Below are 49,575 nucleotides of genomic sequence, written 5' to 3' on the forward strand. Positions count from 1 at the left end.
CTTTTGATTGTAACGTTGGCGGAATTCACTCATCTCGGACACCTCGTAATTTGGATAGGTCTATTATCTAACTCCCCAATTCGTTGTGTCCACTACTAAGTCTAAATTCATTTTGGGCCTTATCGGCCCAATCGCGCATCTTCGGCGGTGCTGCAGGTACTTTATCGCCGCCTACGAGATCATCTACACTTAAATGTACATGTTCCCACTCGCATTTTCAATTTTTGATCGTTCATCCGTGCAAGCGTCAAAAAAAACCCCAACGAGCCTAACCTCGTCGGGGTCTTTTCCAAATCTTCTATGTGTGCCAAACCTTATTTGTCTTTTTTAGCGTGTGAACCGTCGCAGTTGCCTTCACCGTTCTGTGTGTTTCCGCATGCACATTTACCCATACTCGTAACCTCCTCCACATGTAAGCTTGTTGTTGGATTTATTATATCTAACTCACTTACATTTGTAAAGTAGTTGATTAAAAGTTAGTAGATGAGGATAATTATCATTCTCATAAGCGTCTATTTTTCGCGACTAACTCGTCATATTTAGTTTTTTATCCGTAGGAAGAAAGGCCGCTAGCAGTCCTAACAACGGCAAGTAGGCACATAGTCGAATCACGAAGCCGATACTTGTCGCATCCGCCAATGTCCCCAACACCGCTGAACCAATTCCGCCTAAGCCAAACGCCAGGCCGAAGAAAAGTCCTGATACCGTGCCCACCTTGCCTGGCAACAGCTCCTGCGCATAGACCACGATCACGGAGAAGCCCGACAACAGAATGAACCCGATGCATGCACATAGAATCGCTGACCAGAACAAGCTTGCAAATGGAAGCAGTAACGAGAAAGGCGCTGTTCCGAGGATTGAGAACCAGATCATATTTCGTCTACCGAATCGGTCCGCCAAGGGACCGCCCATAAATGTACCCAGAGCACCAGCTGCCAATAGGGTGAAAATAATGAGCTGTGCCTTCCCTGTTGTGACTCCGAAGTGATCCATTAAATAGAACGCATAGAATCCTGTCATGCTCGCCACATAGACGAATTTGGAAAAGAGCAGCATGATCAAAATACCTAACGCGTAGGCGACTGTCTTCTTAGGCAATGCTTTTTTAACCGCAGCCGTTTTATTCACAGCGGTACGTACAACTAGCGCGCCTTTGTACCATTTTGCCACAAATATCTGAACCACAATTCCCGCTGCCGCCGCAAAAGTAAACCAAATAATCCCGAACTGACCTAACGGTACGAAAATAAGTGCGGTAAAAATAGGTGCCAACGCTTGGCCAATGTTCCCGCCTGTTTGAAAAATCGACTGCGCCAGCCCTCTCCGAGAACCTGCAGCTAAGTAGGCGACCCGCGAAGACTCTGGATGCAGCACAGAAGAGCCAAGTCCAACGAGAATAACGGCCATAATCACATGCGAGAACGTTCCAGCGTAGGCCAGTACGATAATACCAAACAGCGAGAAAACCACGCCGATTGGCAGTAAATAGGGCTTCGGCCTCGCATCCGTATACAACCCGATTAAGGGCTGGAACAAGGAGGCCGTTACATTAAGCGTGAAAGCAATCCAGCCGATCTGTGTAAAGCTTAACTGCAAGGAGTCATGCAGAATCGGGAAAATCGCGGGAATGACCGACTGAATCGCATCATTTAATAAATGCACTAAGCTGATCGAAAATAAAATGGCATAAACCGTGCGTGCTTGTACCTGTGCTGAATTCGTAGCAGCAGCTGTGCCTGTTGCTGTTTGCATAAAAATCACTCCTTATCATCATATCATCTGATGTTTGAAATTATGGGAAAGGCAAGGAATACCCCACTCCCATCATACTCTTACTTCCTACTCTTACTTCTTACCCGTATTCTTACTCTACAGTTAGTCCTGTTGAAGAAACTTTTTGACTTGCTGGACGGTCCCCTCCAGATTCTGAAGCGTCCAATGCTCCGCAGCGGCAACATCCTTAACTTGGATCGCTTGATACAAATTCACGTGAAAAAGATGATGGTGATCGTGAACCTGCTCATCCTTTACTAAATTCGTTAGAGCTTCCAACAATACCGCCGAAAATGAGCGATATAGATCGACAACGATGCTATTTTTGCTCGCGACCGCGATTGCCTGATGAAAAGCCATGTCAGCAGCTAAATAAGCGTCCGTATCCCCGCGCTCCAACGCCTGCAACCGTTGATCTAATGCTTCACTCATCTGCGCCAAATCGGCTTCGTCGCGACGTACTGCAGCGAGTCTGGATATTTCTAGCTCGAGCATTTTTCTGACTTCGTAGACTTCCAAAATTTCCGCCCGACGCAGTCGGTGAACGAGCGGTTCCTGCATCGCTGCATCGGAATGCCCCGTTAGAAATGTGCCAAAGCCCTGCTTCTTCTCAAGCAGTCCCGCATGCACAAGAACCCTAACAGCCTCACGAATGGTGGAGCGGCCGACGCCGAACTGCTCCATTAATTCCGGCTCGGTTGGAATCTTATCGCCCATTTGCAGCTCGCCATCCGAAATTTTCTTCTGCAGCTGTAACACAACATCGTCCACAAGCTTGGGACGGCGAAGTGTTTGGAAAGAAACCTTCGCATTCATCTGATCATCTCCTGTATGGCGAGTATAGCATAGATGCGAACTGTTTTTCTATATGAAGTTACTATCCATATTTATTTAGCACTCACCTGTCGAGACTGCCAGAAATTTGACAATGACGTGGATGATCAGGCAAGCTATAGTTATAGCAACAAGACAAGCACGTGAAATACGAGATGACTAGATTGCTAGACTAGGCTAGAAACACCAAACTCTTAACATGCCAAGGAGGCCCTCCCTATATGAAATCAAACAAGAGACTTACACTAATCTCCACGACTGCCATGGCATTCTCATTATTTGCTTCTCTGGCACTTGTTCAACCTGCCTCTGCTGCTGTTAAGACAAGCGTTGATTTTACAGATTTGGCTGGAAGTAACGCCGCCTTGAAAACGAAAATCGATCGTATGATCGCTGATGGTATTTTTGAGGGAGTCTCGGATACAACTTTCGGAATCTCCCAAAATATGACGCGTGCTCAATTCGCTAAAGTGGCTACGAAAATTTACAATATCCCGGTTGATCTTACGATTAACGTGTCCAGCTTCACGGATGTTCATGCGGATGACTCGGCTAACGGTTGGGCGATTCCTTATATTGAAGCAGCCAAAAAAGCCGGCCTCATCGACGGTGTTACTGATACAACCTTCCTGCCTGGCGAATCGGTTACAGCGGCACAATTAGATACCGTGCTTCTTAAAGGACTAGGGAAAAAGGTTTCGATGACAAGTTCACCTTGGTACACCGATGCAGTAAATCAAGCAACTACCCTTGGTATTCATCCAACAAACAAAGCAGGCAGCCAAGCCGCGACACGTGAGGATCTCGTTCTTAGCTCGTACGTGGCACAAGATGCATTCAACGCTCAGAAACCGCCAGTCGTATCACCGTCTAACCCAAGCAATGTATCCATTGTAGGTGATTACCATTTGGCTAGCGTCATTGATAGTGGTTTGACTAGCTCGGCTACAGGCACCATCACACAAACGATTGCTGAAGATCCAACGCTAAGTAAATTTGCCAAAGAAATCAAAATCAAATTAACATCAACTGCTGGTGAAGATATTGCAATTCCTGGAATCGTACAGTCTGTTTTTTCCTCAAATCCCAACATTGCCAAAGTAGGTCTTTCTTCCGATCATCGTGCCTACGTGCTGGGTAACAAACCAGGTACCACTGACGTAAGTGTTATGGTGCAAATTGGCAATGGAGAAGCGAAACAACTGCATGTCAGCGTAACTGTCCAAAGCGAGCCTGTGACTGTGAAGACCTTGACAGCAAAGGAAATTTCCTTTACTAAACCGATGGCAATGAATGTTTCAGACAATGTGTACTACGCTAATTTCGACGCATACACAGCCATGGATCTTACGGCTACAGATAGCTATGGCAACACATACGAGGGACTCGACATTCCAAAATACAACTTTGCTCTAGGCACTTTATTTATGACAAATGACGTGCAAGGCGAAGCAGGTTCCACTGTTGGCTCGGTATCAGTTGATTCCGATGGTACCGTGCATGTAACGGGGAATGTGACCTACTTTGAACTTACAGCCGTTTCAGCATCAGGTGTAAAAGCGACAAGCTACGTTACACTAACGAAATAAAGTGAAGTTGAACGAAGACATGCAGCTCCCCGCCTGGGGAGCTTTTTTGTATGCGGACGCACACTAGCCCACATCTTACATATATTGCTAGTGCTCATCATTTTACAGAAAGGGGTCGGTCTCGGTGTACAACGACCCAACCTTATACTCCTATCCCCCGGTTCATTATCATCTGTATCCCGCTCATCCCTACCACTATACACCTTACTGGGCGTGGGATCGCAACTTTCCACCAGTTGATACCAAAATGCTGTCTAACTCCGTCGTTACCTCTGAACATCTGTTAAAGGAAGCCTCTATCGTCGTCAAAAAGCTAACAGACCCGGAGATCGCGCGTCAATTAATGACGAATGCTCAGAGCGGCAACCAAAAAGAAGTCGATCGCATTGTTAAAACTTTCGGCAGTGATTCTGACATCGAAACTAGCTACTCCCCCAGTGCGATACAATTCGTGGTTGGTCCCCGCATCACAGGAAATCCATGCTGCCGCGTCACGCTCATGCTCAAATGGGGCCAATGAGAAAAAGAGCAACCCACCTCTTACCAGGAGTTGGGTTGCTCTTCTTTCAACGCACATCTACACTGCTTAGCAGCGGCCACGTAACCGCAAGCCAATAGGATACAGCAATAAGCACGACCCAGTAGAGGATGTAATATACATCCAATACAGAGTAGGAAGATACATAATAATACGTGCGTTTACGACTCATCGAAAAACGCTTCGCTTCCATCGCCACCGCCGTCCGGTGCGCACGGCGAATGCTTTGAGCCAGCAGCGGAATAGCGATCATCCGCATCGTGGTGTACCACGATGTCAGCGGATTCCGCTGCTGGCGCTTGCCCCTAACCTTGAGCGCATAGCGAAGCGTCTGCAGCTCCTCCAGAATGACAGGCAGCATACGCAACGCTGCCAGGAAGCTGTAAGCGTACTTCGGCGCGACCTTCCACTGCTGCATCATCGCGTAGAACAAGGCGACAGGTCGCGTGGTCAAGCTAAACAGTAAGCCAACCGAGGCAACCTGGACGCCGCGCAAGCCAAGATGGATCCCGCGGTAGAAGCTTTCCTCGGTAATTCGAATAATCCCGAGGTGAAACCATTCGGTCTCTCCGATACCGAACATCATCATCCCCGCTGTGGAGGACACGAAAATCAGCAAGAATGGCGACGCATATAGCAGCAGTCTCTTCGTAGGATGTCCGGATAAAAGCGCCAGTGGAAGCAAGGCGCCTAACGTCAGGAACAGCATCATATTGAGATTATGGGTGAAGACGACCACGATGAATAGCCCAATCGCCAAGACGAGCTTCACACCTGGATTTACCCGATGCAGCCACGTTTCACGAAAGGAAAACGTTATTTGCATAGCAGAGGCTCACCTCCCGGGACTGATGATGTCACTGCGGGTGCGTGCGTGACTTCCGTCACGCGCCCTGCATCTACCTGCCAGACGCGGGTGGCCCAGCGCTGGACGATCTCATGATCGTGGGTCACCATCACGATCACGGTCCCGCTGGCGCGCAACCGCTCCAGCCCCTCGAGCATGCGCAGCGTGCCGCGCGCATCAAGCCCGAAGGTGGGCTCATCCAGCAGCAGGACTCGTGGCCCGCGAACCATCGCGGACGCCACACTGAGCCTGCGCTTCTGGCCCAGCGAGAGCTGGAACGGGTGCCGCTCGCGCAGCGCGAGCAGGTCGTATTCTCGGAGCAGCAGCTCAGCCGCTGCCCACTGGCCCTTCTGCTGACCCTTTGGCAAGCCATAGGTCAGCTCTTCCTCCACGGAGTTCGTGACGAACTGGAACTCCGGGTTCTGGAACACAAAGCCGACTTGCTCCGCAAGGTGCTCGACTTTGTTGCCCTTCACACCCGCGATCTGGCAGTTTCCGCGGGTTGGAATGAGTCGCATGATCGCGAGGAGGAGCGAGCTTTTGCCTGCACCGTTGGCACCGACAACGGTGATCCAGTCCCCTGGATAGACGCTAAAGTTATCCACAGAGGTCCTGATCTGCCCGCCGCGAACGCCGACGAAATCTTGGAAGACCATAACGGGCGCCAGCGGCTCCATATTGGTGGGCTGCCTATCCGCTTGGTCCTCCTCTCTCCTCACATCCGCCTGCACATTCGCCTTGGCATAATCCTCCCACACTTCGGGATACCAGATGCCATACTCCCTCATTTGCTCTTTGTACATCTCAAACATGGCAAGCGGTTGTCCATCTGCTAATACCTTGCCTTCCGGTGTTAGGATGATCAAACGATCGAGCAAATCCAGCATGCCGCTAATTTTGTGCTCAACGACGAGGAGTGTTTTATCCCCGCTAATGGTTCGAATTGTGTCCCATACCTGCTTCGTGCCCTCATCATCCAACAGCGCCGTAGGCTCATCGAGAAAGAGCACCTCTGGCTCAAGCGCCAGCACACTTGCAATCGCTAACCGCTGCTTCATCCCTTGAGACAGCGTACTTATCAACGTATGAGCATCAGGCACATGTAACCCGACTAAATCCAAGTAATACCGAATACGCGCAGGCATATCCTCCCGCGGCACTTCCTGATTCTCCAACACGAACGCAATCTCTTCGTCGATATAAGGCATACAGAACTGTGTATCCGGGTCTTGAAACACATACCCCCACCGGCTAGGCTTGCTAATCTCATCCGCTTTGAGCGGAAGCTCAATCATGTCCGGCACAATTCCGCTCAGGACCTGAAGCAAGGTCGATTTGCCGCAGCCACTGGGACCTAGAAGCAGTACTTTCTCGCCGGGCTCGATGGAAAAGGAAACCCCCTGAAAGATCAGGGGGGCGTCATCGCCGGGATATTTTAACCGCAGATTCGTAACGCTCATTCCTTCGCTCATCTCGTTACCCCAATACGTCGTAATCTTTTTTGGAAACGGGACGAATCAGATTCAGTACACCCGTACGGGACAATGCACCTGTCAAATAGTAGGCGAATACACCAGCGATCAGTGCGCTGCCCAGTAAACGTAAGGTAATGAACAAAATAAAATTCCAGAAAGCAAGCTGATCGATCTCATTATAGTAGCTATCCACGAACAAGGACACGATTGCTGAGGCGAAAGCTGCAAGTATGGCTACCCCTAGAGTAACTCGGCGATAGCGGAAGAGGGCAAACACCAGCTCCGCAGCCAAACCTTGAAGTAAACCATATACGAGCGTCGCCACGCCCCAATGGCCGCCATACAAGGCCTCGATCGTTGCGGCCGCCACCTCAGCCAACAGGGCAACACCTGGTTTGCGAATCACGAGGAACGCGAACGTTGCCGCCATGAACCACATGCCGTAGCTCAACTGCTCCGCATGTAAACCTAGGGGCTTCATAAGATCATAAATGGGTCCCCAAATCCGATAAATCACACCAAACACAGCTGAAATGACAATCGTGATCAAAATATCCGTCAGCTTCAACCCTTTTTTGCTTGCTTCTCTTTGCTCCATCTTCTTCTCGACTCCTTTTTCCCAATCCATATTTGTCAATGAGATAGGCGAACACGCCAACCTTGGATACATGGTCTCTTTTGCCCCTTAAGGTCAAAAAAAGCCTACCGGAATACCGGCAGGCTTGAACATTTGTGCATAAAAAAAGCACATCAGGTCTCTACGCTGGCATTATCCAGATCAGATTAACGGTCAGTGGCATAGGGCCACTATCTCAGCCTGACTTCATCAAGCACCCGTGTTGCTATTCATTTGGCTTAACTGTAGCGGATTAGCCGCTCTTTGGCAATCCTTTTTTTCCCATGAGATCCTCGTGCACATCTATTTCTCGATCAAATGCTTCAGATCTTGCGTCAATTCGTTTAGTTGACGGATGCTGTCTACGATATTCTGCACACGATGCTGCTGCACTTCCGCGCTAGCCAGCACTTCTTGAACGGATGCCGCAGATTCCTCGGTAATCGCTGCAACGGACGTCATCTCTTCCGCTACACGCTGCGATGAAATCTGTAATTGTTGGTTCATTCGTTGCAGATGCGTAGCTTGCTCCATTACTTCCACAGTATTCGTGTTAATGACCTCGAACAATTGGTTTACGTTATCTGTCGACTTCTTCCCGGATTCTACCGCAGTAATGCCAACGGCAACCTTCTCGGCGGCTGTCACAACTTTGGCTTGAATCGAGCCGAGGATTTCTGAAATATCTGTCGATGCAATGTGTGCGTTCTGCGCCAGCTTCCGAATTTCGTTAGCCACAACGGAGAAGCCTTTCCCGTGCTCACCTGCACGAGCAGCTTCGATCGAAGCATTCAGCGACAATAGATTCGTCTGGTTCGCAATTTCTGCGATAGTGGAAACAATATTCCCGATTTTCACGTTTTCTTCATTCACTTCATTCATGATGTCGGAGGTCTCGGTGACGATGACGGTGATATCATTGATTTTGAGCGACAAATCTTCCATCTGGATCTTGCCTTCGTTCGTCATTCTCGCTGTATCCCGAGATCTGCTGCTCATCGTGTTCGATGCCGCTGTGGTCTGTTCCACCGTCTCGTTCACATTCTGAATAGCCGAAGTGATGTCGTTAATGCTGGATGCTTGTGATTCAATACCGATCGTAATTTCTTGAAAAGCGGCAACAACTTCCTCTGTAATTCTACCTGTTACCGAAGCATTCTCTTGCAAGTTTCCACTCGATGTTCCCAACACTTCTGTCGTTGTACGCACACCTGCCAGTACTTCATCCGTCTTGATCTTAGCAAATTCCGATTCCTTCGCACTTCTGCCAACGTTCGTTAACATTCTTTTACCAATCTGACTTTGACCGATGAGAGTCATAATCGTGAGCAGGTAAAAAGCATTAACCCCAACCGGATCCACATGTGGCGTTAGTGTCGTTATGTAATAGTTCATATTAATCAGCCCCAGCACACCATTCAGTACGAGCGGCTTATAGTCCATGTATAAAGAAATAAGAGCTAAGCTTAAGTACAAAATAAATAAACCAAACAAAGATGCGCTATGGGACATGAAAAAATAAGAAATCGCATTCATCCCAACCGCTATAAAATACTTTGTATACGGAATCGCAATCTTCTTCCAGGTTAAAATCGTGCAGATAATGGCAATCGGTACGCCGACTGAACAAAGGGTTAACATCATGGAGGCGGATGTATAGGCAGCCGCGACTCCAAGGGCAAGGCACGCCCATAAAAGCTTAACCATTAAGCTGTTCCTTCTGTTTAATTCAAGCAGTTGATCAGTCAATCGTGACTCCCCCTATATAACTTTCTACAATATCAGACATTTCTCTACGCTATTCAACAAGAAGCGCTTCAAACCCTCTATTTTGAATACCAATATCAGGAAAACATTAGAAGTTGACTTCCACCCCCTATAAAAACTACAATTTGTAGTGTACTTATTATTTTTCAACAAAAGAACTTATACAGCGTGGATGATTCCACGATGCAGAAAGGGATTGAAATGATGACTATATTGCTCTATATCGGACTAGCTCTATTCATTGCAGCCATCGTTGGTTATGTGCTCGCAGCAAGAATTAACAAGGATAACACCTCGAGATTGAAAAAGGCTGAAAAGCAAGCCTTGAAAAAGAAGCATAAGACCTGGCAACTGATTTCACATGCCTTGCTCATTATCGCTCTCGGCAGCGTCGGTACTTCACTTATTCAAAGCTCCGCGGGCAAATACAGTCTAGATAAGCTAAATTCCCAAGCCAACATTCAGGTCACGACAGATAAAGACTATGGACGCGATCATAAAGATGGAACCTTGATGTACGAGATGAAAATCCCTACTTCAGGTACGCATAGCCCGCATGATTTGAAATTCGGTTTCTACAAGGAAAGACCTGGTTACGAGATGCTTGTCCACAACTTGGAGCACGGCGATATCATCATTCATTACCATCCCGATGCACCGAAAGAGCTGAAAGATCGCTTAGAATATTTGACCCACTTCAAGACGGCTGGTGCAGGTGTTCTTGCGGTTCCGAATCCTGATGTACCTGCCGATCAAGAGGTCGTCGTTACGGCTTGGACGAAAACAATGAACCTCGCCAAATTTGATGAAGCTAGTGTAGGCACGTTCATTCACGACTATATTAACAAAGGTCCTGAGCAAATTCCTGCGAACATACGCCTTGGCGGCGGAACGATGTAAATTATTTACGAATTGTTTCCCGATCTGAAACGAGTTCGGTTGGCACTAACCCTGTCATTCTTCGGAATACGCGATAGAAATAAGACGGATCACTATAACCGATAAACTCGGCGATTTCGGTGACGGTCAGAGCGGAATGGCGCAGCATGTAGACGGCTGTTTTGATCCTTGTAACGTGAACGTATTCGCTGATGGTTTGACCCGTGACTTGACGAAAAAGCGTCGCCGCATAATTCGGCGAGCGGGAGATACAGGTGCCCAACTCGTCCTTGGTGACGTGCTCGCGATAATGATTCTGGATATAGCCTTTCATTTGCTCCACGAGAAGCGCGGTTGCTGAGGTAGTGGCAACTTGATCCCACTCTCGCTGGAGATACACAAACAGCTCTTGCAGATGCGCTTCACATAGCGCCATGTAATAGGGCTGTTTGTCTTGCCAGCCGCGATGAATCAAGCGCAGCCGATCTGCGATGATGTCGAACTTACCGGTCTGCCTGCAAGTGTAGGACGCTTGTTGAAGCAGAGGAAAAATGTCTTGAGCTGCTTGTGCGTCAAATTGCAGCACAAATTTCTCATGAATTTTCGTTGGTACGCTACGGCCATAGAAAGGAGTTTCGCTTGAGATAAGCAGCCATTGCCCTTTCTCTAACACTTGTTTCTTCTCATTAATCCAATATACACAGCGGCCATAGATCATGAATACAAGCGTCCAGTCCGAACGTATATTGGGCTGTTCCTCGTTCCAGGTGCTGCTTTTATCATAGTGAAAGCTCGTTAGCTGCATAGGATTTACCCCTCGTTTCATCATACTATACTACACACATCATACTATAGTTCATAGAAAATCGCATGAATAAGGCATATAATGAAGCCAACTAATCTCCTACATTCGAAAGGAAGTCCTTCACAATGCGTAAAACGAAAATCATTTGTACGATGGGTCCTGCGTGCGACTCCGTCTCAACCTTGAAAGAATTAATTGGCGCCGGCATGAGCGTCGCGCGTTTAAATATGGCACATGGCGATTTGGACGAGCACCGCGGTCGTATTCAGCGTGTACGCCAAGCTGCTCAAGAAATGGGTGTTATTATCCCAATTCTTATGGATATCAAAGGTCCCGAAATCCGCATCGGTCAATTGAAAGATGCTTCCTATGACTTGCAAACAGGCGATCGCATCGTCTTGACGACTGAGCAAATTATTGGCGATTCCAGCCGTGTATCTGTAAACTACCCAGGCTTGCCGCAGGATGTTAAGCCAGGCAATCTTGTGTTGATCGACGATGGCTCCATCGAGCTGCGCGTTGAAATGATTGACGGTACCGAAGTGACTTGCAGCGTCCTGAACCCTGCTCAGTTGAAGCAGCGCAAAGGCGTTAACTTGCCAGGCGTACGTACCTCCTTGCCAGGTGTGACAGAGCGCGATGTGATGCACATCAAATTCGGTGTTGAAGAAAATATTTCGATCGTCGCGATGTCCTTCGTTCGTAACGGAAACGATGTTCGTGAAGTTCGCGCGCTTCTGGAACAGCACGGCGCTGGTTTGACACCAATCATCTCCAAAATTGAGAACGAAGAAGGCATGACGAACTTCGCTTCCATCTTGGAAGCATCCGATGGCATCATGGTTGCCCGTGGTGATCTGGGTGTTGAAATTCCGACTGAGGAAGTTCCAATTGCTCAAAAAGATATGATTCGCGCTTGTAACTTAGCTGGCAAGCCAGTTATTACAGCTACGCAAATGCTGGATTCCATGCAGCGCAACCCGCGTCCGACTCGCGCAGAAGTGAGTGACGTGGCCAATGCCGTACTTGACGGCAGTGATGTTGTGATGCTCTCCGGCGAGACAGCCGCTGGGAAATATCCGATCGAGTCCGTGACGATGATGGCGACCATCGCTGAACGTGTTGAGCAAACCATGGTGCGTAGCTCCTTGGTTGACGCACAGCTGCAATCCAACAACGAAATCACAGAAGTGTTGTGCCAAGCGGTTGTATCCTCCGCGAACAAGCTGCATGCTGCGGCGATTCTAACACCGACAGAGACAGGCTTCACGGCGCGGATGATCGCCAAATACCGCCCAGAAGCACCGATCATCGCGGTAACGAACAGCCAGCACGCGATCAGCCAACTGAGCATGGTGCAGGGTGTCATCCCTGTTCTTGGTGAGTTCTGCGAATCGACAGATGCGATGATTCGCTCTGCAATCGACCAAGCGGAGACGCTTGGTTATGTGAAGAAAGGCGACCTCACTGTCGTCTCCGCGGGTATTCCGGTTGGGAAGTCCGGTACAACCAACCTGTTGAAGGTTGAGCGGGTTTAGGGACTTCTCCCTGGGTGGCTGGTGGCTGCCACCGCCTCCGCCTACTCGTCGCAAATAACGGGAAACCACACCTCCCCCGTCGCCCCTGGAACGGTTAGATGGAAAACCTCCATCTATTTTCGGCGATAACGGCTCGTGCAGCGAAATAACTGGATAAACTCCCGTTATTTCCGAGTAAGTCCGAAATACAGTTAGATAACCTGCTTATCGCAAACCAATAGTCCTCCCCTCCAATTGTGTCCTATGGAGTGGGAGGTTTTTTGATGGCACGTCTCCCCACTGTCCTGCAGCACCACGATGAAAACTTGTTAGAAAGCTAACTAGAAAAAGGGGTACACTAGAGGAACTATTAACTATCAAGCAACGGAGGACGCACGCACGTGATTATTCGACTTAGATTCGTATCTACTGCAATGGCGATTTATAATAACACGCCTAGCTCGACGTTCACGTATAAGCTATTCTCCGAGCGGCCGCGCGAAGAGGCCATGCAACGTGCCATTGAGATTGGACGCAAGAACCTCCAAGCTACGCAGCGAATTCTCTATTACAATGCCGCGCATGGCATTCATTTGTTTCGCCTATCATCCGCGCTAATCCCCCTGGCCACTCACCCAGATGTGCGGATTGATATTGCCGGAGAGTACGCCGACGAGCTTCGCAAGCTCGGTGACTTCGCGAAGGCGCACGATATTCGGCTCAGCATGCATCCCAATCAATTCACGCTGCTCAACGGAAGCGATAAGGTCGTTGCTGCGGCGATCGAAGATTTGAATTATCATGCAGCTATTTTGGATGGCATGGGGCTAGACGAAACAGCCATCATTAACATCCATGTTGGCGGTGTATATGGCGATAAGGAGGCTGCGACGCAGAAGCTTTTCGACAATGCGCCGAAAGTGCCCGAGACTGCGATGCGGCGGTTAACGTTCGAGAACGACGACAAAACCTACACGTTGGAGGAAACGCTTGCTGTAAGTCAGCGGCTGCAGCGCCCTTGCATGCTGGATTTGCACCACGATTGGTGCAATCCCTCCGCCATTTCTCCCATCGAGTTGCTCCCCCACATCGCCCAAACATGGGGGGAACTGCCGATGAAAATCCACGTATCCTCGCCCAAGAGCGAGAAGGAATTTCGCTCCCATTCGGATTACATCGAGCCAGAGATGCTTACGGCTTTTCTCAAAAGCTGCAAAGAAATTGATCTCCCCCGCATCGACGTCATGATTGAAGCGAAGGTGAAGGATTTGGCCCTGTTCCGACTTGCGGAGCAGCTTGGCAAAATCCGCGGCGTGAAGCGGTTAGAGGGTGGGGTTTTGAGCTGGTGAGTTCACAAAAAGACCAATAAGGGTATTCACCCAAGTTGGTCTTTTCTTATTACATTTACTTGAAACATCCTTACCAATATAAGCGTTTAGACTTAAAAGGGGGAATGACGAATAACAAGAAAACTCATAGTTGTATGGATCATTGTCACAATTTTCATCGTGCTATGTGGATGTCAAAGTAATAACCTGTCTAATGCGAAGTCAACGGATACAACACCAAAAGAACTAGAAACGTTTTACCCAGGTGATATTACAAAAGTGGATGCCATTGAAATGATTAGTGGCAGCAACGGGAACCGAAAATCTATTACTAATACGTCGATGATTAGAGAATGGATTGAAAACGTCCGTCATTTGAAAATGATTCCCAATCCTGACCAAAAAGAATTTGATGGTGTCTTGTTCCATGTCACGTTATTTGAAAAAGGAAAAAAATGTTGAATTTAACGCCTACTACTGTTGATAACAAGCCTGTTAAGCCTAGTAAGGATTTAGCAGAACTTATGAAGGAATTGTATAAGAGTGAGAAGTAGCCGACAAATAATATTTCGTTTCTAGCGTGAAACAAGCACGCGTCATTCCGTCTTATCCATGGCCTCATTGGCCTTGTGTATATTTTTCACATGGCGCAAGGCGTTAATTTCGCCGCCGATAATGATAATGAGCGCTGAGATGTAGAACCAGGTCATCAACACAATGATCCCTCCAATACTGCCATACGTCGCGCTGTAGTTGGTAAAGCTGTTGACATAGAAGGAGAACGCAAGCGACGTTCCTTGCCAACCGATGGCGGCGAATAAGGCGCCTGGCAGTACGCTTTTACACGTTAAACAGGTGTTGGGTGCGATATAGTAAATGCCGACGAATACGACAAAAATAATGACAAAGTTAATAATCCAGCGCAAATTATTCCACAGCTCGATGTGGGCAGTCGCCACATGGACGTGCTCCGCCAACCAATCCCCAATCCAGTGACCGAACACGCTGAGCAGCAGTGCCGAAATGATCACAACTAACATACCTAACGTAAGCATGATAGCTAAGAAGCGAGAGTGAATGAAGCTTTTACGAGCTGGCAATCCGTACGCTTTGTTGACCGCCCGGACAATGGCGTTCATCGCCGCGCTGGCACTCACTAAGGCCAAGATTAAACCGAAGGAGAGTGTGCCGCCTCTTTTGACATTGAGCAGATTACTGAGCGTTTCCTCCAGCCACCCTGCCACAGCACCCGGTATGTACTCCCGAATCAAGCCAATAACGTCGTCAGAGGAGAACGGCAAGTAGCCGAGCAAACTCATCACGAACAGCAGTAATGGAAAAAGGGAGAGCAGAAAATAGTATGCGCACTGCGCGGCCAGCCCGGTGGCATCGTGTTCATTGAACTGCCCCCATAGCAATTTAGCGTAAGATTTAACCATACAGCTATTTTTCCTTTCATACGGCTATAATTGTGGTAGAATAGATGGTTCAGTCTTGCAAGTAACATTGTTATGAAACAGGTGGTCACATGAATTCCATTCCTATGTATACAACGCCGTTAGGCTTTAAACCAACGACAGAACGCCCCGTGCCTCATGCGACAATGGCACTTCTTACGAACAGCACGGAGCTTGTGCCTGATTCAGATGCAGATAGCTATTTTTTCCGTGATCTAGAGGAGCACGGCATCCTTCTTAATGAAGCTCAGATCAAGGCTGTCAGGCACTTCAAAGGGCCGCTGCTCACACTAGCTGGTGCAGGTTCTGGGAAAACGACGGTACTTGTGTGCCGCGTCGCCTACTTGCTCCGTGTTCATCAGATACAGCCTGCGAACCTACTTCTTATTACGTTTTCCAAAAAAGCTGCTGAAGAAATGCGGGAACGTCTTACGACGATGCCCGGTCTTCATGCGAGTATGGCTAACGTGATGCAGGTGCGGACGTTTCATGCTTTTTGCCTGCGATTATTGCGGATGAATGGGCTGCAGCAAGAGATTCTGAGCGATGGCCGCTTTCAGCAAATCGTTTTTAAACGAATTATGCTTAGTATGGGTCTACAGGATACGTATCAGCCTGAAGTTCTTATTTCCCTGCTATCCTCTTACAAAATGCAGCTCATCGAAGTTGAAGATCTCCCTGAAGGTACGGAAGAAGAACAGGAAGTAAAGAAAATTTTCTTACAGTATGAACAGTGGAAAATGGAGCAACAGAAGATCGATTTCGATGATATTTTGATCAAAGCGTATCAACTTCTCCTCCAAAATCCCGACATTCTCCGCTCTATGCAGCGCAAATTCACATACATCAGTGTCGATGAGTTCCAAGATACGAATACCGTTCAATATGAAATTATTAAAATGATTGCAGCCGTCCATCAGAATTTAATGGTTGTAGGTGACGATGACCAAACGATTTACTCGTTTAATGGAGCGAGAAATGAATTTATTTTGCAATTCCATGAGCAGTACCCTACTGCAATAACCGTTACGCTAGATATTAATTATCGGTCGACGTCAAGTATTGTTGGCTTAGGCAATGCGATTATTAAGCATAACGTGCAGCGCAAATCCAAAACGCTTCTAGCCACCAAGGAAAGCATGCTAAAGCCACATTATGTGAAACCTGCGAACAGCGATGATGAGGCTGATTGGTTGATCGGCGATCTTCGGCTTAAGGTGGCTGAGGGCGGCAAACAGTTTGGGGATTTTGCGATTTTGTATCGGACGGCGAGCAACAGTCGGGCTATCATTGAGGCGCTGATTTTGCATAACCTCCCTTTTGTCGATTACGGTACGAACGATTCCTTCTATGAACAGTGGATGGTGAAGCCGATTATTGACCATTTGCGGATTGCCCATGAGCGTCGAAATTTCGAAGCCATCGAAGGGGTCCTCCCCTCATTATATATTGGACGAGACCAAGGCATGCGTATTATTCAAGATCAAGAAGCGGTTCAGGCGAAAAAGTGGCCTTTAATCCATCTGCTAGGGCTTCCACAGTTAAAGGAATTTCAGAAAGAAAAGCTGAAAGCCCGCATCCGTCTGATCAAAACCCTCGTAGAGATGACACCGCTCGCGGCCATTCAAGCGATTCGTAAGGATTTCTACGATGCGTTTCTGGAAACCAATAAGCGTAGCAAGCTTACACAACATCGTGAAATGCTGAAAGAAACGCTGGATGAGCTGGAGTCTTCCGCTAAGCGGTTCAACACGGTCGAGCAGTTCCTTTATTTTATCCATGAAGTAGCGGAAAAACGCACGGAAATGCGGATGCAAAACAAAGAACAATTCGCCGATAAAATCTCGCTGATGACGATTCATAAATCGAAGGGACTGGAGTTCCCGATCGTGTACCTGCTCTGTGCGATTGAAGGCAATATGCCGCATTCATCGGCACTCGATGCCCGCCATTTGGACGATGTCAAAATGGCGGGCGTCGTTGCGCGGGATAAGGCTGCTGCCGCGCTCGAGGAGGAACGGCGACTGGCTTATGTCGCCGTGACAAGGGCCAAAGGCGAGCTGCTGATTAGCTCGCCGGCGTTCTACCGCGGGAAGAAGGCGGAGCCTTCCCGGTTTCTATTGTCCGCGTTCCCTGGCTCGGACGCTGGGGCTGTGACCAGCCGCAGCAAGCCGGCTGGCGGGTTCACGGCCGCTGGCGGAGCTGCGGCCGGGCGGGCAGCCACTGGCGTAGCCGTGGCTGGAACTGCTGCGACCGCGACCGAGCGGGTCGCGGCTTGGTTGTGCGGCGCGACCGGCTGCAAAGCCTGGTCGCGGATCTCTTCGCCGCAGGAGGCACGACTCGCGGCGAAGGCGTGCCCGCTGTGCGGCGCGGGCATGGTCAAGGGCAGCCGCGAGATCGCGCTGGCGCGGCGGTAGCGGCTTGTAGCAGGGTAATGTTGTATTGAATACAACATTACCCTGCTACAGGAGCCGTTAAACATCAGCTGGCCGGACTAGGCCGAGCAACTGCCCTTGCGCACAATTTTTGTGCGCTAGCTTGCCTCCGCCGGCCCGGCTACTACCCTTGCGCACAATTTTTGTGCGCTAGCTTGCCTCCACAGGCCCGGCTACTACCCTTGCGCACAATTTTTGTGCGCTAGCTTGCCTCCGCCGACCCGGCTACTGCCCTTGCGCACAATTTTTGTGCGCTAGCTTGCCTCCGCTGGCCGAGCTACTGCCCTTGCGCACAATTTTTGTGCGCTAGCTTGCCTCCGCCGGCCCGGCTACTGCCCTTGCGCACAATTTTTGTGCGCTAGCTTACCCTCCGCCNGCTACTGCCCTTGCGCACAATTTTTGTGCGCTAGCTTGCCTCCGCCGGCCCGGCTACTGCCCTTGCGCACAATTTTTGTGCGCTAGCTTACCCTCCGCTGGCCGAGCTACTGCCCTTGCGCACAATTTTTGTGCGCTAGCTTGCCTCCGCCGGCCCGGCTACTGCCCTAGCGCACAATTTTTGTGCGCTAGCTTGCCTCCGCTGGCCGAGCTACTACCCTTGCGCACAATTTTTGTGCGCTAGCTTGCCTCCGCTGGCCGAGCTACTGCCCTTGCGCACAATTTTTGTGCGCTAGCTTGCCTCCGCCGGCCCGGCTACTGCCCTTGCGCACAATTTTTGTGCGCTAGCTTACCCTCCGCCGGCCGAGCTACTACCCTTGCGCACAATTTTTGTGCGCTACCGCAACTCCGCCGACCCGGCCCATGCCCTTGCACCACAAAGAGCAGCCATCCCACAAGGGATGACTGCTCTTTTCTTTCATCTCGATATTTCACATAGACATTTTACACTAACGTTCTTAACGCCTCCAAAGCCGCCTCATAATTCGGATGGCTACTCATTTCAGTCAAATACTCCACATAGCGAACCGTATCATTCGCATCCACGATGAAGATTGCACGCTGATCCAACTGGATCTCTTTGATAAGCACACCGTATGCTTGACCGAATGAGCGATTTTTGTAGTCGGAAAGAGTAACGACTTTATCGATACCGGCAGCGCCGCAGAAACGACTTTGTGCAAAAGGCAGATCCACCGAAATCGTCAAAATAACGACGTCGTCACCAAGTTTATCGGCTTCTACATTAAAGCGGCGCGTCTGAGCGTCACATGTTCCTGTATCAACGGATGGCACAACGGAAATGAGCTTCACTTTGCCCGCATAATCCGCCAGACTGACTTCGGTCATCAGGTCCTTATTTACTTTAAAATCTGGTGCTTGATCCCCTACTCTGATTTCTGGCCCCAGTAAAGTGATCGGATTTCCTCCAAGGGTAGCTACCCCTGTGCGTTCTTGTATGTGTGTCTGTGTCATATCATAAACCTCCTAAGATATATGTGAATGGTTGTTTTTCGTGAATGTGTTCCTACGTTTTATGATGTACGGCTTAACTTAAACCGCTGCAATAACAGCTTTCAACTTTTCTTTGCTCTGCAACCCAACCAGCTGATCGACCACTAGCCCATCTTTAAAAACAAGTAAGGTCGGGATACTCATCACGTTGTATTTCGCAGCGGATTCTGGGTTATCATCGACGTTGATTTTAACGATTTTCGCAGCGTCACCGATTTCGGCTGATAGTTCATCTAGAATCGGAGCGATCATTTTACAAGGACCACACCATGGCGCCCAGAAATCGACGAGGACGGTACCGGCACCTGTTTCATTTTGAATAGTAGCATCAGATATATGATTAACGGACATAGCTCATTCCTCCTTGTACTTCGTGCTCTACATTCGCTTGTTGCTCAGAGATAAAGCGTTCGGCATCGAGCGCCGCCATACAGCCGCTGCCTGCCGAAGTAATCGCTTGGCGGTAAATTCGATCCTGTACATCGCCACAAGCGAACACCCCTGGGATTGTCGTTTGAGACGTACCCGGAATCACCTGCAAATAACCAAGCTCATCGGTTGGCAACTGCCCGCCTAAGAAACCCGTGTTCGGGGTATGCCCGATGGCTAGGAAAATCCCGTCCGCCTCAAGCAACTCTTCTTGACCTGTCGCGTTATTGTGGACTTTCAGTCCTGTCACACCCATCGGACCTGCCACCACTTCAAGTGGTGTGCGATTCAAGCTCCAAGCTACTTTACTATTGCCGCGAGCGTGATCCTGCATGATTTTCGAAGCTTTGAGATCATCTCTACGATGGACCACACGCACCTCGGAAGCGAATCGAGTCAGGAACTGTGCCTCTTCCATTGCGGTGTCTCCACCGCCGATGACGATGATTTTCTTGTTCCGGAAGAAAAATCCGTCACACGTTGCGCAAGTACTTACCCCTTTGCCAATATTGTCGGCTTCACCAGGTATGCCTAATTTCTTAGCAGTTGCACCTGTTGAAATAATCACCGAGTCTGCGGTCAATTGTCCGCCATCCTCAAGAAATAAGGTAAATGGACGTTTAGAGAAGTCCACCTCTGTTACGCGCCCCGACTGAATCGTTGCCCCGAAGCGAAGCGCTTGTTTCCGCATGTTGTCCATTAGCTCAGGTCCTGTAATCCCATCAGGGAAACCTGGGAAGTTATCGACTTCTGTTGTCGTGGTCAGTTGACCACCTGGCTGTATGCCCTCTATAACAAGCGGTGAGATGTTCGCTCTTGCTAAGTAAATGGCTGCGGTTAGTCCCGCAGGTCCTGTTCCGATAATGATCGCTTTGTGATGCATAGGAATTCCTCCTTTTTTACTATGGTGGTGCTGATGTCGCAGATTAACATTGCGTGCAATTAAATTTTCAACAAATCTTATGAACGAATCATATCAATTTCGATTTGTTTTGTCAACAATTTAATTGTGTACAATTTAACGATGCGCACTACCATTATCTATTAAGCTCACATTCAGCTTACGCTCATACTTCCTTCAGCTTGGTCAGGCATAATGGGGTTCAGAACGAGAACGACACTAACAGCCACATCACGAGAGGAAGTATATACATGAATTCAAAAAATAATCGCCTATGGGTATGGACCTCATCCGCCCTTTTGGTCAGTTTGATCGCTTACGCTTCGGTATTTCCACCTGTTTCTAAAAATAACGACGAGAAAGCCGTTGCCAAAGTCAACGGGGTTGAAATTAGCACGACTAAGCTGTATAACGCTTTGGTAACAAGTGGCGGAGCGCAAACATTAGACTCCATGATCACCGAAGAACTTATCAACCAAGAGAGTAAGAAAGCCGGAATCCAGATTACGGATGCCGATGTGACGAACGAAATTCAAACGATTCAAGCTACGTATGGGTCGGAGGATGAATTTAACCAAGCGCTTGCCAACTATGGCATGACATTAGACGATTTGAAGAAAAACATGCAATCCCAAGTGATGCTGAAGAAGATTTTGGAACCACAAGTCACCGTAACTGACGATGAAATCAAGAAATATTATGATGACAATTTAGAATCATTAAAAGTGCCCGCACAAGTGAAAGCTTCCCATATCTCTGTAGCGACGGAAGCTGAGGCTGAGGCCATTATTGCGAAGTTAAAGAGCGGCGGAGATTTCGCAGCACTTGCGAAGGAAAGCTCCACGGATGCAGCATCGAAGGATAAAGGTGGAGATCTTGGCTATATCTCAGCAGGACAAGGAGATCCGGTGTTTGAAGCCGCGGCATTTGCTTTGGAAACAGGCGGTCTAAGCTCTGCAGTACAAACGGCAACAGGCTATGATGTTATTAAAGTAACGGATCATAAAGCTGCTTCAACACCAACGCTTGCAGACAAAACCGCTACGATTAAACAAACATTAGTCGATCAGAAGATCTCAACGCTTTCCCAGACTTGGTTGGAACAAAAGAAATCCGAAGCAAAGATTGAAAACAACTTGGCCGACTTAGCTTAGACAACCTAGTTCTGGCTGAAATGAGCGGGCGACCGCCCTGCGTCCGACAGGATTGATGAGTCTGTTTGAAATAACTGTAAAATAAGTAGTTAATTTGTGCCTTTTTCATCTGAAATCCAATTTAGATGGAAAATATCCAGTTATTCCTAACTAATTTCTGCTTTCCTAGTAAAATGGCGCCATTTAGCTACATGAAATCCATCTATTTCGAAAATTTAAGCTAAATCCGCAGAAATAGCTGTATAAAATCCAGTTAATGAGTTCGGTGGACGGTGGTTTGGCGGATAACTGGCGACTCCAAGTGCGACGGTGGATTGACAGACAACTAGTTACTCTCAGGCGCGACGGTGGATTGGCAAACATCTAGTTACTCTCGGGTACGACGGTGGATTGTCGGATTGGAGCACCACCTGCTGCCCGAATTCGACACCCGCTCCCCTAACAACACCAACCCCCCCTTAGCTGCAGCTAAGGGGGGGTTTCTTATACTTTTACGGTGTGCGAAGCTTCATGTCGTCCAGGCTTTTGAATTGGTAGCCCTGCGCACGCGCGGCATCAATGATCTTGCCCAACGCTTCCGTATTGTCGCTGGATACGGAATGCAACAGAATGACAGCGCCTGGATGCAGCTGCGCCATGACGTTTTTGTAGGCATACTCCCAGCCCTTCTGCTGCTTGGGCTCCCAATCGCGATACGCAACGGACCAGAATACATTCGTGTAGTTCAGTCCTTGGCTGACAGCCAGCGAGCGGTCGTTGAATATGCCTCGCGGAGCGCGCAGATAGTGCATTTCCTTTTGCCCCGTCACCGCGGCGACCTCGTCTTTCACTTGGTTCAGCTCTTTCTGTATGCGCTCCGCCGGAATCTGGCTCATATCGGGATGGCTCCATGAATGGTTGCCGATCAGATGGCCTTCGGCTGCCATGCGCTTCAAAAGTTCTGGTTCTGTCCGAATATAGTGACCCGTTACGAAAAATATAGCCGGCACTTGCTTCTCTTTGAGCACATCCAGAATTCGACCTGTATAGCCTTGTTCATACCCGTTATCGAAGGTTAAGTACAATTCCTTTTGTGACTGATCGCCTGTAAAAACAGCGCCGTGCTGCTTCAAGAGGCCCTTGAATCCCTCTTCATCGATCGATGGCGGCTGGCCGTTGACACTCTTTTTGAAACCAAAGTGGTAGGTTCCATCCGCGGAGACCATGGTCATTTGCCCGGCCATAAGAGCTAGGGAAAATAGGAAAATACGCAAGATTTTCATATGGATGTCATGCACTCCTTGCCTTGTGTGATGAGTTGTGGCGAGTTACAGCCAACTGGGACTGTTACTAATATGCCACACCACGGCAGGAGATTATGTGTTTGTACCTCAATCGATCACTTTACCGAATGCTTCTACAATGTCTGCTCGAAACGACAAATGAGTTAGCTTTTGAATCTCCGCATAGGATTCCTTTTTCGAGGTTTCCTGCCTGTAGGAACGCGGCGTCGTCATAGCAAGGTACATTTCTACAATACCAAGCATCTGGGATAGGATAGGAATTTGAGCACCTTCTAGACGAAACGGATAGCCGGTTCCATCTATTTTTTCATGATGATACAAGAATACCTTCTCTACTTCCCGGAATTCCGGAATACCTTCACATAATTCCCTCGCCATATAGCAATGTTCTTGTACAACTTCGAACTCAAATTCCGTCAATTTACCTTCTTTTTCAAACATATAATCCGGCAGCTTCACTCTGCTTACAAAATGCATCAGTGAAAGCAAATCAATTTCCCACTCCTGCACACGCAGACCGCCATAGGCATGAACCAGCTTCTTCAGCAACGCACTCATTTCACCAATTTCTTTGCGTGAGGTTTGCGTTTTCCGCTCTCCTACAGAGATAAAGGATTGGAGCATATTGATCACCTGCTGCTTCTGTCTCTGAAAAGCAGTCGCTTCTGCATTACGTTTATATTGATGTAAGGAGATTTGAATAATAACTCCCAAAATGATACAACCCAGTGCATAAACACCTTTGGTTGTCGCCATGATAATAGATGAAGTATCGCCATTTGACGTAACGCTTGGCCCCAATATTTGAAAACTAATAAAATAAAGCAAGAATAAGAGCGAGCCATACATGTAAATCCTGAATTCAACTAACAAACTAAGCATAATTGGAAAAAAAATAAGGGCGACCCACATTTGCTGTAAGGTCAACGGGTTATATAAGGTGATCATAACAATTACCAGAAATATTAAGGCAGGAGCAATCATCTTCGAATACCGACTGTGTTTGGGCATAAGGTGCTGTAAGCCAAACATCGCCCACCCGAATAGGGATACTGTTGCAGATGTCAACATATATAAATGAGACTCTGCATTTCTACTAATAAGCCAGTAACATAAACCACTCAATGTGCATAGTGTAGCCATGCTGCCAATGATAAACATGCATAGCTGATGAATCGGTTGACTACTAAATCGCTGCACAATGTTCATAGCAAATTCTCCCTCGTCAGGTTAGAACTATTCTCTTTGGGTTGAAACATAGAGGTCCCCTTCATCACTTCATGGATGGTAGACAGAATCGTCTCTGGACTGGTGTCTTTCATCAAATATCCGTCCACACCCGCTTTAAAGGCACGATAAATATCTTCACTTTCGTCGAATGCGGTTAAGATAATAATTTTTATACGCGGTAGCCGCTCTTTCAATATTCTGGCACCCTCAATGATGCATCGCCCAGGCATTTTGAGATCTGTAAGAAGTAAATCAGGCATTAGTGCCAGTGATTGTATTACGGCTTCATTGCCGTCAGATGCTTCTCCTGCTACGGTGTATGAGCCACAACTTTCAAGCAGCATGTGAAGGCCTGCCCTAATCATCTTCCGATCATCGGCAATGACGACTTTAAACATAAGCCATACTCCTCTCACGTGGAATATAAGCCGTAATCGTAGTACCCTTACCGGGTTCTGAGTGGAAAGAAATCGCGCCATTCAAGGATTTAATTCGATTTTCCATGCCTCCCAGTCCGTATCTTCCTCCTGAATTCCCTCTAGACAACTTCATTCCCACCCCATCATCCCTGATTGTGATCGCCCATTGCACACTCGTAACCTCGATTTGCACATAAATATGCTTGGCTTTGGCATGCTTGATGACGTTATTCGCCGCTTCTTCAACCAAATGATATATCGCTTCCTCAATATCCAGCTGTTCGTGTGCAATCCAACCTATTTTCTCAAAAGTCGGTTTTACCTCAGTATGCTCTGTCACTCGTTGCAGCAGCTTCTCTATAGCATGATGAAGATTAATTTTTCTTTTCTCATCCTTCAATTCAATAATGAACTGCCTAATTCCACGATGACTCTCTTTGACCTTTTTCTCAACTTCTATGACAAAAGGAAGTGTCTCCTCACGAGCATCTGCCGGAAGAGCTTGTTTTAATTGGAACAGCTGGATAGAGATAAAGAACAGTTCCTGTGCGATCCCATCATGAATATTTTGCGCGATGATGTCCCGTTCTTTCGCAACGGCCGTCTCAGCTGCATACGCCAATTCCCCTTTGACAAACTGATCTGCTTCCAATCGGATGAGAAGAAAGTGAATATACAGTTTATGTAGAACTGTCAATTCGTTTTTATGTGCCTTCACAAGTAACCAACCGTAGACATTCCCCTGACGATCCCTAAGCGTTTCAATATAAAATGGCACAACCTCTCCTGCGGGAGAAGGCACGTCCGCATACACTTTGAAAGAATAGGGTCTATTTTGTTTCAAATAATTCGTATAGTACGTCTGTCTCCAGCTTTGAAGCTTTTCAGAATCGCTTGCACCAGCTAAGCATAGAATGACTTCGCGGTCATCTAACACCTTCTTCAGCACACCTTCCGAATAAGCGACCACGCCCTGATTCTTAGCCGAAGCCGCATAAGAACTAGTTGCATAGACCATCATGAGCTTCCTGTATTCTTGGCGAACAACCTTTATCCCGTAATGGATCGAGCCCATACAAATAAAGAAGATGAGCACAACAAAGCTATAATTAAAATGCTCCATCATATACCCATACATCGACAATGAAGCTGAACGGGAAAATAACAGGGGAATAAGCAGCGAATACACGAGTAGGATGGAATAATATATGTTCCATGTTACAAACCTTTTGAACATAATCAAACCAGCGAAGCTGTATACCAGAACTGGGCTCGAAATCCCCCCCGTTTGGCTAATCACATAAAGACCAAAACATACATCTGCTAGCGCTGTTAGCCATCTTGTTCGATTCATGTTTCTAATTTGAGCAAAACTATATATCGTTTGGAAAAGAACGGTCGTCAACAGCAACTCAGGTGTAACTGGGTTATTTCGGGCATGTATTAAGAGCCCTATCAGTAGCAACGCCCATCTGAAGGCAAGAAATACATATAAGCCAGTTTTCCTTTGCAAAAACATGTCTACCTGCTCCTAAACTTTAGGTAATCTTAATGGTAATTTGGAAGAATGTGTTATACAATAGTGAATTATCTAGTCTTAAGGTCATAGGCATTTAGAACTATAAAAACTATAACATAGTTTCGCTATATATAGGAGGGGTAACCACATGATAAACATCATTATCCTCGATGACCATCCGCTTGTTCGACAAGGCATTCGTACGATCGTTTCATCCAGCCCACTCATTCATGTGCTCGGAGAAGCGGCCAGCACCAGAGAAGCGCTACGCCTCCTCGAACAATCTAAACCTGATCTCATCCTCGTTGATTTGAATTTAGGGAGCGATAATGGCTTGGACATGATCCAAGAAGTCCGTCGTGCCGGACATACTTGCAAATTCATGATATTAACCTCCTCCATCACACGAAGCGAGCTTCAGCTAGCCCAATCCCAACAGATCGAGGGAATCTGCTTGAAAGAAGCCTTTCCTGAGGATCTCATCTATGCGATCGAGGTCGTATCTCGTGGACGTAAATACTACGATCCTGATTTAATGAGCTCCTTCATGGAGGATAATACCTCAGCGGATCAAGAAAACGTCCTATCCGATCTGACTCCCAAAGAGCTTGAGGTTCTGCTCGCCCTAGGTAAGGGATTTTCGAATAAAGAAATCGCCAACGCGCTGTATATTACTGAATTCACGGTTAAGAAGCATGTGAGTCAAGTCTTGGCGAAGCTTGATTTATCAGATCGCACACAAGCAGCCCTTTATGCCCTCTCCAAGGGATTAGTTCAGTTTGAACTTCAGCGTTAGAACGCCAAAGATCCGTCGGGAACCCCCGCCGGATCTTTCATTATTTCAATTCGAGCGGCATCGAAATTCTATGCATTGGAAATAGAGAAACGGCTGCATATCCCTTTACATCTTGGATATGAACAGGACCTAAAGAAGGATCCCGACTATCTTTGCTTTCCCCTAGTGTGCGATTATCACCGACAACGAACAAATAGCCGTTTGGTACGATTTGTTCATTCAAATCTTCCGATTCACCAACGGTGTACAGTTCCGCGAGAGGTTGTCCGTTTACATAAATCGTTCCATCTGTTATAAGGACATGGTCTCCTTGCACCCCTATGACACGTTTAATAATATTGAAACCGAGCCTCTCGTCTTTAATCACTACAACATCACCGTACTTAGGTGAACCGTAAAACAGGGGAAGTTTGTTCATTAACAGTATATTCCCATTTTGTAACGATGGATTCATTGAATTACCTGACACTTTCGTAATCCCTGCCACATTATGAATCACAAGAAAGAGCAGTGCCATGAGCAAACTAAAGCGAATCCAACCCCACACTTCACTTTTCTTCTTCTTCGCACCTACGTGAACGATTAAGCCTTCTTCCATACTGATATTCCCCTCGATCACAAGAATGTATATGTATTATTGGTAAGTAACCTCGGTTACTGTGGTTGACTCTGGAAGGGGTGGTTGCCCATATACATCAGAAACCACCGTGATAGGACTTGGAGTCTTTATCACAAGAGGATCTATAAATACAAGAGCAGGAGGCACATAGCTATTCGTTAAGTCTTCCATGGCTGCCTGTGCACTGATGACGATTTCTTGTAGCTTGCGTACCAGTTGCTCGCGGTCTTGACCAGAATGAATATCCATCTGGGACAGTAACTGTTGCGCATATGCTGACAAAGTATCTAAACGAATTTGTTTCTGCTCACCTGCATAGGTTTCTAAACTTAACGACGAAGCTTCAAGTCGTTGTTGTAATTCTTTCTTTAACAATTCCTTCTGTGCAGCGATCTCGGTTTGCATGGATTTGTCCAAGCTTTGCATAACCTGATCTGTTTTCTTCGCAAACCAAGAGGTCATTGCGCCTGCAAGATCTGTATCCGCATAAGAAATTCCAGTAGTTGCTGAGATGACAACCGTTAAAGAGACAATTCCAACAGCGATTTTACGCTTTGTCCACAACTGTTTTTTCACAATTCTACTTTTCACCCTGGCAACTCCTTCTGATTCGTATATAAAGCCAGAGATCCACGGATGGACCTCCGGCTGCTTGTATCGATTATGGAGCTGTAATTCCTTGGACAATTGCATCTAGTTCATCAAGTGCATCGCCTTCAAGCTTATCAGCAAGCGTGGAAATTCTTCCTTGAGCTGCAATTTGTTTGTCTGAAGTTGAGTTCGCAAGTTGAGTCTCTAGCGCACCGATTGTATTATTAAGATTCGTAGTTACTTCTGTTGCTGCTATTTCACTTTGCGTAGTAATGGAGCCATTCAAATTTGATTTCGTTGTACTAATTGCAGTATTTAAATCAGTTTGTGCTTTGGTGCTAGTTGTAGCTACACCAGGTGTCAGCACATTGTTGGAGTAGTAATTTTCATGATTTCTAACTGCATTTGCAATATCCTTCTCAGCTTTTACGCCAACAGCAGCTAAATCGGTATTTGTTTTATCGTTAGTTGTACTTACAAAAGAATCATACTCATTTTCGATACTGTTGTTAATAGCGGTTTTTGCACTATTGATTTGTCCTAGATACTCTCCATTTTGGTCATTAATCGCTTTATTGGCACCAGCCAACTCAGCTCTTCCAGTTGCGGCAATATTCGTACGAGCTGAATTAATTCCAGTTGTAACCGTTGTTTTCAATTCTTCTGTTTTCGTACCATAATACGTATTAAGATTGCCTGTAACTGCAGCTTTTGCTAAACCAGAAGCTGTGGTATACCACGTTTGCAGTTGCGCACCTGCATCTGTTTTCGCTGCAAAGGCTGTACCCATACCTGCTACTAAACTTGTTGCTACAACACCAATCGCCAACTTGCTTTTCAATGATTTCATCATTTCTCATTCTCCCTTAATCATATTTTATTGTTTAATGCGTTCACCTTGTGTGAACCCAGAACTCATGCTGTAAGCTAGTTGCTCAACTGTTCCGTTAGCCCTTGAATCGCTTCACTTGCCCATTCCTCGAGATCCTTACTCATTCGACTGGATGAGGCTTGTACAAACATATTGAAATTTTCACTACTGGATTTGGTCAACTCGATCGCGATACCGTCGAGCTGAGCTTCGTAAGTTTGTTGCGCTAGTACGATACTCTTTGAAGCCTTGTGACCTGCATCCACCGCAGTCTGCTCGATCTGAGCTCCTGCATGCGCTACACCTTCATCCTTCACTTGAGTCAATGTTTGTAGTGCAGTAACGGTGTTTTGTTGAAGCTTTTCACTGATCTCATGCTTATCAAGTTGTATGCCTAATTTCCCCCATACCTGCAAGGTTGACCCTGCATCTGTATAGGCATAAGCCGCTGTACCCATTGCGAGGGGTATCGATAAGCTTAAAGAAACGATCATCAACTTGAGAGTCTTTCGTATCATTTCAATTACTTACCTCCTCGATAGCTGCGCTTGCTTACATACAAATTGTATCTTGTTATCCAATTTGTGCCCTCGCCCTTAAGGATAATTTATGGCTACTACCTTCGCGGGAGCCGTTGGTATACTTTCGTACCATGTGCTAGAAACAACCCTATTTTCTCGGCAATTCAGTGATACCTCCCCATTCCACTTGGCTCTCATCTGAATACAATAGAGTACATGATCTGTAGGGGTGGAGATTCATATTCGTAGACGTGATCCTAAACCAATCAAAGAAGATTTACTGCATGTCCTGAAATTATCGTCAGAGGAAGACATTTATACAGCACAGGTTAACGGATTTTCTTTAGCCGATATCGCGAAAGCTAACCAGGTTGATGTTCAGAAGGTCATTGAACTCCAATTAGCGGAGCTAACGGAGCAGCTGCAGTTGCGACTGTTCAATGGCAGCATCACACCTGAGCAGTATCTTGCCCAGCGTGCCGAACTACCGGAAATCATTAGTAAAAGTGTGTATGCGATGTAATCGCGCTTGGCACTCCAATCGGGGTGCTTTTTTTGTCAGCGAAGGCTTGTTGCTGTTCTGCTTTTATGTCACTATGAAACTACTACCTACGCTACTTAGAAAGGAGTTCATGCGCTGTGAATTTCCATCAAATGATCCCGCTTGTTCCGCTAATTAATCATATTCAAGTGGCTTCGTCCACCTTAGCCGTCACAAGTTCACCTGGCAAATATCAACTAGTTATTGTACGCCAAGGTCATCTCACGCTACACTTCGACAGCCATGAACCCCTTATTTGCTCGCAAGCTTATGCTTGTCATCCTGATCAAGGCGACTACACCATTCAAGTACCCAGAACGAAGATCGTCGATTACGTCATTATTACGTATACCATGGTGCCAGACGAGCATGAATGGACCCTGCAAGGGCATCTCACAACCTTAAGCGAAATCAAAATTCACTATATGCTAGATGAAATTATTCGAAGAACGCAGGACCTTGATCCATTAGCAGCCTGTGAAGACACGACGCATATTATGCGAATGAGAATGATGTTAGAGCGCATCTTATTTATCTATCTACATGAATCGGATTTAACTCATGAGAAAAAGTCAGCTTCCGAATCGATCGAGGGAACGATCTCCTATATCAATGAGCATTACATGCTTGAACTTACCTTACCTATGCTGGCCCGGCGTGCGAGAATGAGCGTGGGGTATTTTACGGTTTTGTTTAAAAAGATGACAGGAACAACGCTGATGAGCTACTTGTATGCCCTGCGTATTGAGAAAGCGAAGATCATGTTTCAGCAGACCGATCTGCTGGCCAAAGAGATTGCGAGCCGTGTTGGATTCATCGATTACTTCCATTTCAGCAAAGTTTTCAAGAAAAAGACAGGCTGTACGCCCTCCGAATATATGATTCGCCACCCCAAAATCTAAAATTAAGACATGTCGGATCTGCATATTGGACATGTTCTATCCCTTTATTATTCGGTATTATACTCATTGAGAATAATAATCATTGTCACGGAGGAATGCTGAAATGAAATCCCTTTTTACTCGTATTAGCCTTATCGCACTGATCAGCGTTTTTGCACTAAGCCTTGCTGCTTGTGGCAAAACGACGAATACCGAATCAGCTGCAACAACGACACCAGCAGCTGCTAGCCCAACCCCTGCCGCTAAAGCAGATGGAAAGATAACTGTTCAAGATGCGGTGGGCACGGTTGAATTGCCTAAAAAACCTGAACGTATCGTAGCTATGGAATTCGGCTTCACAGACATCCTTGTCTCTCTTGGCGTACAGCCGATCGGTGTTGCGGACGATAGCTCCCCAGACCTTTTGATGGACTCCGTAAAAGCTTTGCTGAAAACTTACACATCCGTCGGTTCACGCTACGAGCCTAACATTGAACTTATTTCTTCCCTTAAACCAGATCTAATTATCGTTGATATTAATAAACATAAAGCTGCGATTCCACAGCTCAAAGGTATTGCACCTGTCCTTGTCTTGGATGACTTCCAAGCGGACTACAATCAAATGCTTAAGAACGTAGGCATTATCGCACAAGCCGTTGGTAAAGTTGAAGAAGGCAAAAAGCGCCTAGCTGAGCACCAAACGAAAGTTGAAGCGATGAAAAAGAAGCTTGCCGCATCGAATATTAGCGTACTCCCTGCGGTTGTGAATCCCAAAGGTTTCTTCGCTCACTCGGATCATGCATACAGCGGCTCCTTCCTCTCTATGCTTGGGTACAATGATCCGGTTAAAAATGCGACAGCTTATCCACAGATAACCCTCGAACAATTGGTTGAGGCGAATCCAAAAGTACTATTCGTGATGCCGACTGAGAAAGTTACCATCGTGCAAGAATGGGAAAAGAATCCACTATGGCAGAAAATTGATGCTGTAGCTAACAAAAAAGTATTCACTGTAGAGCGACGTGACTGGTCCTTATCCCGTGGCATGATCGGGTCAGAGAAAATCCTCGACGATATCGTGAAGAATTTGAGGCAGTAGTTCGATGAACAAACCCCTTAACCTTGAGAAGCAGAGCCGTAAATGGCCTCTGCTCTTCCTATTTTCTGCGAGTCTACTAGCGATGCTCATTGGGATTATTTCTAGTTTAAAATGGGGCCAATCCCCCGTGTCATGGCACACATTGTATGAAGCTGTGACCTATCAAGGCAGTGATAAGACCCATCTGTATATCCAAACGCTGCGCTTACCGCGCGCCATCATGGCATGCATCGTGGGGATGCAGCTGGGGCTCGCTGGGCTGCTCACCCAGCTCACGACCAAAAACCCGCTAGCTTCTCCCCACATCTTCGGCATCAATGCGGGGGGTGCTTTAGCGGTTGTAGTTGGACTTGTGTTCCTGCCACATTTCGGCAATATGGGGTTGATTGCTTTCGCCTTTGTCGGCGCTGCCCTAGGTGCCTTACTGGTCTGGTCACTCGCTGGAACGGGGAGCAAACAATACGTCTATATTGCGCTCGCTGGCATTACAATCCACTTCCTCCTGTCTTCACTAACGGAAGGGGTCATTATTCTTAATCAACATGCGACTGACAGCATGATTTTCTGGCTGGTAGGCTCTCTCAGTCAAGCCGCTTGGACTGAAGTGAGCGTGATCCTTCCGTTTTTTATAGGAGGTATGCTGCTGTTTGCGTTCATGCTCCCTTCGTTTAAACTGCTGCTTGTCGATGATGAGATTGCGACGGGGCTTGGCGGGCGCATCACGTTCGTACGTGGTATCAGTGTGCTGCTCGTCATTGTGCTCGCAGGCTCCGCAGTTGCCTTATGTGGTCCCATTGGCTTCGTCTGCCTCATCGTTCCGCATATTGCACGCGCTTTGGTGGGAACCAATTTGGTCGTACTCGGTCCGTTAACGGCTTTATTTGGCGGTATTCTACTGTTATATGCTGATTTTCTTAGCCGATTTATTGCCTTTCCGTTCGAGTCACCCGTAGGAATCGTAACTTCATTGATTGGCGCTCCGTTTTTCATATACTTAGCACTGAAGCAACGGAGGGCACGAGGATGACTCTGAAAACATGGCGTATCCCCGTTATTTCGGTGATTACAGCTTTTGCGCTGATGATCGTCCTAGCTATCATCTATGCGCATGTCGGCGCGGTTCGCATTCCTTATCGCGATGTATGGGCAGCTCTTACGGATGCGAAGCATCCTTCGTATTTTATCGTTCACCAATTGCGCCTGCCCCGTATACTGGTTGCTATATTAGCCGGCTTTGGACTAGCCGTTGGCGGCGTGATTCTCCAAAGCGTCATTCGAAACCCCTTAGCGAGCCCCGATGTGATCGGGATTACCAAAGGGGCTGGCTTTATGGCCGCCGGGGTCATTTTCTTGTTCCCTAAGCTGCCAAGCTATTACTTACCGATTGCCGCTTTCGTTGGAGCATTCGCTGCCTTCCTTATGCTGCTCCTGTTAAGTCGCCGGTTAACCTTGCGTCCCTCCCATCTTGCCCTAGTGGGCATTGCGATTGGGTCGATCTTTCAGGCTGGCATCCAGTATTTAATTATTCGCCATCCCAGTGACATCAATGCGGCGCTGCTTTGGTTATCCGGCAGCCTATGGAACCGCAGCTGGAACAACGTGTACAGCTTACTGCCGTGGATTGCCGTGCTGTTGCCCATCGTATGGGCGAACTTCGCCAAGCTGAACGTGTTTCAGCTTGGTGACGAGATGACCGCCGCACTGGGCGTGCGGATTGGGCGGCAGCGCTTCTGGCTGCTGCTGCTCGCAGTAGCCCTAGCCGGCATCTCCGTGTCGGCTGTCGGAGCGATCGGCTTCATCGGCCTGATCGCGCCTCATATTGCGCGGAGCCTCGTCGGCGGCCGGCACCAGTGGTTGATCCCGCTCGCCGCCTTGATCGGCGCAGATCTCATGCTGCTCGGCGACTTAGTCGGCCGCGTCATTATTCTCCCACGAGAGGTCCCCGTGGGGATTATGACGGCGGTCATCGGGACGCCGTACTTTATTTACTTGCTGCGCCGCGAGCGGCGGCGGCGGTAAGGAATTCCATAATTAACTCCTATCGCTACCTTTGGTTCATTTGCGCTTCTTAAGCTGCTTTTGTGTCAAACTAGCTAATATGGACGAGGCATTCACGTGAAATGCCTCCACTTCAACCTTATCTTCATCTTTACCTGTACAAACTACAGTTAATTCTTATGGATTCACTCGTTTCTGCTGAATAACTGGAAAACATGTAGCTAATTCGTTGGAATTTCGAAGAATCTGGTTGAAACCAGAGAATTAACTGTAGAAAACACCTCTAATCCCTCAAAAGCGTGAAACAGAGCTCAATTAGATGGAGAAAATCCAGTTATTCGTGTCTAATGAGCTTTTTATCCCTTCCCACGTTGTCTTATCTTCGTGTTAACTAAAAAAGATCGCCCTCAACCTTGCAAACTTCGCAAGCTGGCGGGCGATCTTTTTATGTTGTGTGCTACTGCTTCATATTGCAATTTTCAGCTTTCTCCGCAGAGCCCGCAAAATCGTTGATTATGCGAGATACTTTTGAACAGGTTAATCGTCTACTTGTTTTGTTACAAGGGTGACACACAATTGTAACTGCACCCGTAGATACCTGTCTGGCAATATTTTTGGGTTAGATGGATATTTCAATACTCCATTCACACGGTTGGCATTCTTTCTTATTACAAGCTAGATCATGCCTCGCAGCCGATCCGCAATAACGCGCATCATGCTGCGAAGTACATCGATGTTCTGGAAGCAGAAGCTCAGCACGAGGTCACGGTGCAGCTGGAGCAGCACGGCTGAGTCCTTCGCTGTGCAATCTGCTGATCGAGGACCACTGTCGATGATGGCCATTTCGCCGAAGAACGCGCCTTCTCCCAACAGCGCGAACTCCTCACTACCGCGATGGACGCGGATACTGCCCTCGATGATACCATACATCGTATCTCCGAAGTCACCCGCACGGCAGATGGCTTCTCCAGGCTCATAGGCAACTTCCTCGACCATTTGAGCCAGCCACATGAAGTCATTCGGGCCCAGATGGGCAAAGAGATCGATTTTTTGCAAGACGAGGATTCGGCGTAATATCACTTCATCCCTCGTCAATTCCGTCGCAGCCTGGGGCTCCTGTAATGACGCTGCGGCAGCCTCCGCCTGAGCAAGAACAAGCTCTGACCGAGCAGCTTCATTCCCATCTTCTCCTTGCTCTTGCACTTGCTCTTGCACTTCTCCTTGACCTTCCACCAGAGCTTGCCCCTGATCTCCCGCCTGCTCTTCTACTTGCTCCACCACTGAAGCCTGCCCTTTCCCCTGACCCCGCTCCAGCTCCGAACGCAGTCTGCGCGAAAGAAGCTTCATCATTTCAACGGCAATGCTCGTCTGATCGAACATCATGTCGTAGAACACGGACGAATCCAGACGCCACAGCACCATGTTTTCTTCCGCTTTAATCGTTGCCGTCCGCGCACTGTTCGTAAGAATGGCCATCTCACCGAAACAATCGCCGAGATTCAGCTCACCGAGGAGCTGCTTATTGCGATAAATGCCTGCCCGACCTTCGTCTATCAGCATTAGGGAATCGCCTGGATCGCCCTCTTTAATGATCAAATTGCCTTGTTCGGCAGTCATTTTATGCAGTCGCTTGGCGATTACAGATAAGTCTCTACTTGTGAGACCTTGGAATAACGAAACACGGCGAAGCAATTGCACCCGATGCATAAGATCTGCGAGCTCGGCGTTCACCACTGTCTCCGACTTTCGAAGTGTATGGTACTGAATCGTTGGAGTCAGCCATTCATCACCTTGCTCGGCTAGCCAGCTCAAATGCAGATTAAGCTCGACCTTGCTTGCGGCTACCTTGGGCAGCTTGCGGGAACCTGCCATGAATTTGGCCATCTCTGTACGCAAAGTCCCTTGCAGCGTCTGATCAATGACCTCTTCGGCATTGGCCTGCTGACGCGAATCCCCTTCCGACCAATCCAGAAACACGGCCTGCATGGTTTGCCCATCTTTCAGAAGCGCCAGCAATAGAAACACACGCCGAGTAATCGCCGTACGAATTTCGTCGATCATCTTCTCTATTTCCGCATAGTCATCTACGCCAACAACGCATGCACCATGCTCAGCGAACTGTGCGTACAGCGTAAGCTCTTGGAAGATGTAGGCCTCCACCTTGCTGCTATCCGGCTGAAGCAGCTGCTTGCTCATCCGTTGCAAAGACTCCAAGATACGGTCACGCAAGGCGTAAGGCGCTGCCTCATAGCAAGCAAACAACATATCCATCGCACGTTGGGTACCCATGCGTTCAAAAACCGCAGGCAAATACAAGCTGATTTCCTGCTGCTCCAAGTATGGCGCCAGCTGTAGCAGCACATCATCTTCGTCGTACGCGGCGAGCGCGTCTATGGCGTAGCGCCGGGTTTTGCTATCTTTTAGCATACCAATAATCGGTACAAGTAACGGAGGCACGTGCAGAATAGCTGCGGACTCCAATGCCCGAATTCGAACCAACGGACTGTTGTCCTGCAAAAGAGAGATGAGTGGTTTGTAGAAGTTTTTCACACGGATTTGTCCGAATAACGCGGCCATGGCGATCCGTTCCTCTTCGTGTCCGCTTTCCATCATATCTTTCAGCTTCCCAACCGCGCGGAACATGCCTTCAATACTATAATATTTGACTAAACCAGCAATCGTTGCTGCTTGAACCTCAACTGATGGGTCATCCAAATGCACAGTAATCTCATCAACATAGTCCTCTTCTGCATATGCGGAGAGAGCGATAATCGCCTTGGCTCTAACTTGTACATGCTCAGATGCTATCTGTTCCTGGAGAATAGGTTCGAAACCTTCCGGAACCTTCATCTCCACGTACGCCAAGGTTTCTAAACGCATTTCAGGGATGGAATGACGCAACAAACTGTCTAAATGCGGAGTTAAGTCAAATGAGCTTGTCTCCTTCAAAAGACCGAACGCGTACAGCGCTTGCCCCTTGTCCGAACCGTTCAATGCATCGATCAAGATTTGCCGGGTCACGGAATCCATGAGGTTAAGCTCGACTTTTTGCAGGTCGTCGCCGCCTGTTTTGAGATTGGACAAGAGCGTCGTCAAGTACGCTTTCTTTACTTTGATGCCCGCAAAAATCCCCACAACGAGCAATACTAACACGATATAACTCAACTTCTCAGGGGCTACGAATCGTGTAACGAGGAGAAGGCAGATGGCTGCAAGTCCTTTGGCACCGTTGCGGACAATGCCATCCAAAAAACCCTTCGCTTTATTCCGCCATTCCGGAGGAACGGGGAACATCACTAATTGACTGACCGAGGAGTAAATCGTGTCCCCGACGACTTTATCGCTTCCTTTGACAACAACCGCCATAGCAAGGACAGGCAATACGAGTATGCCGAGACTTCCCGCGAAGAGTGCAATCGGGAAAATTAACAGAGCTGTCATCACGCCGAACCGCGTAATCACACGCCCTGACACGAACAATTGCACACCGAGGGCAATCAACCCCGAGAAGCCGTAGAAGCTTCCCATGAAGCCGGCTAATGCTTCGTTTTGCAAGGTGCCACGCAGAATAACTTTGAATTGATAATCAATTAGGGTTAGGGAAACAACGAGCGCAGCAGCCAAAATTGCGACATACTTGAGATGCGGCACATTCGCGAAAAGCCCGCCTTTTTGCTGAACAGATGACGACTTCGATGCGGCTTTGCGTGCCTGCGCTGGCTTTGAATCACCAAGATCTTTGGTCATGGCCAAGATGACAAACACAACGACAAGACCGAGTAATTGCAGTCCGGCATACACATAGATCAAATTCGCCGTTCCGACGAGTGGAACAAGGACTTTCAGCCCGAATCCGCTTAAAATCCCGCCCATAATCCCCCCGCTACCTACGAGACCGATCATTTGCTTCGCCTTACGCTGGTCCATCACCGATGTAGCGAACTGCCAGAAGCAGACGATCATCAGAAAGTTGAACACATCATAGCCGATATAAATGACGGGAAACACCCATCGCAGCTCCAGGCCAACCCCGAATCTAGAGATCAGTACGAAGGTCGAGATCAGTGGAATCATCAGCTTGAGGAGTGTTTCTAAGCGCACCTTGGGAGAGAAACGTTGGAACACGATACCTGCCGTAATCATGACGAGTGCCTGCGGCAAGTACATCAAAGATAAATACGAATTGTCGAACCGACTCAAGAAGAGTGTATCCGCCGCTGTTCGTCCGATCGTTGATGCCGATACTACGAAGAACAAATAAGCAAATAACAGAAATACTTTCCTGTATTCCTTCTTATCCTCTGTCATTTTATCTAAAAAGGAACGGTACGTTTTACTAATAGAGCTACTCACACGACACCTCATTCTGCATTTAAACGAACATGATTCTCACTTAAAATTGTATCAGAAGTCCTAGGAAAAAATAACTACATTTTCAACAAAATAACGTAGAAAAATACAAAAAAAGACACCATCCGTGGATGTGTCTTCTTAAAATAACATTTATATTCTAAAATTGTCGCCTCTCCAGCTGCGAATTGCTTTCTTAATCGCATCCGGAGTCAACCGCTCTGCTGCTGCCTTCTTACAAAGTGCAGGAAACTCTTCATCCGATGCAAACCGCAAAGCCGTAATTTGTCCCATCGTCAACTTCTTATCTAGCAGCTTCTGTGTCAGCACAAAGTGTCGAAGGTTCTCTTCAGCCCGAATCGCCCGATCCTGCGCCTTGATTGGGTAGGAACGAATAAGCAAAAAGATCACAACCACAATAACAGCTATGAGAACATAGATGATTGCTGGCAGAACCTGATCGTTGGCCTGCAAGGCATTCACAAGCTGCATAATGGATAGGACCACTAAGCCTAATGCCAGCAATGAAAATACATAGTGAAACAACGGATGCATACGTCGATGATTGACATAATTCTGAACCTTCATCTACTTATTTCCCCACAATCTGAGTAATCTCACTCTCTAATAATAGATAACGGTGCACACTTCGCATGATCGGCACTTTCGTCAAATTGTTTTTGTCCACATATTGCTTCATCTGATCTTTGGATAGACCTAAGATTTTACCCGCTTCCATTACCGTGAGTACCGCTTCATTGCTAGTCGCGTTGAACGTTGTCTTCACCTTTTGATTCCAGTCTTCAAATGATTGCATGTTTTCGCACCCTTCTCAATCCGATCCTTCCATTATAGCACGAAAACTCCTACATCACCCAATTACCTTCATCTGCCACCTAGGACTCTTCTTCGCTCATGAGAGCCAGCAGTGCTTTGGGCAACTCAAACTTCTGATTGCTTATCATGATCTGATTCAAGGCATCCTCGGCAATATCCGCCTGCTCTTCCTTAATCACACTGATCTCGGCATGCAGCCGTTCCATCTGTGAATCAAGTGCTGCCGCGGAGGCCGCTGCTTGCTTTAACTCTTCTAAGAGACGGGCAGGTACAGCTTGGTTGCCTTCATTAAATTTATAGAATATCTTATGCTCGAGACTTGCCCAACAGTCCATGGCAATCGTACGAATTTGCACTTCCATACAGACGCGCTCTTCACGGTCCGACATATGTACAGGCACTTCAATGAGCAAATGCAAGCTTTGGTAGCCATTAGGTTTCGGGTTTTTGATATAATCTTTTTCGCTCAAAATATGAAGGTCATTCTGATTTCTCAGCATTTTAGAAATGACATAAATATCGGAGACGAAGGAGCATGTAATACGGAGACCCGCAATGTCCTTCACACTGCCCTTTATGCCTTCAAAAGAGAGTTCTCCACCTTTTCTCATCAGCTTTTGAAAAATCCCTTCCGGCGATTTCAACCGAGACTTCGTATGTTCAATCGGGTTATATTCATGCAGCATCTCGAATTCTTGAACGAGGATATCGATCCTTGTCTCCATTTCATCCAGCGCGAACTTATAGGTCATCATGAAGCGTGTGATGTCGTGTTTAAACTTTTTCAAATCATTCATCGAAAACTGACTCGTCATCATATTCATACGAAATTCCATCCTTTGGTTATGGTTATTTTCCCATGCTTTGCTAGTTTAAATCATGGAGATCGCTCGAAGCAAATTCAGCGATGAGAAAAGACACCACTAGGGTGTCTTAAGTGTCTGTTGTATGTATATTAGTTCATTTTATACGTATTAATTACGTCTTGTAAATCTTGGGCTATGCTAGCGAGCATCTGGGAAGAGGACGTTACTTCCTGAGAAGAAGCCAGCTGTTCTTCGGTGGCTCCAGCCACACTCTGCGACAACTCCGAAGTCATCTTCGCTACATGCTCCATGTTCGTGACCGTTGCGGAGACTTGCTGAGAACTTGCAGCCATTTGCTGTGCAGCCGCTGCTGTTTCTTGAATTTTGGCAGCTACTTCGTCTGCGGAGCGAACGATCGCTTGGAAGCTTTGCTCCGTACGATCGACGGATTGGAGCCCCTTGTGCACCTCGGCAAGCCCCGCATCCATCGCTTTGACCGCCTCTTGCGTATTCTGTTGTATGCTGGTGACCACACCTCGGATCGCGCCAACCGACTCACCCGTTTGTGTAGCGAGCTTGCGGACCTCTTCCGCAACAACCGCGAAGCCTTTGCCCGCTTCACCCGCACGAGCAGCTTCAATCGCCGCATTCAAGGCGAGGAGGTTCGTCTGGGTCGCGATCTCACCTATCATTTGCGAGACTTTCCCGATATTCTGGGAATGCTCAGCCAGTTGGTGAATCGTTTGGTTCGCCTGTGTCACCGTGCTGCTCAATGCGTTCATGCTCATCGTCACATGGTGAATGTCGGCTTGACCGTTGCGTGCTTGTACGGATGCGTTGATCGATAGATCCGATACATCCGACGTCGTCTCAGCAATACGCTGCACGCCAACTGCGATTTCATCCATGGCGCGGGCACACTCCAGCGCATTGATGCGCTGTGTTTCCGCTTCTGCGGCAATCGTTTGAATGTCCACAGCGACATGCTGGGAGGCTTCACTATTTTGCTCCGAGCTGGCAAATAACTGCTCCGAAGAAGATGCCACTGCGCTGGAGGATTCCTGCATACGGCCCATGACCTCGCGCATTTGACGCGTCATACCATTCACCGCTGTGACAAGGACGCCTATTTCGTCTTTATTATTAAAACGCAGTTCCGAAACCGTCAGGTCCCCTTCTGCCATACGATCTAGCACACGAGAGGCGGCAATAACGGGTCTGGTAATGTTACGGACAATGACCCACGTAATCGCAACGGATAACAATACAGCGACGATCAGAAGACTAATACCACTTATGATACTGCTATGATAGGAAGATGCATTCTTTTCCACACTTTCATCTGCACCCTGTTGGTTAAAGGCAACCATTTTGCGACATATCGTTTGTACAAAATTATAACTTTGTGTTAGCTCGTCATTGAGCCGAATTAATTCAATCTCGTCTGTTGCCTTACTATACTTAATATAGTTGCTTTTTAGATTGCCCCAATGTTCTAGAATCATCTTGTAATTCTTCTCATCTTCTTCATTAGCTAATGTCTTGCTGTAGCTGTCTATCGCCTTATCACCTTTGGTAATCGTCGCTTGAATGTCACGCGTTAACTCTAACTTCACTGAAGCATCCTTCTGATTATGAACACCTACGAGGTCCTTAGCAAAATGCTCCGTCAAATAACTGAATTCTTGGATGAGCTGCGTTCCGGCCATCCAGTTCTGAGCAATCTCCGTTATATCCTGCTTCATGTTTTTCATTCTTACCATATCGGTAATGCCCAAAATACCCATAAACAGTAGAACGATTGCAAAGGAACCAATCAGTTTTTGCTTCAAATTCATTTTCACCTGCGTACGTCTCATCCACTCTTCTAATCTAGCTGTCGCTTGCATCTAAATCCTCCGAAATTTCAATTTATGGAAACTCTCTCTCTCATCCCAAGCCTATCTTATCGGCAAAATGTAAAGAGAATTCAATAGAAACTATTAACTCGGTATGAGTTCAACTAACATTTATCCAATTCTGGTCACAAAACGTTCAAAGAAGTGGTGGGAGTGGTTGTGAAGTTGGCGGGGAGGGAATGCGGAGTGCGGCGGAGCGCCGGGACGGGATGCGCGGACGGAGCGCGCGGACGGGATGCGCTAGCAGGGCACCCAGACAGTTAACTGTAAAAAGTACAGTTAACTTTATAAAAACTAGCCGATTTTATAGAATAACTGGATTTCCTACAGCTAAATTCGAGCAATTCACTTCAATTGGCGGATAAGTGCAAAATTAACTACATATTTTCCATTTATTTTACACTTTCAGCTGAAATCGCGTAAAATAGATGTACTTTTTACATCTATTATGCAAAACAAACTCACCTACCCTACGGCAACCTTCCTATTCAGCCAGATGTCTACCTCCCTATCCCTTCCGATCATCATTCTTCCTTCACCACCAACTACTCTTACTTTATTCACTCATCCAACCTCTGTCGCCACCAGTATTACCGTTCACACCAGTTCGCCTTTCCCTTCAACTACTCTTACATTAATCACTCTTCCACCCTCAGTCGCCACCAAGACCACCACCACCCCACTCTCAGCGCCTCCTCAGCCTAACCTCCACACGTGTCATCTGCCCCAGCTTGCTAGCCCACCAACCCCTGAATTACACTTCTGCGTTCCCCTATCATCCTAATCGTAAGAGAAGACAAGATGCCTCTTCTTTTTTCCGCAGGTTGTACATAGAAATGGAAAGAGACACCCTCGAAAGGATGTGCTTTTCCACTATGGCGATGCAACACTTGCTGTCTAATCAAATGGAGCTTTTCCTGCAATATGGACTAGCTATTTTTTGGACAATCACCTATATCCTCATCATTATCCAAGGGTTTAAGGATCGCGCCTGTGGTATGCCGCTGCCAGCTATTTGCGCTAATATTACTTGGGAGTTTCTTTTTGCATTCGTGATGCCGTTTCATCCGCTGCAGATGATCATTTCGCTGGTCTGGTTCCTGCTCGATTGTGTCATATTGTTCCAAGGTGTCTACTTTGCTAAACGCCAGTTTCCGCCCCGCCTGCTCCTGCCTGCGATCTTCTCTTTGCTTGTTATTTCTCTGCTGCTCCACGTCGGGATGATTGTCGAATTCCACGATCAAGAGGGGAAATACACGGCATTTGGCATCAATCTAATGATGTCAGTCCTGTTTATACAGCTACTTTTTAAACAGGGCCTCAAAGGCCAGACGATCTACATCGCCTACTACAAAATGATCGGCACCTTGTGCGCATCTGTGCTCTGCTACTCGCTGTATCCGGACTCCATCTTATTATTGCTGCTGTGTTGGCTTACCACGATTGCGGACATTGTATATATCGTGATGATTCATCGCACTTTGCATATGACGAAAAGGTCGAATACTCAACTGGTGCCTACCCTCCATGCCTAGCAAAAAAGACACCCCAACGAGGTGTCTTTCTTCCCATGCCTAGGCTAAAATCGGCAGCTTCACATGGCTCGGATACATCTCCGAGTGGTAAATCTTCTGCGTCACCACAACAGGCTGCGGATCCGCATACGGATTCAAGCCTGTGTTTGTGTTGGGGAACGCAATCATTTTGCTGGACGAAGTCACCGTAAAGCGTAAGCGGTGCCCGACCGGGAAGGTATGTGCGATATTTTGCATAAAAATATCGTACTTCTCCACCTGCCCTGGCGTGAGCAGCTCCGGCACGTCCAAGCCGTTCCGATACTTCGCGCGCACGATATAGTTGGACAGCTTGATCGAGTTCCCCTTCGGGTCCACGTCGCTCAAGGTCACAACCCAATCCGTGTCGACGCCGCTGCTCGACGCGTACAGCTCACAAGACAGCTCGCCCGCCACGGTTACAGCCTCTGCCAACACCTCGCTCGTGTACACGAGGATGTCGCTGCGCAGCTCATGCCGCCGCATGTTCTCCGGCTCGCGCTCGCCGCTGTCCGCCACGGGCTCCTCCGGGTCGTACACGAACGTGTCCGACTCGCCTTCCACGTGCGCGCCACCCGCCAGCGTTAGCACGCCATCTCCATAACTGGAGTTGGCTCGCCCGCCGCTGCCCAAGAACCACCTCGTCGCCGTCGCCTCGCTCGGCGTCCAATCATCCGAGGTCCGCCACTCGTTGGTGCCGACCACGTAATAACGAGCCCGTGGCTCCTGCTCGATGCCGTTGGCAATGCCCTTCAAAAACCGATCAAACCAGCGCAGCACGTTCACATCGTAGTTATACACAACGGCATCGTTGCCGAAGCTGGTGTCCAGCAGATCACGTGTGCGATTCGGGCCGTGCTCCCAGGGGCCGAGCCAGATTTTGCGGTTCGGCACATCGTGCTTGGTGAGCATTCGCCACGTCTCAGATACGCCTGCACTGTCGCCATCGTACCAACCCGAAATGACGAACATCGGCACCTTCACTTGATCCCCGCGCTCGCTGTACGTACAATTGCGCCAAAAATCATCATAATCCGGATGCTCGCTCCACAGATCCCAAGGTCCCGAAGCTTTCCCGATCATCTGCTGCGGTATCTCGCGAATCGGCCTCGCATCAACGGCTTTCTCTGGGCTGACTGTCCGCCCCCCGAAGATGTCAAAATCCGTCCGCGTCCCCACCGACTGTGCCAGTGTCCAGCATAGCAAAGGCCACGAACACACGGTACCGCCCTTGCGCACTGTATCAACGAACGGCGAACCGACGTTCACTTCGTTCACGACGGCCTTCAAGTTCGGGTGCCCGCTAGTCGCAGCAGCGGTAACCACATACCCCAAATACGACGCGCCCCACATACCGACGTTACCGTCGGACCAGTCCTGCGCGATGATCCAATCGATCGTATCCGAGCTATCGTCACGCTCATAGAAGAACGGTACGAGCTCCCCTTCGGAATCGGCGCGCCCGCGAACGTCCTGGTTGACGACGGCATAGCCTTTGTTCGCCCACCGCATGAAAAACGTCTTCCGCAGATTACGGTCATAGCACGTGCGGATCAGAATCGTTGGCAGCTTAATACCTGGCGCTACCCCCTCCGGCAAATACACATCCGTTGCCAAACGAACGCCATCGCGCATCGGGACCAAGTCCGTTCCGAGGTCATTCACCCCATACCGTGCCTCCGAAAGCAGCGAATCCGCATACTCCACAAGCGGTGTCACCGCTTCATAACCGTCCACGACCAGCACTTCCATACCATAGCGATTCGGTGCCACGAATGCCACCACGCAGCCATCCACGGTCACGATATCAAGCGCGGTATCCTTACGCAAAGCCCATACTTGCGCAACGACCTCTCTGCCCGCTACTTCACCCGTGTACTGGATATGTTTCTGATACAGCTCACCGTTCCCTAGCGTAATGGATTCGCCCTGCCACTCCGCTACTGCATAGTGGGACTGATTACCCTTAATTTTGTGCAAAGGAATAATAAAGCCTGCCTGCTCAGACAGCACATTCTCCTGCAGCTGCGTCCGCCGACGTGAATCCACCTTGGCATGCATAATCGCGCTCTCCGTAAACCGAATCGTTCCCTCATACACACCAGCCGCATACAGCTTATAACTGCTCGTCCATTGCTCTCTCACTCCGCCATCTCCTATCCGCACACCGCTTCAAACACGCGCAGCCAGTTTCCACCCATCATTTTGCGAACATCCTCGTCCGAGTAGCCTCTTGCCACCAAACCACGCGTAAAATTAATAAAATAGCTATATTTCTCCAGCCCCTTTACCGTTTCCGTCGAGGGTCCATCCCCTTTGGCAAACCCAATGCGAGGCGCAATGTGCTCTTTAAAATAGACCAAGGACCACGCCACATCACTCATCGGCCAATCCGTGCCAATGCCGACATGGTCCACCCCGACTAGTCGGACGAGATAATCCATGTGATCGAGCACATGCTCAATCGTCGTATCATTCGGATCCCCGTGGACGAACCACGGCATCGCAAACACGCCAATCACGCCGCCCGTTGCGGCGATGGCCTGGAATTCTTCATCGCTTTTGCAGCGCATATGGTTGTAAATCACCTCAACACCCGTGTGCGAAGCGATCACTGGCGCTGTAGAAAGACGGCACGCATCTAGTGTCGTTTGTTTGCCGCAATGACTCGTATCGACGAGGATGCCTAGCTCATTCATTTTTGCAATGAAACGCATACCGAACTTGCTCACGCCGCCATTCGCCTCTTCCGCACAGCCGGAAGCTATGTAATTCTGATTGTTATAGGTAAGCTGCAGCACTCTCAGCCCAAAATTGTACATCGCCTCGAGCAGCTCGAGATTTTTGCCTAAGCCGTCTGTTTCCTGCGCGGTAACGATTCCTGCCTTCAAGTTGTCCCGCTTCGCTGCGCGGATCTGCTCCGCCGTCACAGCTTTCACAAGCCACTCGTTCGCGTCGAATTGACGCTGAATGTCGCCCATGCTGATCAGGATTTTGTCCACACTAGATACATCTAACTGACGATTACCTGCCGTGATGCCCGAACGGTACCACTCATCTTTGAACTCGGAGATTTCTCCGCGAGCCGCCATGTCGTGAATGATTTTGCTCGGCATCGCGCTGTATGTCCATGCATCCTCTTTATAAGGCTCACATGCCTCACGAATGCTCTCGGAAATCGCCTCTGGAATCGCCTTAGGGGACAGCGGTCCCTGGAACAAAAGATCTATTATAATCGAGCTCTCATGCAGCTCCCGTGCGCTTGCCTCTTGCTCTAATGTAAGGTTAAAAGGATATAGTCCCTCTGTCGCGTTCATCGATGCTCACTCCTAGAAGTCAATGTGGGTTCCTTTGTGCGTGCGAATCGCTTCCTGATAGATGTATGTGGCCGCCGCCAGATCCTCGCAAGCAAGCCCTAATGATTTAAATAACGTGATGGACGTGGCAGAGCGTCTTCCCTCTTTCGCACCAACCAACAGCTCACCTATTTCAGCTAAAATGTGGCCCTCCCCAATCGCTCCCTCCTGCAGAGGGATCAGGTAATCACCCGCTTCGTTCACGGTGGATTCCGTGCGGTCCACGAACAGCTCAGCTCGGCGCACCAGCTCGGTATCGAGCTCGCGGTCTCTGGCTCGGCAGGCGCCGACGGCATTCACATGCGCGCCTTCCTTGATCCAAGCGCCCTGCACGATCGGCGTCGTCGACGCCGTCACCGTGCAGATGATATCCGCATCTGCCACAGCTGCCTGTGCGGTTGGTGCACACGAGACGAGGACAGCCGGATAGCGGCTTGCCGTCTCGGCTCTCAATCTGTCGGCATGGGCTGGGTTCGGCCCCCATACCTTGATCTTCGTGATCGGGCGCACCAGCAGCATCGCCTCGATGTGCGTCCGGGCCTGCTCGCCCGTGCCGATCACGGCAAGGGTCGCGGCCTCGGGCTTAGCCAGCAACTTCGTTGCTGCTGCGCTGACCGCTGCAGTACGGATGGCGGTGATTCGGGTGCCATCCACAATCGCCTCCAATTGACCATTGGTCGAATTGAACAGTGAGACAAAGCCTTGATGCGAAGGAAAGCCGTTTCCATGATTCCCCGGAAATACGGTGATCACCTTGGCGCCAACCTTCTCATCTCTTTTTAAATACGTCGGCATCAGCCCCATTACATTGCCGCCTTCCAGCGGAACAACGGAACGTAGTGCTTGCACGGCATGTCCATTCACCAAATCGGTGAGGACCGCCTCCATAATCTCGATACAGGCTGACATCGCAAGCAGCTCTTGCACTTCGGTTGATTTGATCACTAGTATGGGACATCACCTGCTTATATGTAGTTCTTTTTATTATAGCAAAGTCCAGTGTCGTGGGGGAAACTTGGGTTACCAGAGAGCGTGATACTAGGGTGTTGGTGTTGGTGTTGGTGCTGGTGCTGGTGTTGCCTTTGCTGCCCCCTACAGTCTTAACTGGAAAATATCAATCTATTATCGAAAAATTCTTTCAAAAACTCGATTTAACTGGAAAATATGTAGTTAAAATTAACTTTCCTCGTTCATATCGACTAACTGCATAATATTAACTGTAGATTTTCCATCTATCAGGCATTTAATCGGAAAAATCCTGAAATATAACTGTATAAAATCCATCTATTGCCCGGAAGCTCCCTATAGTTACGACACTTCCAGTCACCACCATTCATCTGACTCAGTAGGGTAAGACGAGGGATTACTTCCTCGGACTCCCCATCAAACCGTGCATGCGGATTTCCCGCACACGGCTTTCCTTCGTCAGTTCCCCATCTTCAGGAGTGAGTCCTCTTCACCCGTCACCGAGTTGCATATTTCACACCTGAATTAGAAACGTGTGGTGAGTAAGTTTGTTAGAAATACCAAACCCGCTGTTTCCAACATTTTGTTTGGAATTAGCGAGTTAGAAACTGTAGACTTCTTTTTGCGCATAAAGGCTCGCACCCTCATACGCATCCATTCATCCAAGCGTTGAAACTTCTTCTTTACGTTCCCTATCCCGAAATAGTTACCAAATCCTCGTGACACTTCATTCAACTTCTTAATCATTTCTGCGAGGTTGTTTCCTTGTTGCCTTCGAGTGATCTCACGAACTTTCTCCTTGTACTTCTTCACTTTTCCTTTTGGCAAGATGAGGTATTCTTTCCAAAAATGGAATCCTAGAAAACGGAATCCTTCATCGAATTGCACCACTTTCGTTTTCTCAGGATGCATCCTTAACTGAAGCTCCCCTTCTAGAATGGTTTTTGCAGTCTGGTATGCTTCTTCTGCTTGCTCCTTTGTTTTACATAGGATAACAGCATCGTCGGCATACCTGACTACAGCGAACCCTTTCTCCTTCATCTCCCAGTCGAAGTGATTTAGATACAAATTCGCAAGTAATGGACTGATGACACCGCCCTGTGGAGACCCGACTACCGTTTCATGGAACTGATCATCTTCCATGACTCCTGCGGTAAGCCATCCGCGAATGAGCGTCAGCACTCTACCATCGGTTATTCGTTCACGCACCTTTTCCATCAGCAGTTTATGCGGAATTTCGTCGAAAAAGGACATAATGTCGAGGTCAACCACGTAGTTATATCCGCCGCGTTTTGCACGTCGAATCGTTTGTATGGCTTGGTGCGCCGAGTATCCAGGGCGAAAACCAAAGCTGTAGTAATAGAAGTCTTGTTCAAAGATCGGCTCGATGATTTGACGTACAGCCTGCTGGCATACGCGATCTCGGATTGTTGGAATCCCTAACGGTCTTAGCTTTCCGTTTTCTTTCTCGATATAGTGTCGCCTGACAGGATCAGGTTTGTACCGATCTTGTTGCAGTAACCTTTGGAGTTCCTTTAAGTTTATGTCTGTGTTCTTCTCGAACATGTCGATACTTACTCCATCGATTCCGCCACTGCCTTGATTCTTCTTTACCGCTAGCCATGCTTCGTGAAGATTGTCCCATTGG

The 49,575-nt window shown here is 48.1% G+C and carries 43 protein-coding genes and 1 riboswitch; of the genes, 15 read left to right on the forward strand and 28 right to left on the reverse strand.

Annotated elements, in window-relative coordinates; genetic code table 11:
* Positions 1 to 525: 525 nt before the first annotated feature.
* Positions 526 to 1,752, reverse strand: coding sequence for an MFS transporter (locus tag ASG89_RS08250; protein WP_057310125.1), 1,227 nt, complete (start codon positions 1,750 to 1,752; stop codon positions 526 to 528).
* Positions 1,753 to 1,875: 123 nt separating this feature from the next.
* On the reverse strand, positions 1,876 to 2,589 hold the full coding sequence (locus ASG89_RS08255; protein WP_057310126.1) for a FadR/GntR family transcriptional regulator: 714 nt from the start codon (positions 2,587 to 2,589) through the stop codon (positions 1,876 to 1,878).
* Positions 2,590 to 2,828: 239 nt separating this feature from the next.
* Here ASG89_RS08255 and ASG89_RS08260 point away from each other — a divergent pair, with 239 nt between their 5' ends.
* Together ASG89_RS08260 and ASG89_RS08265 are read left to right on the forward strand one after the other, a co-directional pair.
* The gene (locus ASG89_RS08260; RefSeq protein WP_057310127.1) at positions 2,829 to 4,196 is read left to right on the forward strand and encodes an S-layer homology domain-containing protein; all 1,368 of its coding nucleotides are present in this window, start codon (positions 2,829 to 2,831) and stop codon (positions 4,194 to 4,196) included.
* A gap of 124 nt (positions 4,197 to 4,320) precedes the next feature.
* Positions 4,321 to 4,716 carry a hypothetical protein gene (locus ASG89_RS08265; RefSeq protein ID WP_057310128.1) on the forward strand — a complete coding sequence of 132 codons (396 nt, stop codon included), beginning with the start codon at positions 4,321 to 4,323 and terminating at the stop codon, positions 4,714 to 4,716.
* Positions 4,717 to 4,762: 46 nt separating this feature from the next.
* On the opposite strand, the gene ASG89_RS08270 is transcribed toward ASG89_RS08265, so the two are convergent.
* The 4 genes from ASG89_RS08270 to ASG89_RS08285 form a co-directional block, all read right to left on the reverse strand.
* Complete coding sequence (locus ASG89_RS08270) at positions 4,763 to 5,560, reverse strand: energy-coupling factor transporter transmembrane component T family protein (RefSeq protein ID WP_057310129.1); 798 nt, start codon at positions 5,558 to 5,560, stop codon at positions 4,763 to 4,765.
* The gene (locus tag ASG89_RS08275) at positions 5,551 to 7,053 is read right to left on the reverse strand and encodes an ABC transporter ATP-binding protein (protein ID WP_057310130.1); all 1,503 of its coding nucleotides are present in this window, start codon (positions 7,051 to 7,053) and stop codon (positions 5,551 to 5,553) included. The genes ASG89_RS08270 and ASG89_RS08275 overlap by 10 nt, the downstream gene beginning before the upstream one ends.
* 4 nt (positions 7,054 to 7,057) lie before the next feature.
* Positions 7,058 to 7,654 carry an ECF transporter S component gene (locus tag ASG89_RS08280; RefSeq protein WP_057310131.1) on the reverse strand — a complete coding sequence of 199 codons (597 nt, stop codon included), beginning with the start codon at positions 7,652 to 7,654 and terminating at the stop codon, positions 7,058 to 7,060.
* A 140-nt stretch (positions 7,655 to 7,794) separates the two neighbouring features.
* Positions 7,795 to 7,904: riboswitch (TPP riboswitch) on the reverse strand.
* Positions 7,905 to 7,975: 71 nt separating this feature from the next.
* Complete coding sequence (locus tag ASG89_RS08285) at positions 7,976 to 9,421, reverse strand: methyl-accepting chemotaxis protein (protein WP_057310132.1); 1,446 nt, start codon at positions 9,419 to 9,421, stop codon at positions 7,976 to 7,978.
* Between the two features lie 201 nt (positions 9,422 to 9,622).
* Here ASG89_RS08285 and ASG89_RS08290 point away from each other — a divergent pair, with 201 nt between their 5' ends.
* Positions 9,623 to 10,339 (forward strand): DUF3105 domain-containing protein, encoded by a 717-nt coding sequence (locus ASG89_RS08290; protein ID WP_057310133.1) that lies wholly within the window; start codon positions 9,623 to 9,625, stop codon positions 10,337 to 10,339.
* A 1-nt stretch (position 10,340) separates the two neighbouring features.
* Here ASG89_RS08290 and ASG89_RS08295 read toward each other — a convergent pair whose 3' ends face one another.
* Complete coding sequence (locus tag ASG89_RS08295; protein WP_057310134.1) at positions 10,341 to 11,123, reverse strand: helix-turn-helix transcriptional regulator; 783 nt, start codon at positions 11,121 to 11,123, stop codon at positions 10,341 to 10,343.
* A 125-nt stretch (positions 11,124 to 11,248) separates the two neighbouring features.
* On the opposite strand from ASG89_RS08295, the gene pyk reads away from it, so the two are divergent.
* The 3 genes from pyk to ASG89_RS08310 all read left to right on the forward strand — a co-directional run bounded on the left by pyk (position 11,249) and on the right by ASG89_RS08310 (position 14,430).
* On the forward strand, positions 11,249 to 12,661 hold the full coding sequence (gene pyk / locus ASG89_RS08300; RefSeq protein ID WP_057310135.1) for a pyruvate kinase: 1,413 nt from the start codon (positions 11,249 to 11,251) through the stop codon (positions 12,659 to 12,661).
* A 380-nt stretch (positions 12,662 to 13,041) separates the two neighbouring features.
* Positions 13,042 to 13,989 (forward strand): UV DNA damage repair endonuclease UvsE, encoded by a 948-nt coding sequence (uvsE, locus tag ASG89_RS08305; RefSeq protein ID WP_057310136.1) that lies wholly within the window; start codon positions 13,042 to 13,044, stop codon positions 13,987 to 13,989.
* Between the two features lie 258 nt (positions 13,990 to 14,247).
* Entirely contained in the window at positions 14,248 to 14,430 is a 183-nt protein-coding gene (locus ASG89_RS08310; RefSeq protein ID WP_057310137.1) for a hypothetical protein, read from the forward strand.
* A gap of 134 nt (positions 14,431 to 14,564) precedes the next feature.
* Here ASG89_RS08310 and ASG89_RS08315 read toward each other — a convergent pair whose 3' ends face one another.
* Positions 14,565 to 15,407, reverse strand: coding sequence for a YihY/virulence factor BrkB family protein (locus tag ASG89_RS08315; RefSeq protein ID WP_057310138.1), 843 nt, complete (start codon positions 15,405 to 15,407; stop codon positions 14,565 to 14,567).
* Positions 15,408 to 15,496: 89 nt separating this feature from the next.
* Between ASG89_RS08315 and ASG89_RS08320 the strand changes: the two genes are divergently transcribed.
* Positions 15,497 to 17,842, forward strand: a complete 2,346-nt coding sequence (locus tag ASG89_RS08320) for a UvrD-helicase domain-containing protein (protein WP_057310139.1) — start codon at positions 15,497 to 15,499, stop codon at positions 17,840 to 17,842.
* Positions 17,843 to 18,739: 897 nt separating this feature from the next.
* Here ASG89_RS08320 and tpx read toward each other — a convergent pair.
* From tpx to trxB, 3 genes are all read right to left on the reverse strand, one after another.
* A complete protein-coding gene (tpx, locus tag ASG89_RS08325; protein ID WP_057310140.1) occupies positions 18,740 to 19,270 on the reverse strand; it encodes a thiol peroxidase in 531 nt (176 codons plus the stop codon).
* A gap of 78 nt (positions 19,271 to 19,348) precedes the next feature.
* Complete coding sequence (gene trxA / locus ASG89_RS08330; RefSeq protein WP_057310141.1) at positions 19,349 to 19,660, reverse strand: thioredoxin; 312 nt, start codon at positions 19,658 to 19,660, stop codon at positions 19,349 to 19,351.
* The gene (gene trxB, locus ASG89_RS08335) at positions 19,650 to 20,621 is read right to left on the reverse strand and encodes a thioredoxin-disulfide reductase (RefSeq protein ID WP_057310142.1); all 972 of its coding nucleotides are present in this window, start codon (positions 20,619 to 20,621) and stop codon (positions 19,650 to 19,652) included. Before trxB ends, trxA begins: the two co-directional genes overlap by 11 nt.
* Before the next feature lie 269 nt (positions 20,622 to 20,890).
* On the opposite strand from trxB, the gene ASG89_RS08340 reads away from it, so the two are divergent.
* The gene (locus tag ASG89_RS08340) at positions 20,891 to 21,793 is read left to right on the forward strand and encodes a peptidylprolyl isomerase (protein WP_057310143.1); all 903 of its coding nucleotides are present in this window, start codon (positions 20,891 to 20,893) and stop codon (positions 21,791 to 21,793) included.
* 491 nt (positions 21,794 to 22,284) lie between these two features.
* Here ASG89_RS08340 and pdaA read toward each other — a convergent pair whose 3' ends face one another.
* The 4 genes from pdaA to ASG89_RS08360 all read right to left on the reverse strand — a co-directional run bounded on the left by pdaA (position 22,285) and on the right by ASG89_RS08360 (position 26,244).
* A complete protein-coding gene (pdaA, locus tag ASG89_RS08345; RefSeq protein ID WP_057310144.1) occupies positions 22,285 to 23,055 on the reverse strand; it encodes a delta-lactam-biosynthetic de-N-acetylase in 771 nt (256 codons plus the stop codon).
* 108 nt (positions 23,056 to 23,163) lie between these two features.
* A complete protein-coding gene (locus tag ASG89_RS08350) occupies positions 23,164 to 24,285 on the reverse strand; it encodes an HD-GYP domain-containing protein (RefSeq protein ID WP_057310145.1) in 1,122 nt (373 codons plus the stop codon).
* On the reverse strand, positions 24,282 to 24,704 hold the full coding sequence (locus tag ASG89_RS08355; RefSeq protein WP_057310146.1) for a response regulator transcription factor: 423 nt from the start codon (positions 24,702 to 24,704) through the stop codon (positions 24,282 to 24,284). The genes ASG89_RS08350 and ASG89_RS08355 overlap by 4 nt, the downstream gene beginning before the upstream one ends.
* On the reverse strand, positions 24,697 to 26,244 hold the full coding sequence (locus tag ASG89_RS08360) for a sensor histidine kinase (RefSeq protein WP_057310147.1): 1,548 nt from the start codon (positions 26,242 to 26,244) through the stop codon (positions 24,697 to 24,699). Before ASG89_RS08360 ends, ASG89_RS08355 begins: the two co-directional genes overlap by 8 nt.
* A gap of 148 nt (positions 26,245 to 26,392) precedes the next feature.
* On the opposite strand from ASG89_RS08360, the gene ASG89_RS08365 reads away from it, so the two are divergent.
* The gene (locus ASG89_RS08365) at positions 26,393 to 27,040 is read left to right on the forward strand and encodes a response regulator transcription factor (RefSeq protein ID WP_321166486.1); all 648 of its coding nucleotides are present in this window, start codon (positions 26,393 to 26,395) and stop codon (positions 27,038 to 27,040) included.
* Positions 27,041 to 27,080: 40 nt separating this feature from the next.
* On the opposite strand, the gene lepB is transcribed toward ASG89_RS08365, so the two are convergent.
* From lepB to ASG89_RS08385, 4 genes are all read right to left on the reverse strand, one after another.
* Complete coding sequence (gene lepB, locus ASG89_RS08370) at positions 27,081 to 27,638, reverse strand: signal peptidase I (RefSeq protein WP_057310148.1); 558 nt, start codon at positions 27,636 to 27,638, stop codon at positions 27,081 to 27,083.
* A 36-nt stretch (positions 27,639 to 27,674) separates the two neighbouring features.
* A complete protein-coding gene (locus tag ASG89_RS08375) occupies positions 27,675 to 28,352 on the reverse strand; it encodes a hypothetical protein (protein ID WP_157276566.1) in 678 nt (225 codons plus the stop codon).
* Positions 28,321 to 29,103 (reverse strand): hypothetical protein, encoded by a 783-nt coding sequence (locus tag ASG89_RS08380; protein ID WP_057310150.1) that lies wholly within the window; start codon positions 29,101 to 29,103, stop codon positions 28,321 to 28,323. The genes ASG89_RS08375 and ASG89_RS08380 overlap by 32 nt, the downstream gene beginning before the upstream one ends.
* Positions 29,104 to 29,177: 74 nt before the next feature.
* On the reverse strand, positions 29,178 to 29,639 hold the full coding sequence (locus ASG89_RS08385) for a hypothetical protein (protein WP_057310151.1): 462 nt from the start codon (positions 29,637 to 29,639) through the stop codon (positions 29,178 to 29,180).
* 232 nt (positions 29,640 to 29,871) lie between these two features.
* Between ASG89_RS08385 and ASG89_RS08390 the strand changes: the two genes are divergently transcribed.
* From ASG89_RS08390 to ASG89_RS08410, 5 genes are all read left to right on the forward strand, one after another.
* Complete coding sequence (locus ASG89_RS08390) at positions 29,872 to 30,165, forward strand: hypothetical protein (RefSeq protein ID WP_056611039.1); 294 nt, start codon at positions 29,872 to 29,874, stop codon at positions 30,163 to 30,165.
* A gap of 116 nt (positions 30,166 to 30,281) precedes the next feature.
* Positions 30,282 to 31,085: a helix-turn-helix transcriptional regulator gene (locus tag ASG89_RS08395; protein ID WP_057310152.1), complete on the forward strand. Its 804-nt coding sequence runs from the start codon at positions 30,282 to 30,284 to the stop codon at positions 31,083 to 31,085.
* A 103-nt stretch (positions 31,086 to 31,188) separates the two neighbouring features.
* Positions 31,189 to 32,163, forward strand: a complete 975-nt coding sequence (locus ASG89_RS08400) for an ABC transporter substrate-binding protein (protein ID WP_057310153.1) — start codon at positions 31,189 to 31,191, stop codon at positions 32,161 to 32,163.
* Positions 32,164 to 32,167: 4 nt separating this feature from the next.
* Entirely contained in the window at positions 32,168 to 33,190 is a 1,023-nt protein-coding gene (locus ASG89_RS08405; protein ID WP_057310154.1) for a FecCD family ABC transporter permease, read from the forward strand.
* Positions 33,191 to 33,243: 53 nt separating this feature from the next.
* Positions 33,244 to 34,182 carry a FecCD family ABC transporter permease gene (locus tag ASG89_RS08410; RefSeq protein WP_414813254.1) on the forward strand — a complete coding sequence of 313 codons (939 nt, stop codon included), beginning with the start codon at positions 33,244 to 33,246 and terminating at the stop codon, positions 34,180 to 34,182.
* A gap of 654 nt (positions 34,183 to 34,836) precedes the next feature.
* Here the strand turns inward: ASG89_RS08410 and ASG89_RS08415 are convergent.
* The 5 genes from ASG89_RS08415 to ASG89_RS08435 form a co-directional block, all read right to left on the reverse strand.
* Complete coding sequence (locus tag ASG89_RS08415) at positions 34,837 to 38,514, reverse strand: Npt1/Npt2 family nucleotide transporter (RefSeq protein WP_057310156.1); 3,678 nt, start codon at positions 38,512 to 38,514, stop codon at positions 34,837 to 34,839.
* Between the two features lie 150 nt (positions 38,515 to 38,664).
* Positions 38,665 to 39,099: a DUF6526 family protein gene (locus ASG89_RS08420; protein WP_057310157.1), complete on the reverse strand. Its 435-nt coding sequence runs from the start codon at positions 39,097 to 39,099 to the stop codon at positions 38,665 to 38,667.
* Between the two features lie 4 nt (positions 39,100 to 39,103).
* Complete coding sequence (locus tag ASG89_RS08425; protein WP_056611059.1) at positions 39,104 to 39,328, reverse strand: hypothetical protein; 225 nt, start codon at positions 39,326 to 39,328, stop codon at positions 39,104 to 39,106.
* A 79-nt stretch (positions 39,329 to 39,407) separates the two neighbouring features.
* On the reverse strand, positions 39,408 to 40,163 hold the full coding sequence (locus ASG89_RS08430; protein ID WP_057310240.1) for a GTP pyrophosphokinase family protein: 756 nt from the start codon (positions 40,161 to 40,163) through the stop codon (positions 39,408 to 39,410).
* 140 nt (positions 40,164 to 40,303) lie between these two features.
* Complete coding sequence (locus tag ASG89_RS08435) at positions 40,304 to 42,043, reverse strand: methyl-accepting chemotaxis protein (protein ID WP_057310158.1); 1,740 nt, start codon at positions 42,041 to 42,043, stop codon at positions 40,304 to 40,306.
* Positions 42,044 to 42,927: 884 nt separating this feature from the next.
* Between ASG89_RS08435 and ASG89_RS08440 the strand changes: the two genes are divergently transcribed.
* Positions 42,928 to 43,587 carry a hypothetical protein gene (locus tag ASG89_RS08440; RefSeq protein ID WP_057310159.1) on the forward strand — a complete coding sequence of 220 codons (660 nt, stop codon included), beginning with the start codon at positions 42,928 to 42,930 and terminating at the stop codon, positions 43,585 to 43,587.
* A gap of 39 nt (positions 43,588 to 43,626) precedes the next feature.
* On the opposite strand, the gene ASG89_RS08445 is transcribed toward ASG89_RS08440, so the two are convergent.
* The 4 genes from ASG89_RS08445 to ltrA form a co-directional block, all read right to left on the reverse strand.
* Entirely contained in the window at positions 43,627 to 45,771 is a 2,145-nt protein-coding gene (locus ASG89_RS08445; RefSeq protein ID WP_157276567.1) for a CocE/NonD family hydrolase, read from the reverse strand.
* A complete protein-coding gene (locus ASG89_RS08450; RefSeq protein ID WP_057310161.1) occupies positions 45,762 to 46,922 on the reverse strand; it encodes a dipeptidase in 1,161 nt (386 codons plus the stop codon). The genes ASG89_RS08445 and ASG89_RS08450 overlap by 10 nt, the downstream gene beginning before the upstream one ends.
* 12 nt (positions 46,923 to 46,934) lie before the next feature.
* Positions 46,935 to 47,906 (reverse strand): ornithine cyclodeaminase family protein, encoded by a 972-nt coding sequence (locus ASG89_RS08455; RefSeq protein WP_057310162.1) that lies wholly within the window; start codon positions 47,904 to 47,906, stop codon positions 46,935 to 46,937.
* Between the two features lie 546 nt (positions 47,907 to 48,452).
* Positions 48,453 to 49,575: group II intron reverse transcriptase/maturase (gene ltrA / locus ASG89_RS08460; RefSeq protein ID WP_057310163.1), on the reverse strand; the 1,123-nt coding region annotated here is incomplete at its 5' end.

Source organism: Paenibacillus sp. Soil766 (genome assembly GCF_001428105.1).
Taxonomy (GTDB): Bacteria; Bacillota; Bacilli; order Paenibacillales; family NBRC-103111; genus Paenibacillus_E.

Bases quoted from the DNA above. Each gene is read 5' to 3' on its own strand.
- ASG89_RS08250 (WP_057310125.1), bottom strand. From the start codon at position 1,752: ATGCAAACAGCAACAGGCACAGCTGCTGCTACGAATTCAGCACAGGTA.
- ASG89_RS08255 (WP_057310126.1), bottom strand. From the start codon at position 2,589: ATGAATGCGAAGGTTTCTTTCCAAACACTTCGCCGTCCCAAGCTTGTG.
- ASG89_RS08260 (WP_057310127.1), top strand. From the start codon at position 2,829: ATGAAATCAAACAAGAGACTTACACTAATCTCCACGACTGCCATGGCA.
- ASG89_RS08270 (WP_057310129.1), bottom strand. From the start codon at position 5,560: ATGCAAATAACGTTTTCCTTTCGTGAAACGTGGCTGCATCGGGTAAAT.
- ASG89_RS08275 (WP_057310130.1), bottom strand. From the start codon at position 7,053: ATGAGCGAAGGAATGAGCGTTACGAATCTGCGGTTAAAATATCCCGGC.
- ASG89_RS08280 (WP_057310131.1), bottom strand. From the start codon at position 7,654: ATGGAGCAAAGAGAAGCAAGCAAAAAAGGGTTGAAGCTGACGGATATT.
- ASG89_RS08290 (WP_057310133.1), top strand. From the start codon at position 9,623: ATGCAGAAAGGGATTGAAATGATGACTATATTGCTCTATATCGGACTA.
- ASG89_RS08295 (WP_057310134.1), bottom strand. From the start codon at position 11,123: ATGCAGCTAACGAGCTTTCACTATGATAAAAGCAGCACCTGGAACGAG.
- pyk (WP_057310135.1), top strand. From the start codon at position 11,249: ATGCGTAAAACGAAAATCATTTGTACGATGGGTCCTGCGTGCGACTCC.
- ASG89_RS08315 (WP_057310138.1), bottom strand. From the start codon at position 15,407: ATGGTTAAATCTTACGCTAAATTGCTATGGGGGCAGTTCAATGAACAC.
- ASG89_RS08320 (WP_057310139.1), top strand. From the start codon at position 15,497: ATGAATTCCATTCCTATGTATACAACGCCGTTAGGCTTTAAACCAACG.
- tpx (WP_057310140.1), bottom strand. From the start codon at position 19,270: ATGACACAGACACACATACAAGAACGCACAGGGGTAGCTACCCTTGGA.
- trxA (WP_057310141.1), bottom strand. From the start codon at position 19,660: ATGTCCGTTAATCATATATCTGATGCTACTATTCAAAATGAAACAGGT.
- trxB (WP_057310142.1), bottom strand. From the start codon at position 20,621: ATGCATCACAAAGCGATCATTATCGGAACAGGACCTGCGGGACTAACC.
- ASG89_RS08340 (WP_057310143.1), top strand. From the start codon at position 20,891: ATGAATTCAAAAAATAATCGCCTATGGGTATGGACCTCATCCGCCCTT.
- pdaA (WP_057310144.1), bottom strand. From the start codon at position 23,055: ATGAAAATCTTGCGTATTTTCCTATTTTCCCTAGCTCTTATGGCCGGG.
- ASG89_RS08350 (WP_057310145.1), bottom strand. From the start codon at position 24,285: ATGAACATTGTGCAGCGATTTAGTAGTCAACCGATTCATCAGCTATGC.
- ASG89_RS08355 (WP_057310146.1), bottom strand. From the start codon at position 24,704: ATGTTTAAAGTCGTCATTGCCGATGATCGGAAGATGATTAGGGCAGGC.
- ASG89_RS08360 (WP_057310147.1), bottom strand. From the start codon at position 26,244: ATGTTTTTGCAAAGGAAAACTGGCTTATATGTATTTCTTGCCTTCAGA.
- ASG89_RS08365 (WP_321166486.1), top strand. From the start codon at position 26,393: ATGATAAACATCATTATCCTCGATGACCATCCGCTTGTTCGACAAGGC.
- lepB (WP_057310148.1), bottom strand. From the start codon at position 27,638: ATGGAAGAAGGCTTAATCGTTCACGTAGGTGCGAAGAAGAAGAAAAGT.
- ASG89_RS08375 (WP_157276566.1), bottom strand. From the start codon at position 28,352: ATGCAATTGTCCAAGGAATTACAGCTCCATAATCGATACAAGCAGCCG.
- ASG89_RS08380 (WP_057310150.1), bottom strand. From the start codon at position 29,103: ATGATGAAATCATTGAAAAGCAAGTTGGCGATTGGTGTTGTAGCAACA.
- ASG89_RS08385 (WP_057310151.1), bottom strand. From the start codon at position 29,639: ATGATACGAAAGACTCTCAAGTTGATGATCGTTTCTTTAAGCTTATCG.
- ASG89_RS08400 (WP_057310153.1), top strand. From the start codon at position 31,189: ATGAAATCCCTTTTTACTCGTATTAGCCTTATCGCACTGATCAGCGTT.
- ASG89_RS08405 (WP_057310154.1), top strand. From the start codon at position 32,168: ATGAACAAACCCCTTAACCTTGAGAAGCAGAGCCGTAAATGGCCTCTG.
- ASG89_RS08410 (WP_414813254.1), top strand. From the start codon at position 33,244: ATGATCGTCCTAGCTATCATCTATGCGCATGTCGGCGCGGTTCGCATT.
- ASG89_RS08420 (WP_057310157.1), bottom strand. From the start codon at position 39,099: ATGAAGGTTCAGAATTATGTCAATCATCGACGTATGCATCCGTTGTTT.
- ASG89_RS08425 (WP_056611059.1), bottom strand. From the start codon at position 39,328: ATGCAATCATTTGAAGACTGGAATCAAAAGGTGAAGACAACGTTCAAC.
- ASG89_RS08430 (WP_057310240.1), bottom strand. From the start codon at position 40,163: ATGACGAGTCAGTTTTCGATGAATGATTTGAAAAAGTTTAAACACGAC.
- ASG89_RS08435 (WP_057310158.1), bottom strand. From the start codon at position 42,043: ATGCAAGCGACAGCTAGATTAGAAGAGTGGATGAGACGTACGCAGGTG.
- ASG89_RS08440 (WP_057310159.1), top strand. From the start codon at position 42,928: ATGGCGATGCAACACTTGCTGTCTAATCAAATGGAGCTTTTCCTGCAA.
- ASG89_RS08450 (WP_057310161.1), bottom strand. From the start codon at position 46,922: ATGAACGCGACAGAGGGACTATATCCTTTTAACCTTACATTAGAGCAA.